The 57671-nt window shown below is 50.8% G+C and carries 50 protein-coding genes (2 of these 50 cut by a window edge); 24 read left to right on the forward strand and 26 right to left on the reverse strand.

Annotated features, from left to right (window positions below):
* Positions 1-411: the end of an NAD(P)/FAD-dependent oxidoreductase gene (locus Q1A54_RS00530; protein ID WP_299984222.1), read on the forward strand. It extends 975 nt beyond the left edge of the window; 411 of the gene's 1386 nt are visible here — the last part of the coding sequence; its start codon lies beyond the left edge, outside the window; its stop codon occupies positions 409-411.
* A gap of 39 nt (positions 412-450) precedes the next feature.
* On the opposite strand, the gene Q1A54_RS00535 is transcribed toward Q1A54_RS00530, so the two are convergent.
* Both Q1A54_RS00535 and Q1A54_RS00540 read right to left on the reverse strand, forming a co-directional pair.
* Positions 451-1722, reverse strand: coding sequence for an outer membrane beta-barrel protein (locus Q1A54_RS00535; RefSeq protein WP_299984224.1), 1272 nt, complete (start codon positions 1720-1722; stop codon positions 451-453).
* A 91-nt stretch (positions 1723-1813) separates the two neighbouring features.
* Positions 1814-3046: an outer membrane beta-barrel protein gene (locus Q1A54_RS00540; RefSeq protein WP_299984226.1), complete on the reverse strand. Its 1233-nt coding sequence runs from the start codon at positions 3044-3046 to the stop codon at positions 1814-1816.
* 297 nt (positions 3047-3343) lie between these two features.
* Here Q1A54_RS00540 and Q1A54_RS00545 point away from each other — a divergent pair, with 297 nt between their 5' ends.
* A complete protein-coding gene (locus Q1A54_RS00545) occupies positions 3344-3838 on the forward strand; it encodes a DUF4168 domain-containing protein (RefSeq protein WP_196119201.1) in 495 nt (164 codons plus the stop codon).
* 63 nt (positions 3839-3901) lie between these two features.
* Here Q1A54_RS00545 and Q1A54_RS00550 read toward each other — a convergent pair whose 3' ends face one another.
* Together Q1A54_RS00550 and asnS are read right to left on the reverse strand one after the other, a co-directional pair.
* Positions 3902-5437, reverse strand: a complete 1536-nt coding sequence (locus Q1A54_RS00550; RefSeq protein ID WP_299984229.1) for a hypothetical protein — start codon at positions 5435-5437, stop codon at positions 3902-3904.
* A 109-nt stretch (positions 5438-5546) separates the two neighbouring features.
* Positions 5547-6986, reverse strand: a complete 1440-nt coding sequence (asnS, locus tag Q1A54_RS00555) for an asparagine--tRNA ligase (RefSeq protein WP_196119199.1) — start codon at positions 6984-6986, stop codon at positions 5547-5549.
* 288 nt (positions 6987-7274) lie between these two features.
* On the opposite strand from asnS, the gene rpoN reads away from it, so the two are divergent.
* The 4 genes from rpoN (at position 7275) to Q1A54_RS00575 (ending at position 11216) form a co-directional block, all read left to right on the forward strand.
* On the forward strand, positions 7275-8723 hold the full coding sequence (gene rpoN, locus Q1A54_RS00560) for an RNA polymerase factor sigma-54 (RefSeq protein ID WP_299984232.1): 1449 nt from the start codon (positions 7275-7277) through the stop codon (positions 8721-8723).
* A gap of 169 nt (positions 8724-8892) precedes the next feature.
* Positions 8893-9462: a hypothetical protein gene (locus Q1A54_RS00565; protein ID WP_299984233.1), complete on the forward strand. Its 570-nt coding sequence runs from the start codon at positions 8893-8895 to the stop codon at positions 9460-9462.
* A 65-nt stretch (positions 9463-9527) separates the two neighbouring features.
* Positions 9528-10310, forward strand: coding sequence for an enoyl-CoA hydratase-related protein (locus Q1A54_RS00570; RefSeq protein ID WP_299984234.1), 783 nt, complete (start codon positions 9528-9530; stop codon positions 10308-10310).
* A 186-nt stretch (positions 10311-10496) separates the two neighbouring features.
* Entirely contained in the window at positions 10497-11216 is a 720-nt protein-coding gene (locus Q1A54_RS00575) for a hypothetical protein (protein WP_299984236.1), read from the forward strand.
* Here Q1A54_RS00575 and Q1A54_RS00580 read toward each other — a convergent pair whose 3' ends face one another.
* Positions 11217-11927, reverse strand: coding sequence for an ABC transporter ATP-binding protein (locus Q1A54_RS00580; RefSeq protein WP_299984238.1), 711 nt, complete (start codon positions 11925-11927; stop codon positions 11217-11219).
* Positions 11928-12164: 237 nt separating this feature from the next.
* Here Q1A54_RS00580 and Q1A54_RS00585 point away from each other — a divergent pair, with 237 nt between their 5' ends.
* Positions 12165-12752 (forward strand): DUF4142 domain-containing protein, encoded by a 588-nt coding sequence (locus Q1A54_RS00585; RefSeq protein ID WP_299984240.1) that lies wholly within the window; start codon positions 12165-12167, stop codon positions 12750-12752.
* A gap of 89 nt (positions 12753-12841) precedes the next feature.
* On the forward strand, positions 12842-13414 hold the full coding sequence (locus Q1A54_RS00590) for a DUF4142 domain-containing protein (RefSeq protein ID WP_299984242.1): 573 nt from the start codon (positions 12842-12844) through the stop codon (positions 13412-13414).
* A gap of 65 nt (positions 13415-13479) precedes the next feature.
* Here Q1A54_RS00590 and uvrA read toward each other — a convergent pair whose 3' ends face one another.
* The 3 genes from uvrA to Q1A54_RS00605 form a co-directional block, all read right to left on the reverse strand.
* On the reverse strand, positions 13480-16374 hold the full coding sequence (gene uvrA / locus Q1A54_RS00595; protein ID WP_299984244.1) for an excinuclease ABC subunit UvrA: 2895 nt from the start codon (positions 16372-16374) through the stop codon (positions 13480-13482).
* A 131-nt stretch (positions 16375-16505) separates the two neighbouring features.
* A complete protein-coding gene (locus tag Q1A54_RS00600; protein ID WP_299984246.1) occupies positions 16506-16991 on the reverse strand; it encodes a DUF202 domain-containing protein in 486 nt (161 codons plus the stop codon).
* Positions 16988-17383, reverse strand: coding sequence for a DUF202 domain-containing protein (locus tag Q1A54_RS00605; protein WP_196119178.1), 396 nt, complete (start codon positions 17381-17383; stop codon positions 16988-16990). The genes Q1A54_RS00600 and Q1A54_RS00605 overlap by 4 nt, the downstream gene beginning before the upstream one ends.
* Positions 17384-17569: 186 nt before the next feature.
* On the opposite strand from Q1A54_RS00605, the gene Q1A54_RS00610 reads away from it, so the two are divergent.
* Genes Q1A54_RS00610 through Q1A54_RS00620 form a run of 3 tightly spaced genes read left to right on the forward strand, consistent with a single transcriptional unit; the run spans position 17570 to position 23483 of the window.
* On the forward strand, positions 17570-20254 hold the full coding sequence (locus tag Q1A54_RS00610; RefSeq protein ID WP_299984249.1) for a TonB-dependent receptor: 2685 nt from the start codon (positions 17570-17572) through the stop codon (positions 20252-20254).
* Between the two features lie 59 nt (positions 20255-20313).
* On the forward strand, positions 20314-21375 hold the full coding sequence (locus tag Q1A54_RS00615; protein ID WP_299984251.1) for a DUF4249 domain-containing protein: 1062 nt from the start codon (positions 20314-20316) through the stop codon (positions 21373-21375).
* Positions 21376-21413: 38 nt separating this feature from the next.
* Positions 21414-23483 (forward strand): hypothetical protein, encoded by a 2070-nt coding sequence (locus tag Q1A54_RS00620; protein WP_299984253.1) that lies wholly within the window; start codon positions 21414-21416, stop codon positions 23481-23483.
* Between the two features lie 174 nt (positions 23484-23657).
* Here the strand turns inward: Q1A54_RS00620 and Q1A54_RS00625 are convergent, their stop codons facing one another.
* Positions 23658-24521 carry a TIGR00730 family Rossman fold protein gene (locus Q1A54_RS00625; protein WP_230392215.1) on the reverse strand — a complete coding sequence of 288 codons (864 nt, stop codon included), beginning with the start codon at positions 24519-24521 and terminating at the stop codon, positions 23658-23660.
* A 143-nt stretch (positions 24522-24664) separates the two neighbouring features.
* Positions 24665-25912, reverse strand: a complete 1248-nt coding sequence (locus tag Q1A54_RS00630; protein ID WP_196119168.1) for an ABC transporter permease — start codon at positions 25910-25912, stop codon at positions 24665-24667.
* 182 nt (positions 25913-26094) lie between these two features.
* On the opposite strand from Q1A54_RS00630, the gene queA reads away from it, so the two are divergent.
* The 3 genes from queA to Q1A54_RS00645 all read left to right on the forward strand — a co-directional run bounded on the left by queA (position 26095) and on the right by Q1A54_RS00645 (position 28607).
* Positions 26095-27141: a tRNA preQ1(34) S-adenosylmethionine ribosyltransferase-isomerase QueA gene (gene queA, locus Q1A54_RS00635; RefSeq protein WP_196119166.1), complete on the forward strand. Its 1047-nt coding sequence runs from the start codon at positions 26095-26097 to the stop codon at positions 27139-27141.
* A 97-nt stretch (positions 27142-27238) separates the two neighbouring features.
* Positions 27239-27880 (forward strand): CatB-related O-acetyltransferase, encoded by a 642-nt coding sequence (locus Q1A54_RS00640; protein WP_299984259.1) that lies wholly within the window; start codon positions 27239-27241, stop codon positions 27878-27880.
* Positions 27881-27914: 34 nt separating this feature from the next.
* Positions 27915-28607: a 2-C-methyl-D-erythritol 4-phosphate cytidylyltransferase gene (locus Q1A54_RS00645; RefSeq protein ID WP_299984261.1), complete on the forward strand. Its 693-nt coding sequence runs from the start codon at positions 27915-27917 to the stop codon at positions 28605-28607.
* Here Q1A54_RS00645 and Q1A54_RS00650 read toward each other — a convergent pair.
* The 3 genes from Q1A54_RS00650 to Q1A54_RS00660 all read right to left on the reverse strand — a co-directional run bounded on the left by Q1A54_RS00650 (position 28604) and on the right by Q1A54_RS00660 (position 31219).
* Positions 28604-29332, reverse strand: a complete 729-nt coding sequence (locus tag Q1A54_RS00650; RefSeq protein ID WP_299984263.1) for an ABC transporter ATP-binding protein — start codon at positions 29330-29332, stop codon at positions 28604-28606. The two genes, Q1A54_RS00645 and Q1A54_RS00650, sit on opposite strands and share 4 nt — an antisense overlap.
* A gap of 72 nt (positions 29333-29404) precedes the next feature.
* On the reverse strand, positions 29405-29626 hold the full coding sequence (locus Q1A54_RS00655; protein WP_007652164.1) for a DUF2795 domain-containing protein: 222 nt from the start codon (positions 29624-29626) through the stop codon (positions 29405-29407).
* A gap of 279 nt (positions 29627-29905) precedes the next feature.
* Positions 29906-31219, reverse strand: coding sequence for a DUF349 domain-containing protein (locus Q1A54_RS00660; RefSeq protein ID WP_299984264.1), 1314 nt, complete (start codon positions 31217-31219; stop codon positions 29906-29908).
* A 366-nt stretch (positions 31220-31585) separates the two neighbouring features.
* Between Q1A54_RS00660 and ettA the strand changes: the two genes are divergently transcribed.
* Positions 31586-33256, forward strand: a complete 1671-nt coding sequence (gene ettA, locus Q1A54_RS00665) for an energy-dependent translational throttle protein EttA (RefSeq protein WP_299984266.1) — start codon at positions 31586-31588, stop codon at positions 33254-33256.
* A 997-nt stretch (positions 33257-34253) separates the two neighbouring features.
* Here ettA and Q1A54_RS00670 read toward each other — a convergent pair.
* Positions 34254-35822 (reverse strand): serine hydrolase, encoded by a 1569-nt coding sequence (locus Q1A54_RS00670; RefSeq protein WP_299984268.1) that lies wholly within the window; start codon positions 35820-35822, stop codon positions 34254-34256.
* Between the two features lie 122 nt (positions 35823-35944).
* Positions 35945-36958 carry a zinc dependent phospholipase C family protein gene (locus Q1A54_RS00675; protein ID WP_299984270.1) on the reverse strand — a complete coding sequence of 338 codons (1014 nt, stop codon included), beginning with the start codon at positions 36956-36958 and terminating at the stop codon, positions 35945-35947.
* Positions 36959-37163: 205 nt separating this feature from the next.
* On the opposite strand from Q1A54_RS00675, the gene Q1A54_RS00680 reads away from it, so the two are divergent.
* A complete protein-coding gene (locus Q1A54_RS00680; protein WP_299984272.1) occupies positions 37164-37592 on the forward strand; it encodes a DUF1810 domain-containing protein in 429 nt (142 codons plus the stop codon).
* Positions 37593-37747: 155 nt separating this feature from the next.
* Entirely contained in the window at positions 37748-38842 is a 1095-nt protein-coding gene (gene lepB, locus Q1A54_RS00685; RefSeq protein ID WP_299984274.1) for a signal peptidase I, read from the forward strand.
* Positions 38843-38900: 58 nt separating this feature from the next.
* Here lepB and Q1A54_RS00690 read toward each other — a convergent pair whose 3' ends face one another.
* The 4 genes from Q1A54_RS00690 to ruvX all read right to left on the reverse strand — a co-directional run bounded on the left by Q1A54_RS00690 (position 38901) and on the right by ruvX (position 41411).
* Positions 38901-39251, reverse strand: a complete 351-nt coding sequence (locus Q1A54_RS00690) for a hypothetical protein (RefSeq protein WP_299984276.1) — start codon at positions 39249-39251, stop codon at positions 38901-38903.
* A gap of 180 nt (positions 39252-39431) precedes the next feature.
* Positions 39432-40220 (reverse strand): alpha/beta hydrolase, encoded by a 789-nt coding sequence (locus tag Q1A54_RS00695; protein ID WP_299984278.1) that lies wholly within the window; start codon positions 40218-40220, stop codon positions 39432-39434.
* 205 nt (positions 40221-40425) lie between these two features.
* Positions 40426-40998, reverse strand: a complete 573-nt coding sequence (gene def / locus Q1A54_RS00700) for a peptide deformylase (protein WP_196119142.1) — start codon at positions 40996-40998, stop codon at positions 40426-40428.
* Positions 40995-41411: a Holliday junction resolvase RuvX gene (gene ruvX, locus Q1A54_RS00705; RefSeq protein WP_196119140.1), complete on the reverse strand. Its 417-nt coding sequence runs from the start codon at positions 41409-41411 to the stop codon at positions 40995-40997. Before ruvX ends, def begins: the two co-directional genes overlap by 4 nt.
* 373 nt (positions 41412-41784) lie before the next feature.
* Between ruvX and Q1A54_RS00710 the strand changes: the two genes are divergently transcribed.
* The 5 genes from Q1A54_RS00710 to Q1A54_RS00730 all read left to right on the forward strand — a co-directional run bounded on the left by Q1A54_RS00710 (position 41785) and on the right by Q1A54_RS00730 (position 48553).
* Positions 41785-43470, forward strand: a complete 1686-nt coding sequence (locus tag Q1A54_RS00710) for a S41 family peptidase (RefSeq protein ID WP_299984282.1) — start codon at positions 41785-41787, stop codon at positions 43468-43470.
* 76 nt (positions 43471-43546) lie between these two features.
* Positions 43547-44746 (forward strand): homogentisate 1,2-dioxygenase, encoded by a 1200-nt coding sequence (locus tag Q1A54_RS00715; RefSeq protein WP_299984284.1) that lies wholly within the window; start codon positions 43547-43549, stop codon positions 44744-44746.
* 141 nt (positions 44747-44887) lie between these two features.
* Positions 44888-45415, forward strand: a complete 528-nt coding sequence (locus Q1A54_RS00720; RefSeq protein WP_196119134.1) for a hypothetical protein — start codon at positions 44888-44890, stop codon at positions 45413-45415.
* A gap of 17 nt (positions 45416-45432) precedes the next feature.
* On the forward strand, positions 45433-45813 hold the full coding sequence (locus Q1A54_RS00725) for a co-chaperone GroES family protein (protein WP_040573517.1): 381 nt from the start codon (positions 45433-45435) through the stop codon (positions 45811-45813).
* Positions 45814-46078: 265 nt separating this feature from the next.
* Positions 46079-48553, forward strand: coding sequence for a DUF5916 domain-containing protein (locus Q1A54_RS00730; protein ID WP_299984288.1), 2475 nt, complete (start codon positions 46079-46081; stop codon positions 48551-48553).
* Positions 48554-48631: 78 nt separating this feature from the next.
* Here the strand turns inward: Q1A54_RS00730 and Q1A54_RS00735 are convergent, their stop codons facing one another.
* The 7 genes from Q1A54_RS00735 to Q1A54_RS00765 all read right to left on the reverse strand — a co-directional run bounded on the left by Q1A54_RS00735 (position 48632) and on the right by Q1A54_RS00765 (position 57050).
* Complete coding sequence (locus tag Q1A54_RS00735; protein ID WP_299984290.1) at positions 48632-49255, reverse strand: hypothetical protein; 624 nt, start codon at positions 49253-49255, stop codon at positions 48632-48634.
* Positions 49256-49420: 165 nt separating this feature from the next.
* Positions 49421-53182 carry a S8 family serine peptidase gene (locus tag Q1A54_RS00740; protein ID WP_299984292.1) on the reverse strand — a complete coding sequence of 1254 codons (3762 nt, stop codon included), beginning with the start codon at positions 53180-53182 and terminating at the stop codon, positions 49421-49423.
* A 202-nt stretch (positions 53183-53384) separates the two neighbouring features.
* Positions 53385-54359, reverse strand: a complete 975-nt coding sequence (gene hemB / locus Q1A54_RS00745; RefSeq protein WP_299984293.1) for a porphobilinogen synthase — start codon at positions 54357-54359, stop codon at positions 53385-53387.
* Between the two features lie 118 nt (positions 54360-54477).
* Positions 54478-54642 carry a hypothetical protein gene (locus Q1A54_RS00750; RefSeq protein WP_299984295.1) on the reverse strand — a complete coding sequence of 55 codons (165 nt, stop codon included), beginning with the start codon at positions 54640-54642 and terminating at the stop codon, positions 54478-54480.
* A 330-nt stretch (positions 54643-54972) separates the two neighbouring features.
* Positions 54973-55233 (reverse strand): DUF2007 domain-containing protein, encoded by a 261-nt coding sequence (locus tag Q1A54_RS00755; RefSeq protein ID WP_299984297.1) that lies wholly within the window; start codon positions 55231-55233, stop codon positions 54973-54975.
* Between the two features lie 124 nt (positions 55234-55357).
* Positions 55358-56599 (reverse strand): ornithine--oxo-acid transaminase, encoded by a 1242-nt coding sequence (gene rocD / locus Q1A54_RS00760; protein ID WP_299984299.1) that lies wholly within the window; start codon positions 56597-56599, stop codon positions 55358-55360.
* A 148-nt stretch (positions 56600-56747) separates the two neighbouring features.
* Complete coding sequence (locus Q1A54_RS00765; RefSeq protein ID WP_299984301.1) at positions 56748-57050, reverse strand: hypothetical protein; 303 nt, start codon at positions 57048-57050, stop codon at positions 56748-56750.
* Positions 57051-57193: 143 nt separating this feature from the next.
* On the opposite strand from Q1A54_RS00765, the gene Q1A54_RS00770 reads away from it, so the two are divergent.
* Together Q1A54_RS00770 and rpmB are read left to right on the forward strand one after the other, a co-directional pair.
* Complete coding sequence (locus Q1A54_RS00770; protein ID WP_234986289.1) at positions 57194-57367, forward strand: DUF5522 domain-containing protein; 174 nt, start codon at positions 57194-57196, stop codon at positions 57365-57367.
* Positions 57368-57500: 133 nt separating this feature from the next.
* Positions 57501-57671, forward strand: partial view of a 50S ribosomal protein L28 gene (gene rpmB, locus Q1A54_RS00775; protein ID WP_007652245.1) — the 5' portion only. 69 nt of this gene lie beyond the right edge of the window; the window shows 171 of its 240 coding nt (coding positions 1-171); its start codon is at positions 57501-57503; the stop codon falls past the right edge of the window.

Raw genomic sequence — 57671 nt, forward strand, 5'->3', positions numbered from 1 at the left:
CTGGACCAGATGCTCGAAAACTTCGATGGGGATTGGGAAAGCCTATTCAAGAAGTTTGAGCGCAAACGCAAACCCGATGCTGATGCCATTGCTGACCTGGCCGTGATGAACTTCATCGAGATGCGCGACAAGGTGGCCGACCCGCGCTTCCTGCTCCGCAAGAAGATCGAGGGTAAGATCAACCAGCAATACCCCGACAAGTGGATTCCGCTCTACTCCATGGTAACCTTCACGGACCTACCTTATTCCTACGCCCTGGAGACAGGCCGTGAGCAGGACAAGATCATGAAAAAGGTGATGAAGCACATCAAGGCTGTGGAAGACTACGACAAGCCGGAGGTGCAGAAACTGCTGGAAAAGCAGCTTGTTAAGAAAGAGAAACTGAAAAGCTATCAGGCGCAGGAGGCGTAAAGCCTGCTGCGCCTGATAGCAAGAGAGAAGAGGTAAGTTTTATTTAAACAAATAAGCAGCGGTCAGGTAGAAGCCTTGATGGTTCTCATTTAGGAAAGCTCTCGAATCTGAACTGCTGAGATCTGTAGCCAGGTAACGGCCGTATTCATACCTAAACTGTAGTAAAGCGGAATGCCTGTCCGTTATCCGGGCTTTGACGCCCAGCGCACCTGTGAGCGCATGTGAAAACGTGGTGCCGATTTCTGTTTTTCTAACAGCACCTTCCTGTAATAGACCGTTGTGGTATACAGTTTTTTGAGTTCCACTCACATCACCACTCAGAATGTAATCACTTGTTATACCTGCACCGACATAAGGGCTGAACCTGCCATTTGAAGTAATAGTGTAGCGAAGCATGACAGGCAGTGACAAACGCTCCATGTCTATAGTATAGTTTCCATTGATTACATAAGATTCACGTGGGTATTCAAAGTTGCCAGCGTGATGTTCTTTGCTGTACATAGGTTCAATTTGCACAGATAGGCGTTCACTCTTTTTAGGAGAGATAAAATTGAATACAGCCCCGAATACAAAGTTGTTTGAATAAGGCAACTTTGCCCCTTTAAACCAGTGAATCGTGGTATTATGGTTGAACTGAAGCGCCGTTGAATAGCCGCCGGCAAATACGCCTATCTCGGTTTTGAGCCATGACTGCTTTTCTTTGTAGGAGATAGCGCTGGTTGGTGCTGCGCAATGATTATAATTTCTAACGATGGCCGTTACATCCGGCACATGCAGTCGCTTTTGTACTTTCAGCATCAACTTATCCGGTACCGGGCAGTCAAGAGTGAGGGAGTTGATCAGGATCAGGTGCTGGGTGGAAGTGCTCACCGTTTTTTGCTCGCCGATATGCTTCGTTATGTCCTGGTCGTCTGTCTGCAGGTATAAGTGTTTCAGCCCATTGTTCTCCTTCTCCAGGTATAGCAAGTTGTCTTGTGTATAAAGGGTAAGCTTTCCTTGCTCCAGTACCTCTACAAACATGCGGTTCAGTGTCCCGTCTGTTGCAGGTACCTCTTTGCTCATAAAGGGGGCCTCACCTATGATACCATAGGCCTGAATGTCGGCAGGGAAATATTCTGTGACATCTGCGTTTTCTGTCGTTTTAAACAGGCCGCTCTTGTAATTCTGCTTGCCTTCCCGGTAGCGCACCAGACCTTTGGTTGTATCACCGGCAGCCTGCACAATAAAGCCAGGCCGGAATGTCTGGGCAGAAGAATAAAAAGGAGTCAGCAAGGCCACGACAGCCAGACAGGGGAGTAAAAATTGTTTCATAAACTGAGGAAGAAATAGTGAAGATGAACAAGGCCGGAACTACTTATGGCTCCGACCTTGATCAGGTATAATTCAGATTGGGGTATGCAGCTTAAAAGTAGAAGCCGAAGAGGACTGACAATGTCCTTGTATCAGAGTCAAGTGCATTGGTAATTCTATTAACGGCAGCTTGATCATGCAAATCCAGCCCCAATTCATAGCGAGCTTCCAGTGATAGCCTGTGCTTACTCAGGTTGAAATACGTGCCGGCACCCACCATAATGCCTTGCTGCATTTTTCCAAAGAAGTTCTCATCATCACGGTTCCTTTCGGTGGGTGTACTGTTCTGTGTTCTTCTGACATACTGGGTATGCTTGTAGTCACGCTGACTGAAGATGTTGAAAAAACCACCGGCGTTAACGAACGGCTGAAGCGTCTTGCCTGCAAAATCGTAGCGGAGAGCTGTCGTGAGCTTAATAGCAGAAAGCTTAATGTCGATTTTGTTATCATAGTAGAATTCAAACCATTCATAGCTGGGGTTCGCCTGATAGCTGTTGCTAAAATAACGACCCTCTACCAGGATAGAGGCATTCTCATTGATACGGGGGGAGTTGAGCAGCAGCGCGATACCAAAGGTAGGGTAAGTATTGGTGTTGAACTCAGCATTTTCCAGGTGGATGTATCTTTCGTCAGTGGCTGAGAAGTTAAGTGAGGTATGACTGATGGCTCCCACTAATCCCGGTTTGATGGCGAACCACTTCTTTGACTCCTTGAAAGTCGTTTGTTCTTCAGCTCCGCCAATGCAGCTGTTATACTCTTTCACCAGGTCCACCAGGCTTTTTTCAGCAAGCTTTACCCGCTCCACCTTGCTGAACATCGCAAAGCAATCCTGCATCAGCGTGTTCAGGGTGCGTACATGATGGTTGATGTCTCTTTGGGCTGTTACACCGTAGTTGTTGACGTACGTTTCCTTTGTGATATAAAGCTTATGAAGTTTGTCCGGATTGTCATTCTTTTCGACAAAGAATGTGCCCTTGTAAACATAAAGGCTGAGCGTACCCCGAACAAGTTCCTGCATGAACACATACTCAGCAGCCAGCGTGTCAGCGTGATCAAGGGTGCGGGTGCGGTAGTTCCTGTCGCCCGGAAAACCATAGCCTGAGAGGTCATTAGCGGTATAAGATGTGGAGGCTGATTCTCCGTTTCTCTTGAAACCGATCGTTTTGCCAGTCGCGTCAGTGCGGTAGCTCACCTGCCCCTGCAGTGTATCGCCTTGTGGTATTACGACATAGCCTGGCTTGTAATCACTTTGCGCCATAGTGGGCATAGCCAGAAGAACACTCATGCAGAGTGTCATAAGTTTGTATAGGTTTTTCATAAAAGCAGATTGGTGACTAAATATAGGAGGATATATTTATATAAGTTGATCTGCTAAAAGAAATTTTATTCAAAAACTCAGTCAAGGACAACCTCTGTTATGTGATTTAATTGTCAGCCGATTATGGCAGGGTTTTTGGGTCCTTAAGCAACTGAAGGCAGGCCTCCGAAAACTATTTTTCTGAAATAAGGTATAGTTTAAGTGGTAATCGAGAGAACCTGCCTTTCTTTATTCATCATTTCAAAATTTTTAACCCCGAGTCTCATGAATATTTTACATAAACTGAAGGCCACTGCCGTGGCAGGACTTGTTGTAGGCTTCGTGTCAATAGGCGGTAGCGCAGTAGCCCAGCAGGCTACTCCTCAGAAAGCACCGCAGCAACAGGCGCAAGCTATTTCTGATCAGGATATCAAGCTCTTTGTAGATGCCAGTACCCGTTTGATGGAGCTGCAACAGGAAAGCGAAAAAGCCATGCTGGTGATTCTGGAAGAAGAGAAACTAAGCGTTGATAAATTCAACACCCTGGCGCAGGCACATCAGCAGCAGAAGCTGGCTGAAGCCGAAGGCACAGCAGAAGAGAAGGCCGCTTTCAACAAAGCGATCGGCCGTATGATGGAAATGCAACCTGACATTGAAAAGAACATGCAGGCAGCTATTCAGAAAGATGGCATGTCAGTAGAGCGCTACGAGCAGATCATGCTGGCTTACCAGCAGGACCCGGCCGTGCAGGCCAAGATCCAGAAAATGATGGGTTTGTAAAAGCTCTCAGGTATAAAGCACAAAAAAGCTTCGCCGAATTCCGGCGAAGCTTTTTTATTGGGCTTAGTTCTGGGTGAACTCCAGTATCTTAAAGGTCTTGCTGCGCTTGTCGAAATAGCCATAGTGCAGCTTGTTGTTGCCATAGCGGTATAGTGTCTTATACTCTGGCTTCTGCTTCAGCTCTTCTTCATAAGCCTCTATCTTGTCCTGCACGGTGGCGGCGGCACTGTCATCTTTTGCTACATAAGCTTTGTCGAGCGTCTCACTATCGAGCACAGCTCTGAAATAGGTGCTCGTTCCAGGCCCCACCGGCTCACCCGATCGGTTATAAAACGGATCGTAGTAGTAGCGGTTGTACGGGAACATGCTGTAGCTGTACGGTAAGGTATAGGCGGGTACCCAGCGTCCTGGCATCAGGTATAGCCCACGTGAGGTCTGAATAAAGCGATCGGGCGTACGCACCAGTCTGCCCGGGTCTCCGTTTATGTTGCGGCGGCTTGGAGGCTGGTACGAACCGATGGTAAGCTGCAGTGTGCTGTCATTGAAGGCATCTACCGTAATGGCAGGTTTGCCCGTCGATAGGTTGCGCATCACCTTAGAGGTCTTCTCGATCACGCTATTGCCTGACGAGAACAAGGCGCCTGCTCCCCGCTGGTGCACTGGCGTAGCTTTAATGTCGATATCCTGATCAGCCGTATACCTGTACTCCTTGATTGGCTGCAGGGTGTTGAAGTTAAAGGCGGTCAACGTAAATTCGTCTTTCTCCAGTTGTACCCGGAACAGGGTGTTGGCATGCAGGAAAGAGTTAAAATTGGACGCGCTTTTAACGGTCAACGACGGCAGTGTACGGTATTCGGTTTGGCCACTGGGCCAGTCGAGTGTCAGAATCTCAGTGGTCAGTTCATTCTTCTTGCCACGCAGCGAGAAGCCGTCGAATACCAGGTATAGCTTATCACCGCGGGTATAGATCTTGCTGCGGTGCTGACCGGCAAACACGGTGCGCTCCAGGTCGGGGTGCACAAAGATCAGTTCCTGCTGGCGTTCGCTACGGGTACGGGTGCGCGGCAGGTCCGCCATCTGGAAGGTCTTCTTCTCGTAGTAGCTTTCATCCAACTCACGGTGCAGGATCAGGTTATCCTTTTTGTCGGTATAGATCATGTAAAAATGAGATGCATCGGCAAAGGCGCCGACAAACGTCTCGTTTCTGTCACGGCGCAGCGGCACATCGGGCAGGCTACGGAAACCACCGCTATACCTGTTCACGGCAAAAGGGCGCACAAACTCTTTGCTGCCATTTACATACCGGCTATAAAATACAAACTCAGTATCGGTTACGCGGGTACCCAGCACCTGTGGCTGCTGGCCATTGCGGTACGGTATCTCCTGAGTCGCTACGGTCTGCCCTTTGGCATCTACCAAGCTAAAGTGCAGCTTGCCACCCTGAAAGAAGTAGAGGCAGACATTACCGTCTCCATCGGCCACCGACACCAGATCTTCTGCCCGGCGCAAGGGCAGCTCCAGGCTGGCGAACTCCTGCTGCGCACGCACCTCAGGTGCAGCAATACCGAGCAGGAGCAAGGCTAATATTATATATCGCATAAGGCTATTTATTAGGGATTTATCTGAAGTAAGATAGCAAATTTCTAGCCAAAAAGAGAGCCCGGCTAAGGTATAGCCGGGCTCTGTGTTCACGCAGGTATAACCTGTGTTAAAACTCTGCATTCTTAGGCGTGCGCGGGAACGGGATCACGTCGCGGATGTTGCCCATACCTGTCACGAACTGCACCATGCGCTCGAAACCCAGACCGAAGCCGGCATGCGGACAGCCGCCAAAACGACGGGTATCCAGGTACCACCACAGATCTTCCTCGTGTATACCTACGCCTTTCATGCGCTCCACCAGTATGTCCATGCGCTCCTCACGCTGCGAACCACCCACGATCTCGCCTATGCCTGGCGCCAGAATGTCCATAGCGGCCACGGTTTTGCCGTCGTCGTTGAGGCGCATGTAGAAGGCTTTGATGTCTTTCGGATAGTCCGTTACAATCACCGGCTTTTTAAAATGCTTCTCCACCAGGTAGCGCTCGTGCTCACTCTGCAGGTCGATGCCCCACTTCACGTCATACTGGAATTTCTTCTTTTTGTAATGGTTCGAGTTGAGCAGGATGTCGATTGCCTCGGTATAGGTTACACGCTCAAAGTCGTTGTTCACCACAAACTCCAGCTTCTCGAGCAGCGTCATTTCCTGTCGCTCGTTCTGCGGCTTACTCTTGTCTTCTTCTGTCAGGCGCTGGCCCAGGAACTCGATGTCCTCGCGGTTGTGCTCCAGTGCATAGCGGATGATATACTTGATAAACTCCTCGGCCAGGTCAGCGTTCATCTTCAGGTCATAGAAAGCCATTTCGGGCTCGATCATCCAGAACTCAGCCAGATGACGGGCGGTGTTGGAGTTCTCTGCACGGAAGGTCGGACCGAAGGTATAGATATCACTGAAAGCCATGGCTGCCAGCTCACCTTCCAACTGACCAGATACAGTCAGGTTGGTGGCTTTACCGAAGAAATCCTCTTCGTAGTTCACCTGCCCGTTTTCGGTAAGCGGCGGGTTGGTTGGATCCAGCGTGGTTACGCGGAACATCTCGCCAGCGCCCTCTGCGTCAGAGGCCGTGATAATCGGCGTGTGCATGTATACGAAGCCCTTCTCGTTGAAGAACCTGTGCACGGCAAAAGCCAAAGAGTTGCGCACGCGGAACACAGCTCCGAAGGTGTTGGTACGGAAGCGCAGGTGCGCAATCTCACGCAAAAACTCCAGCGAGTGCGCTTTCTTCTGCAGTGGGTAGGTTTCCGGATCGGCTTTGCCCAGCACTTCGATCGTGTTGGCCATGATCTCGTAAGCCTGTCCCTTGCCCTGCGACTCTACCAGCTGCCCCGTAATAGCTACGGCAGCACCGGTGGTTACGTCCTTCAGGGACTCCTCGCCAAACTTCTCGGCATCGGCTACTACCTGCAGGTTCTGTATCGTGGAGCCGTCGTTCACGGCGATGAAATTCACAAATTTGTTGCCGCGCTTGGTGCGTACCCAGCCCTTCAATAAAACCTCGTTGCCTACACCGGCACCCGTCAGTAGCTCTTTTACTTTTGTGCGTTGCATGTTATTTCTAGTAGCGTAATGTGTCTGAACAAATTATAGGTTAAGGTACCTTTTTCTGCTCTTTAGCAAAAGCAGAAAAAGGTACGTAAAAAAGCGCAAACCAGCGGCCCTAATCTACTTAGGTAAAGTCCTGTAGCAGGCAAGTTGACCACTGTTGGCACCTGGGTGCAGCCCCTTTCCCAATAATCCCTCAAAGTAACGATATTTTAACCTTTTTTGTAAATGCAAGTAAAATTATCCTAAATTTGAAGGTGCACTGACAGGCGCCAAAATCCATTTTCACCCACTATGCAGCGACTCGATTTAAGACAACTCTTATCCCAGAAGTTATCGCCGCAGCAGATACAATTTATCAAGCTGCTGCAGATACCTACTGTTGAGCTGGAGGCACGCATAAAAGAGGAAATGGAGGTCAACCCCGCCCTGGAAGAAGGCCGTGAAGAGCCCGAAAACGAATACAGCGACTCCGAGTCAGATGACTACGACAGCGATGACGACTATGGCAAAGACGAAGTCGACATCAATGACTACCTGAACGACGACGAGATAAGCGGCTACAAGATGCAAGGCGACCGCGGTGGCGATGATGACGATGACCGCGAAATGCCCATCGCCATGTCCACCTCGCTCACCGATAACCTGATGGACCAACTGGGCTTCCTGGAGCTCGACGACAAGCAGTATACAATCGGCATGCAGCTTATTGGCAGCATCGACAGCGACGGGTACATCCGCCGTGACCTGAGCTCTATTGCCAACGACCTGGCCTTTTCGCAGAATGTGATGACCTCCGAAGAGGAGATCGAGCAGGTGCTGCACATGATCCAGACCTTCGACCCGGCAGGTATAGGCGCGCGTGATTTGCCGGAGTGCTTGCTGCTGCAGCTCGAGCGCCGTGAGCAGGACGAGACCATCCGGTTGGCCGAGCGCATCATCAAAGACTCATTTGACGAGTTCACCAAGAAGCACTACCAGAAAATACAGAGCAAGTTTGGCGTGTCGGAAGAAGAGCTGAAAAAAGCCATCGACGTCATCATCAAACTTAACCCGAAGCCAGGTGGCAGCGGTGCCGGCATGACGCGGGTGCAGTACATTATACCTGACTTCATCCTGACGAACGAAAACGGACAGCTGCAGCTTTCGCTCAACTCCCGCAACGCCCCGGACCTGCGCATCAGCCGCTCCTATGCCGATATGTTCGACGCCTACGACAAGTCGGACAAGAAGGACAAGAAGCTGAAGGAGACAGTGGCCTTTGTAAAGCAGAAGCTCGATGCTGCCAAGTGGTTTATCGATGCCATACGTCAGCGCCAGAACACACTGCTGCGCACCATGGAGGCCATCATTAAATATCAGCACGATTTCTTTCTGGAAGGCGACGAAAGTCAATTGCGTCCGATGATCCTGAAAGATATTGCCGAGGAGATCGGGATGGACATCAGTACCGTGAGCCGTGTGGCCAACAGCAAAGCCGTGCAGACTGAGTTCGGTATTTATCCGCTCAAGTACTTCTTCTCCGAAGGGATCGCCACCGATTCCGGCGAAGATGCCAGCAGCCGTGAGGTGAAGCATATTCTCAAAGAGATCATCGACAAAGAGAACAAGCGCAAGCCACTCTCTGACGAAAAGATAGAAAAGCTCCTGAACGACAAAGGCTACAACATAGCCCGCCGTACCGTAGCCAAATACCGCGAGCAGCTCAACATACCGGTAGCACGCCTGCGGAAGGAGCTTTAATAGAATGAATTAATTAATAAGGATGAATAATTAATTAGCCGTTCATTGCGAAGCGTATACCTGTCAGATAACTCAAAAATTTAGTCACTATTCATTCGTCATTAATAATTAGCCTTCCTTGAACCGCTCTCTTGCCCGCTTTTTGTCTGTTGCGTTTCACCCACTGCTGATGCCGACGTATCTGTTCGTCATCATTCTTTACTTTCTGCCAGTTTCCTCTATTTCGCTGCCTTTGCAAAGCCGCTGGATCATACTTGGAATGGTCTTCTTTAGCACCTTCATGGTGCCTGGGCTTGGTGCCTTTGCGATGTTCAAAACCGGCTTTATCGACTCATATGAGATTGACCGGCGTGAGCAGCGCAGCAAACCACTCCTGTTCACAGCCCTTTGCTATGCGGTCACGACTTACCTGTTTTACTCAGAGCCTGTTTTCGATCAGCTTTTCTATTTTGTAATGGCCGTGATCACAGCATCTGTCTTTGTGGCTTGGTTCGTATCCTTTTTCTGGAAGATCAGTGCGCACGGCATCGGACTGGGAGGAGCCTTGGGTGTGCTTCTGCTGGTGAACAAACTGATGCCCGAAGCAGGTTTGATTATGCCTATCATATTGCTGATCCTGGTATCGGGGGCGGTGCTCTCGGCCAGACTGGCGCTGCACGCTCATACCCCGGCGCAGGCCTATACCGGCTTTCTGACAGGGCTTGTACTAGTGCTTATGGCGGGTTTGGTAGCGCTATAGCCGTTTTTGCTCTTCAGGGTGATTATCTATACCTTTGGTTATCTCTACTATAAACAAACGACAACATGAACTACGAGTGCTTGCTATATGATGTGCAGGATGGCATTGCGACCATCACGCTGAACAGACCCGATGTTTTCAACGCCTTTAACGACAAGCAGAGCTACGAGCTGCAGGACGCCCTGAAGCAGGTGACCCGCGACGACAGTGTGCGGGTGGTTATCCTGACGGGTGCCGGCCGGGCCTTCTGCTCCGGGCAGGACCTCAAAGCCATCGCCAGTGCCGACAAGCGTGATCTGTCGGAGTCGCTTGAGAAAAGGTATAACCCGATCATCCGGGCGATGCGAAACCTCCCCAAGCCGATCATCTGCAAACTGAATGGTGTGGCTGCCGGTGCCGGTTGTTCCCTTGCTTTGGCCTGTGACCTGGTAATAGCTTCCACTGCCGCCAGCATGATCGAGGTTTTTGTAAACGTAGGACTGGTGCTGGACTCTGGGTCTTCGTTCTTTCTGCCGCGTGTCGTGGGTTCGCTTAAGGCGTTCGAATTGAGTACGCTGGGCTCCAAAGTAAGCGCTGAAGAAGCACTGCAGCTCGGCATGGTAAACAAAGTGGTAGCGCCTGAAGAACTGGACGCTGCCGTGGCTGAACTGGCCGCCCGCTACGCCGTGGCACCGACCAAAGCCATTGGTCTGATGAAGAAAATGCTTAACAAGTCCTTCAACTCTACTCTGGATGAGATGTTGGATTATGAGGCATACTGCCAGAAAATAGCAGGTAACTCAGCTGACTACAAGGAGGGTGTGACTGCCTTTAACGAGAAGCGCAAGCCGAACTTTACAGGTGCCTAACGCGATACACCTTATAACCTATACCTACTAGCCGGAACTTGTGTCCGGCTTTTTTTATACCCTGAATTTTAGGCCGTTTACCCACGCAGTCAGCCCCTTCACACATATCTGCAGTTATGATAGACGATCAACTACTTGTTATAGTATACATATAGTAGTATTCGAAGGGTAAATTAGCTTAAAATTATGAAAAATCAGTTTCTCCTCATCACGATAGTACTGTTGTGGGTGTTGCTGACGACACCTGTACACGGGCAGGACTGCAATGGCTATATGCTGCTAACTGAAAATGCTGAGTACGAGATACTCAACTACAACCAGCGCAACAAACTCACAGGCCGCATGCTTTACAAAGTAACCGATGTGCGACGCAACGGCAATAAATCGGAGGCTACGGTTCATACCCAGATGTATGACGAGAAGGGCAAAATGGCCAACGAGGGCAGCTATCAGGTAGGTTGTGAAAACGGTTCCATCTGGATAGACATGCGCTCGCTTATGAACCCGGATATGATGGAAGCTTACAAGAACATGGAAGTCAAAATGGAAGGCGACCACATGGACTACCCGGCCTCCCTAAGTCCGGGGCAGCAACTCAAAGACGGCAGCTTCACCATCAATGTCATAGACAAAGGCAGCGGCCAGAACATGAGTACGATCACAATGCAGGTGACAGGACGCACCGTGGGCAACAAAGAGCGGCTGGAGGTGCCGGCTGGTGCATACGAAGGCTTCAAGATAAACCAGGACATGGAGGTGCAGACCCGTGCCATGGGCATGAAAATGCCCGGTACCCGTATGCAAACGGTCGAGTGGTTTGTACCCGGCACCGGCTGGATCAAGTCAGAAACCTACCGCAATGGCAAACTAATGGCTTACAGTGTGCTTAACAAGATCAATAAGTAATCAGAAGGAATAGCCGATCGAGAAATTCAGCTGCGGAGAGGGTCCCACCGTGAAGACGGCGCCTTCATCAGAATGCACCACATGCCCGATGATGTTTTCCCTGATCAGGTCTCCGCCGTTGGTGGCATTGGCAATCTTAACCCGTCCCCCAAGTCCTCCTGACAGTTCTGTGGTAAAGTGTCGGCCCAGCCGGAACTGGTAGCCCAGGTGGTAGCTCAGGTCTATGGCATTCTGGTAGAGCCGGCCTACATACCTGAAATCGGGGTCGCTGGGCGGCACATCCGGCAGGTCAAACACATTACGCTCGAACACAATGAAACGGTAGCTGAACATGGGGCCGTGGAAAAAGCCGAAAGGAGCAGGTTTTTTCTTAGAAGTATAATAACGCTGACTCATCCGGATGCCGATGCCCATCACATCCTTTATATTAGTTGACCAGCCATCGCCCTTCATGTGCAGTTTGTAAAAATAACTCAGTCCGAACTCGTTACTGATACCGGGTGCGCGCACTTTTTCATAAGAAATGAAGACTTCTCCGTAGTGCAGCGGGTGTATCTTGAATACCTTGTCATGGTCCCGGTCAATGTTAGCCATCTCGGCACGATCCTCCCTTTCCTGCTCCGTTACCTGTGCATGGGTTGCGGTACAAATCATAAAACAATAGAAGAATACCAAAGCTGCGGTGGGGCGCAAGGCCAGGAATCGTGTCATAAGGTTTGGCTTAAGAAGGGTTGCAGGCTTGTTTCAGGTATATATCGTTTTATGCCTGAGATGGTTGTAGCCTTTTCCGCCTGTGCTGCATACCTCCTCACTTTAACCCGAAAAATCCTCCAAACAGCGGTTTTTTGACTGTGTCTACTATATTAAAAGCACATAATATAACAACATTGCATTAGGGGCGTATACCAATCTGTTCAAACTATTTTACTATTAACAAGAAATAACACTATGAAAAGAATTGCAACAACAGGATTAATGGCATGTGCCTTTATGTTCGGCACAATGGCCTGTGGCGGCTCGGGCAACGACAGCGTAGAACAGGCACAGGAAGCTACCGAACAGACCTTTGAGGACACTGCCATGGAGGACCGCAGAGTAGAGGCCTCTGAGTTTGTGACCAAAGCAGCCAGCAGCAGCATGATGGAAGTAGAGGCAGGTAAACTGGCGCAGGAACGTGCGACCAACCCACAAGTGAAGGAGTTTGCCGCCATGATGGTAAAGGACCACTCAGCGGCAAATGACGAGCTGCGCACGCTGGCAACCAGCAAAAACATCACGCTGCCTGACAGCATGAGCAACGAGCACATGGACCAGATGCGTGATTTGCGCGACAAGCAAGGCGCTGAGTTTGACAGAAACTATATGGACAAAATGGTGAGCGCGCACGATAGCGACATCAGCATGTTTGAGGATGTAGCAGAAGACGAAAACTACGCAGATGCGGATGTGAAGGCTTTTGCCAGCAAAACACTTCCAAAGCTGCGCCAGCATCGTGATCGTGCCCAGCAGATCAGAGACGCCCTTGGTAATAACTAAGCACTTGCTCTGATTTATTTTATAAAAAGACTATCTTGAGCATCTGCAGCCCTTTTGGTTGCAGATGTTCCTGTTTTAAACCCATGTGTATGATTCGGAAATTTACGGTGTATATGGCGAGCGCCCTGTTGCTGTTGGGCAGCACTTCATGTGGCGGAGACGATAGCATAGAGCAGGCCGCCGCCCAAAGCGTAGAGCAGTTTGAGGCTGCCGGTGTGCAGGGAATGAAAAACGATGCCCTGTTCATAGCAGAGGCCACCAGCGCAAATATGCTGCAGGTGCAGCTCGGCGACCTGGCTTTGGAGAGAGCTGTCAGCCCAGAGGTAAAAGAAATGGCGCAGGAGATGAGCACAGGTCACCGCCGTGTGATGGAAGACCTGCAGGATGTAGCTGTTCAAGGCGAATTTGTGGTGCCGAACGAACTGGGCAGTTCGCATCAGAAGGTATACGACGAGGTAAGTGGTGAAACAGGTATAGGATTTGACCTGGCCTATATCAAGCGTATACGCGAAGAGCACAATCGTTTGTTGAAACGCTACGAAGACATGGCAGAGAACGCAATCAATATGGATGTAAAGCAGTTTGCCTCCAAGCAACTGCCGCTCCTGCGGCAGCACCTGCAGAAGGCCGAAGCACTCGAAGACAGACTCGGAAGCATCTAGAAACGAAAAGTCCGCTGCTATACCTTAGCAGTGGACTTTTCAAATATGCTGAGCTATACCTGATCCTAAGCCTGACCGTTTTCGCGGTAGTGGCTGGTCTTGAGCTCCTCTTTCAGGAAGCGGGCGGTATAGCCTTTACCTTTTTTGACGATTTCCTCTGGCGTGCCGGCAGCCACAATGGTACCGCCGCCCTCGCCGCCTTCTGGCCCAATGTCGATGATCCAGTCGGCTATCTTGATCAGATCGAGGTTGTGCTCAATAATCAGCACCGAGTTGCCTTTGTCAGTCAATTTGTGCAGCACCTCGCTCAAATGCTCAATGTCCTGGAAGTGCAGACCCGTCGTTGGCTCATCCAGAATGTAGAGCGTTTTACCCGTATCTTTCTTAGAGAGCTCCGTTGCCAGTTTCACACGCTGCGCCTCACCGCCTGATAGGGTAGTCGCCTGCTGACCGAGGGTAATGTAACCTAAGCCCACCTCGTTGAGTGTCTGTATCTTACGCAGTATGCGCGGTTGACTCTCAAAGAACTCCACTGCCTGCTCTACCGTCATGTCCAGCACATCGGTGATGCTCTTTCCTTTGAAGCGCACTTCCAGCGTTTCGCGGTTGTAGCGCTTGCCTTTGCAGACTTCACATGGCACGTACACGTCCGGCAGGAAGTTCATTTCGATCGTGCGCATACCCGCACCTTCGCAAGCCTCGCATCGGCCACCCTTCACGTTAAACGAGAAACGACCTGGGTTATACCCTCTGATCTTGGCCTCCGGCAGTTGCGCGAACAGCGTACGAATATCGGTAAACACACCCGTATAGGTAGCTGGGTTGGATCGTGGCGTACGACCGATCGGTGATTGGTCTACTTCAATCACTTTGTCAAGATGCTCCAATCCTTCAATTTTCTTATAAGGAAGTGGGTCACGCTTGGCCCGGAAGAAGTGTGTGTTCAGGATAGGATAGAGCGTATCATGTATGAGCGAGGACTTGCCACTGCCCGACACACCGGTTACGCACACCATTTTGCCGAGTGGCAGTTCCAGTGTCACGTTTTTCAGGTTATGGCCGGTAGCCCCCTTTAGTTTCAGTACTTCACCCGTGCCCGGACGCTTCACACGCGGCACGGCTATTCCCCGGCGGTTACTCAGGAAGTCGGCGGTGGTGGTGCCGGCTTTCATCATGTCTTCTGGCGTGCCGGCGGTTACCACCTGCCCACCGTGTATACCTGCGCCCGGACCAATGTCCACCACGTAGTCAGCCTGCAGGATCATGTCCTTGTCGTGCTCCACCACAATAATGGAGTTACCCAAATCGCGGAGGTCCTGCAGGGCTTTGATCAGGCGCTCGTTGTCGCGTTGGTGCAGACCGATGCTCGGTTCATCCATGATGTAAAGCACACCCACCAGCTGCGTACCGATCTGGGTAGCCAAGCGTATACGCTGACTCTCGCCACCCGACAGTGTTTTCACAGGACGGTGCAGACTCAGGTAGTCCAAGCCAACATCCAGCAAGAAGCCTATACGTTTGCGGATCTCTTTGAGGAGTTCCCGGGCAATCACATTCTGGCGCTCGTTCATGCGGTCTTCCACTCCCTCAAACCAGGCAGCCAGTTTGTTGATATCCAGCACCGAGAGCTCACCTATATTCGTATCAGCTATCTTGAAGTGCAGGGATTCTTTTTTGAGTCTATAACCATTACATTCCGGGCAAGTGGTGGTCTGCGCAAAATCCTCTACCCAAGAGCGGATGTTGTCGGAGTCCGATTCCATCTGTCCTTTCAAGAAGTTCACGATGCCCTCAAACTCGACCACATAGTTGCCTTTTTTAGTATTCACTTCCAGCTCTTCTTCCAGGCCATAAAGCAACACCTTTAGCACATCCTCCGGCAGGTCTTTGATCGGCGTCGAAACCGACACCTTGAAATGCTTGAAAAGGGCCTCGATCTGCTTGAAGATCCAGATGTCTCGGTACTCACCCAATGGAGCTATACCTCCGCGACGAATGCTCAGACTCTTGTCAGGTATAACCGACTCCTCTGTGATTTCCTGTATCTCACCCAGGCCATTGCACACCGGGCAGGCACCGTAAGGGGAGTTGAACGAGAAGGAGTTCGGTGCCGGATCGTCATAGGCTATACCTGTGGCAGGATCCATGAGGTGGCGTGAGAAGAAGTGCGTCTTGTCGGCATCCACATCCAGGATCAGGACTGTGCCCTTGCCATGCGTGAGCGCATTCTGGATAGAACCTGACAAACGGAAGCGGTCTTCCTCCTTCACTACGATCTTGTCGATCACGATCTCGATGTCGTGAATTTTATAGCGGTCCACCTGCATCTTCGGAGCGATCTCCATCAGTTCGCCGTCCACACGGGCACGGATAAATCCCATCTTGCGGATCTGCTGGAACAGCTCGCGGTAGTGGCCCTTACGGCCTTTCACCACCGGCGCCAGTACCACGATGCGCTTGCCGTCGAAGTTCTCCAGAATGTGGTTTACGATCTGGTCGTCGCTCTGGCGCACCATTTTCTCACCGGTGACATAGCTATACGCCTCGGCCGTACGGGCCCAGAGCAGTCGCATGAAGTCGTAAATTTCGGTGATGGTGCCTACTGTGGAGCGCGGATTGCGGCTCGTGGTCTTCTGCTCGATGGAGATCACCGGCGAAAGGCCTTCTATCTTGTCCACGTCAGGTCGCTCCAGTCCGCCCATAAACGAGCGGGCGTAAGCCGAAAAGGTTTCCATGTAGCGGCGCTGTCCTTCGGCGTATATAGTGTCGAAAGCCAGCGAGGACTTACCCGAACCACTAATGCCGGTAAAAACGACCAGCTTGTAGCGGGGCAGCTTGATGGAAATGTTTTTGAGATTATGTTCGCGGGCACCGTATACTTCGATCTGCTGTGTTTCTCCGTTCTCAGAGAAGGCAGTGGCGGTGCCGGTTGCTGTGTCTTGCGCTTGATTAAAAGCCATTCAGGAATGCTTGATTTTAAATAGCAAAGGTACAAAAATATCAGCTCCTCCGGACTCGAAGATGCTAACCCTTCTTAACAGAGATCAGCGCTAAATGGTTTAGCTTTTAGCAATTATCCTTAGCTTTTACCTTAATCTATGTTTCCGTAGCGTGATGCCTGTTTTTCGTGAAGTTCCTCGTGGTGGTGGCTTGTGGGTTCGTAGTCCTGCCGATGGCGTTGGATCAGTTTCTGCTTATTCAGGTAGCGTACAAAGCTATACACAGCCAGTAGTATCCCGATCGGCATCAGGGTAAGCCCGATCAGCTCCATATACACGTGCTGCGAAAACTTAATAGCGGCAAAACCACCGGCTATGAGCGCAATGGCCGTTCGGAAGTAAGCCATCAGGGTACGCTCGTTGGCGAAGATGGTGCGCTGTATGGCCATCTCGTCCCGTATCTCCGAGTTTTTCTTCTCGAGCTTCTGGATTTTCTTCTTCAGCTTTTTGATCTCGTCTTGTTCCGGCGCCTGCATTTTTTCGCTTTTTGAGAAATATACGAAACTAATGCGAGGGAAGGCATAGCTGTCAGCTTTTGTAAAGTCATCGGTTGAGTCTCGAATAACGGTTTCTATCACGTTGAAGGCTGCTTGCCGTTTTCGCCGGGCTGTAGCAGGTCATCGTGTGCCCGCTCGTGTTCATGACTGGTAGGGCAGTAACCCTGGTGGTGATTCTCAATGATACGCTGCTTGTGTCTATACCTGATAAAGCTGTAAACACCCAGTATAATGCCGATGGGAATCAGGATGACGCCAATAATCTCCAGGTACAGGTCATCGGAAAGCTTGATGGCCACAAAACCACCTACTGATATGGTCATGGCCGTGCGCAGGTAAGCCATCAGGGTACGTTCGTTGGCGAAGATGGTGCGTTCCGCCGCCATGTGGTCACGTATCTCCGCGTTTTTCTGCTCCTGCACTTTCAGCTTCTTCTTGAGCTTTTTGATCAACTCTTTGTCCGCGTCTGACATAGGCTTAGGCTCTCTTGTTATTATGTACGATTCTCTAGGACTTAGGTAATAGCTATCCTGCCAAAGCTTTTAAATTCAAGGACATCCTAAATTTTCAAATTCAATGTTAAAACTATATATTGCTAAGGTGCAAAGTGGTCATATTTTATACCTGCTGCGCACATACGCCAACCGCACCTCCGTTTTATGAAAAGACGCTACCACTATTTTCTGCTCGCAGTACTGATGCTATTGTCAGGCTATACCTGGGCGCAGGACTCCGGGCAGATACGCATCACGGCCAACTATCAGAACCAGCCCCTGAAGGCAGTGCTGCAAGACCTGCAGCAGAAGCACAGACTGCGCGTGTTTTACCAGCACGACTGGGTGGAAGGTATACAGGTGACCCAGACCTTTGAGCAGGAGCCACTCATAAGTGCTTTTCAAAGACTTTTGGAAAAAGCCCAACTGTCGTTTGTGCTGTACGATGACCGCACCGTGGTGCTGGTGCCTCTTTCTGCGGCTTCCATTTTTCGGGCCGATACAGTGACGTCAGGGGCAGCAGCTGCAGGGCAGGCCGCTGAGCGCATTGTGACGCTGAGCGGACAGGTGCGCAGTGCCAAAACAGGCGAGCCTTTTATAGGAGCCACCGTGCTGCTCGTGGAAACTGGAAAAGGCACTGTTGCCGACGAGCAGGGCAGGTATACCTTGTCGGTGCCGGCAGGTAACTATACCTTGCGGGTGCGGGCCATCGGCATGGTGGAGGACCAGCGGCGGGTTGGCCTGCAGCAGAGCCGCACCATGAATGTCGAGCTGTTTGAAGTAAGCAACCAGCTGCGGGAAGTAGAGATATCGGCCAAAGCACCGGACCATAATGTGGAGAGTTTGGAGATGGGTGTGGCACGCCTATCAATACAGGAAGTGCGCAAGATGCCTAACTTCCTGGGAGAGGTGGACGTGTTGCGGAGCGTAATTGCGCTGCCCGGCGTGACCACCGTAGGGGAGGGGGCCAGCGGCTTCAATGTGCGCGGAGGCAGCATCGACCAAAACCTGATCCTGCAGGATCAGGCGCCGCTTTTCAGTGCGTCTCACCTCTTCGGCTTCTTCTCAGTTTTCAACCCGGACATGGTGCAGGATGTCACCTTGTATCGCGGCGGTATACCTGCCAAGTATGGCGGGCGCATCTCGTCGGTGCTGGACGTGGAGCTAAAAGAGGGCAACAAGAAAGCGCCGATCCTGAGCGGAGGCATCGGTTTGTTGGCCAGCCGCCTGATGGTGGAAGGGCCGCTGCTGAAAGACAAAGCGTCATTTGTGCTAGGCGCTCGTGGCGCTTACCCGGGGCTGGCACTGCGCTATGTGCCTGACAAGTCCGTGCGCGACAGCGACGGCTATTTTTATGATTTCAATGCCAAGGTCGACTATACGATCAGTGCCAAAGATCAATTGATGGTGTCAGGCTACCTGAGCCGCGATGGTTTCCGTTTTGGGGCTGATACCACCTATACCTGGGGCACCGCCACCGCGACTGCCCGCTGGAACCATACCTTCAATGACAAACTCCTGTCGAGCGTAACGGGCGTGGTGGGTGACTATGACTATGGCGTGGAGGCCGAAACAGAGCCCTTCAGCTATACCTTGGACTCAGAGATAAAGTACAAACAGATTAAGGCAGACCTGAACTACGAACCTACTGTGCGGCATAAGATGGGCCTGGGCGCCTCGTCCTCCTGGTATGAATTTAGTCCAGGTACCCTGACGCCCGGCTCAGAGCTGTCCAGTCTGCTGCCTGTCAGCATGCCGCGGGAGCGCTCCGTTGAAGCCGCGCTATACCTGGATCACGAATACGCCCTTAGCCCAAGAATCTCGGTTAGCTACGGACTACGCTACTCTTCATACTATAACCTGGGTCCGGGCGATGTGTACGTGTACGATCCGGAGTCGCCACGCCGTGAGTCTACTATTATTGATACACTGAGCTACAGCAATGGCGGCGTTATTCAGCAGTATGGTAACTTTGAGCCACGTGCTTCCCTTAAAATAAGCCTGGGCGAAAATAGCTCAGTGAAGCTGGGCTACAACCGCATGGCGCAATACATTCACCTGATATCTAATACAGCGGCCGCCTCCCCGGTGGATATCTGGAAAACGAGCAACCCGAACCTGCGCCCGCAGATTGGCGATCAGGTGGCGCTTGGCTTCTTCAAAAACCTGCAGGACAATACCATTGAACTCTCGGCGGAAGCCTATTACAAAAAGCTGCACGACCTGGTAGAGTATAAAGACGGTGCCCGGCTCCTGCTCAACAACACACTGGATGCGGACCTGTTGCCAGGCGAGGGCAAAGCTTACGGGCTGGAGCTGATGATGCGCCGCAAGGGTAAAAAGCTGACCGGCTGGGCAAGCTATACCTACTCCAGATCGCTCCGCCGCGTGAACGGCCCTACGTCTGAAGAGCGCATCAACAACGGCAATTTCTTCCCGGCCAACTTCGACAAACCGCATGACCTTACCTTGGTCATGAACCAGCAGTTGACCCGCCTGATCAGTCTGTCAGCCAACTTTACTTACAGCACCGGCAGACCGATTACTTATCCGGAGTCAGTTGGCTACATCGACGGATTGCTGATCGTGAACTATAGCGATCGCAACCAGCACCGCATACCGGACTACCACCGCCTGGACCTGGCTTTTGTGATAGACGGTACCAACAAGCGAAACGCCAACTGGGTGAGCAGCTGGGCCTTCTCGGTATACAACGTGTACGGGCGCAAAAACCCTTATTCGGTCTTCTTCAAACCAGCCTACGGCGGCACTGTTCCACAGGCCTACAGACTATCGGTGATCGGCTCGGCAGTACCAGCCATTACTTACAATTTCAAGATCACACGATGAAGAGGCTAATCAGAAGGAGATATTCAAACAGGGGACAAGCAACTAAACTATACCTGGAAATGCAGATCAATTTTCAAAAATACCGGCTTTGGACCATGCTCCTCATCATGGTTTGTCTACAGGCCTGCGTAGATCCTTTAGAGCTCCAGATCGAAGCCGGGGAGCCGAAGCTTGTCGTGAGCGGCATGGTGACAGACCATAATGATTCAACACTGAATAAAGTTACGCTTTCCTGGACAGCCGATTTCGATAGCGAAAACCAGCAGGTACTCGTGAAGCGGGTCTTAGGGGCCGCTGTAACTTTACACGACAACCAGGGCAACAGCATGCCTCTGCATGAGAGACATAGAGAAGGGGTTTACTACTTGGCCCCAGCCGATTATCAGGTAGAACAGGGTAGGGCTTACGCCTTGCATATCGTGCTGCCTGACGGCAGGGAATATGCGTCGCGGCCTGAACTGATACGCCCAGTGCCGCCTATACAAGGTATAAGTTATGAATTCAAGCAGTTTATTGATGTGGTGCGCAATTCGGCTGGTATGCTGGTAGAGCGGCGTTCAGTGGGCTTCGAGGTAAAGGCACAGGTGCAGGACCCATCTGAGCGAGGCAATTACTACCGTTGGGACACAGAGGGCGTGTTCGAGTTTTATACCAATGTAGGTGATGCACCCATACCTGCGAGATGCTGGTCCAATATGGGTAGTATTAACACCAAAGTAGTGACAAGTGACGACAGGTTGGTGAATGGCCGCTATTTTGAGCAGCCGGTGGTGGTCGTGCCGGCCGACATCCCAACCAAATACCGCATCAAGATCAGGCAGTTTTCGCTCACGGCCGGTGCGCACGAGTTTCTCCGACTTTTTAACCAGCAGCAGACGAGCGTGGGCAGTATTTTTGATCCGCCTCCGGCACGTATCAATGGCAATCTGTACAGCCTTACAAACCCAGAAGAACAGGTGATCGGCTATTTCAGCGCCTCGGCTATGACGGAAGATTTTATCGTGATCCGACGGCAGCTGTATGCGCCCTTTCCGGGTCTCCCTTACGAGCCGCCTGTTGGTGATTGTCGCTATACTTTCCTATATCCGAATGTGACGAATGAACGGCCAATCGGCTTCTAATCCTTTAATTTGATCAGATGCATTTACAGGATAACAGCATGCAAAAACTGATAACAAAGCTATTGCTGGCTGCAGCTCCCATGCTGGCCCTCCCAGCCTTTGCGCAGCAGGAGCAGGTTGCCAAAGTAGCTGCCGCCCAGGTACAGCGCCAGCTCTCAGACGAGCAGGTGCAACTGGTACACAGTCAGCCCTGGTACATGGCAGGCGAGCGCTTCTGGTATAGTGCTGCTGTACGCAAAAACTCCACTGCTCCCGCCAGTCGGGTGCTTTATGTAGAGCTGCTGGATGCAAAAGGCAGCACCCTGATCAACCAGCGACTGGTGCTGGAGGATGGAAAAGCGCAAGGAGACTTCCTGTTGCCTGAAAACATGCCTTCGGGTAGCTATACCTTACGGACTGCCACCAACTGGATGCGAAACTTCAGTACGCAACAGCATTGGCAGGAGCAGCTCACCATTGTCAACCCGAACGAAGTAAAGGCGCTGGAAGGACGTGCGGTAACAGCTAGACCCCTGCAGGTACGATTTTTACCTGAGTCCGGTATCTGGCCGGCGGGAGTGCCTACCAAAATAATAGCGACTGTGACTAATGCCGCAGGTATAGGTATAGCCGCACAAGGGATAGTGGCTGATACCGCCGGACAAACGCTTGCCTCTTTTAAAAGCGACGAGTCAGGTATAGCCGTGTTTAGCCTGACAGCCACTGAGCAGCAGGAACTGGTAGCACAAGTACAGGCATCTGACTACGCACCACAGCAGGTAGCGCTCCCGAAACCAAAGAAACAGAGCGTAGGATTGGCAGTTGGGAAAGTAAGCCCGATAGGTATACAGGTAAATGTGCAGGGGCAGTCAACTGTAAGTCATGTACTGGTGGCCGCATCGGGAGGCAAGGTATACTTTGCACAGCACGTGACGGGAGCAGAGCAGTTCACCGTGCCGTGGGCAGATGCAGCGCAACCACAGTGCAGGTTGCTACTGCTCAACACTGGCGGTTTGGTAGAAGCTGAGCAGCGCATTGCGATGCCGCGCGCCGCAGGTATAGAACTACAGGCCGACCGCCAGCAGTATGGTACCCGCCAGCAGGTAACCGTTACCGTGAAAGGGCTGCCGGCCGGTGCCTGGCTCTCGACCTCCGTCGCCGAGCGACGAGCAGCACTTCAGCAACCTGGTGGCTTTGTTGCTGCAAATGAACTGCGGCTGGAACACGAGACCGACCGGGAACTCTGGGAGGCCATCGCGAAAAATGAAACAGAAGCCCGTTTCGCACGGGAGCCCTTGGTGGAACCCGTACGGCAGGAAGGCGTGAAGGGACCATTTCAGCAGGAGACTTTTGCCAAGCAGCTAGACACAGCTTTTGTGCAGGCTCTGCCCTCACATGTCATAAGCGTTGCGAAGAAATACTATACCCGTACTAATATCCAGGACATCTATGGCCTGACAGAACCTCATGCGGCCTCTCCACTGCCACGTTTGCCTGCCGACAGGGTGTTCAAGCTGGATGACTACGTTGCTTTTCAGGATGTAGAGGAGGCTATCCGGGAAGTGAGCACCAACCTCCGCATGCGCAAGAAAAAGGGTAAGCAAACCGTGCGGCTGCTTTACGTGGCCCCCGGAACCAAGCGCATGATGAAGGACGAACCGCTATACCTGCTGGACGGCGTCATCTTGGAGAATATGGACGAGATCATGGCGCTTGACCTGAACGACATCGCCTCTATCGAGATAGCCTGGTCTGAGGAGAAGCTGTATGCCGGCAACTTGGGACGTCTGGTAGACAATGGCATGTTTGCCATCTACACCAAAAGTGGTGAGGCCCGGGAGCGACTAAAAGCGAAGGGCCTGCCTGTGCTGTATGAACAATACAACTTGCCCCGCAACTTTGTAATGCCGGCCGCTGCCTCTAACGACGCGGCGCAGGCTCAACTGCCAGACTTCCGGCAACAGCTTTATTGGCAGCCATACCTGCAGGTCGGAGCTGACGGAAATGCCACCTTCACGTTTTATACCTCCGACGAGACAGGAGTATTTGAGATACGGGTGCAGGGGCAAACAGCCGAGGGCAAACCTGTAAGCGGAAGCACTTCAATTGAGGTGAAACTGTTAAACTGAAAGCCAAAGAAAGGCTAAACTGAGGTAAGGGTTCTGCTTATGCATATTCTCGTCATAGAGTCACATCGATACCGGTAGTTGACAGACTGACATCTACTAAAAGCAGTATATATCTGCATAAAAAAAGCGCCCTACTGGAGAACAGTGGGGCGCTTTTTTGTGAGTGCTTTTCTCTTAGAAGTTCGGAGACAGCAGGTATTTGCTGTAGAACTCGTCGATCACTTTCACGGCTTCCGTTGGGTCATCCACGATGTGCACCAGGTCCAGGTCCTCGGGGCTGATGTTGCTCTCTACTTTCAGCATTACATCTTCAACCCACTGCATTAGACCGCCCCAGTACTCGCGACCTACCAGTACGATTGGGAATGCGCCGATCTTCTTGGTCTGGATCAGCGTGATGGCCTCAAACAGTTCGTCGAGTGTACCGAAGCCACCCGGCATTACGATAAAGCCCTGCGCATACTTCACGAACATTACTTTGCGCACAAAGAAATAGTCGAAGTTGATGAGCTTATCAGAGTCGATGTAAATGTTGTTGAACTGCTCGAATGGCAGCTGGATGTTCAAACCCACAGACTTACCGCCCTCGGAATGCGCGCCTTTGTTACCTGCTTCCATAATACCCGGGCCACCGCCCGTGATTACGCCATAACCATGGCGCACCAGCTTGGCTGCGATTTCCTCAGCCATGACGTAGTATTTGTGCGTGTTCTTGGTGCGGGCTGATCCGAAAATAGAAACGCAAGGACCGATTTTAGCCAGTTTCTCAAAGCCTTCCACGAATTCCGACATTACCTTGAAGATCTGCCAGGAGTCAGCGATCTTGATCTCGTTCCAGTCCTTATCTACAAAGGCCTGGCGGATCTTTACATCCTCTTCAGATGCCGGGGGAGCTGAAACCTGACCGGCTTCACGCAGGTCAGTAATGGATTTTGCTTTATTTTCGTTTACGTCCGGGTTCAGAATAGTCTGTCCGCTGCCGCTGTTGTGTGACTCGTCGTTGAGTTTCGTTTTGCTTGTCTTTCTAAGCTTTGTCATAATTCTTTCTTCGTCTTCTTCAGGAGGCAGGCCTCCTGCGGCGCACTCACGGTGAGGCGCCTTCTTCTGTTTAATAAATAATTTTAAGGGTGTGTGTCTGCAGCGTGGAGAAGAAAACTATGCAGTCACGGTTGTGTCTTTCTTTATTTGGAGCGAATCGCAATTACCGGATCCAGGTTTGAAGCAAGTACCGCCGGAATGATCCCCGACAGCATACCTATGACCGCCGATACGCCCAGGCCCAGTATAATGTTGCCTGCCGAGAGCGAAATCTTCATCATGTCCTGCGGTATAAGCGTGAGCAGGAACACGAGCAGGATGCCGATGCCACCGCCAATAATGCTCAAAAATACTGACTCAAACAAGAACTGGAATAGAATGAAATAGTTTTTAGCGCCCAGTGATTTTTGTATGCCGATGATGTTGGTTCTTTCCTTTACAGACACGAACATGATGTTGGCGATGCCGAAGCCGCCCACCAGTATGGCAAAACCACCAATCACCCAGCCCGCCAGGCCAACTACCTGGAAGAAACCTGAGATGGCTTGAGTGGCCATTTCGGGTCGGTTAATGGCAAAGTTGTCTTCGTCGCGGGGCTTCAAACCCCGGATGTTGCGCATCATGCCGCGTACTTCGTATTCCAGTTCCTGTAAGCCTATGTCCTCTTCGCGGCCTTTTACAGCAATAGTGGAGCCGATGCCATTAGGTCCGGTCGCGTACATCTTGCTGAAGGTGCCATAAGGTATTATGCCCATCTGATCGAAGTTAGGCATGCCAAACATGCTTTCGCCCTGTTTCTCCATCACCCCGATTACCGTGAACTTATGCCCACTTACGCGGAGTTCCTGCCCAATGGCTGGCTGGCCTGGGTATAGCGTATTGGCTACCTCATCGCCTATGATCATCACATTGCGGGCTGCATCCACCTCCTGCGGTATGAAATAGCGGCCTTCTGCCACCGGAATCTCTGTTACTTTATTGTAGTCGAAGGTGACGCCCATCAGGCCGGCATCTCTGAAATTGTTATTGCGGTGCTTAAACAAGCTGCGTCCTTTGTTGGCAAAAATAGCCACGCCGGCATCGTTGGTTAGGTTGCGGTCCAGTAAGCGGAATTCGTGGGTGTTTGGTTGTGGACGCTTGAAATATTTCCACCAAGGATATTCGCCGCCAAAACTCCAGGGCCACTTCTCTACATACAGTACCTTGTCGCCAATGAAACTCATACTGTCGCGCACGTTGCGTTCAAGCGAGTCCACCAGTGTAAACACCGATATGATAGCGAAAATACCTATTGTTACACCCAACAGGGAGAGGATCGTTCGGAGCAGGTTCGCGCGAAGGGCTTGCCATGCAAATCGGAAACTTTCGGCGATAAGGCGTAGGTAGATCATAGTTTGGCGTACAGCAAAGTAATTTTCTTAAAAGTAAGAATATTTCGGGCAAACTAAGTAAATTTGCGGTTTGATTTTTTAATTGTATCATGGGTATGTCTTCTTGAATTTTAGGGAAGAAGATATAGGATTTGATACAGGCCGTTCTAAGTCAGCACGATTTATACCGTAATATAAAAAGTATGAAGTTATCAGAATTTAAGTTTGAGCTACCTGAAAGCCTGCTAGCCACACATCCATCCGCTAACCGCGACGAATCGCGCATGATGGTGGTACACCGCGACTCGGGCAAAATTGAACACCGCGTGTTCAAGGACATCCTGGAGTATTTCGATGAAGGTGATGTGATGGTAGTGAATGACACCAAGGTATTCCCGGCCCGCCTGTATGGCAACAAAGAGAAAACCGGTGCCAAGATCGAAGTGTTCCTGTTGCGCGAACTCAACAAGGACATTCACCTGTGGGACGTGCTGGTAGACCCGGCCCGTAAGATCCGCGTAGGCAACAAACTGTACTTCGGCGACAGCGACCTGGTTGCCGAGGTAATCGACAACACCACTTCCCGCGGCCGCACGATCAAGTTCTTGTTCGACGGTCCGGACGAAGAGTTCTATAAGACCATCAACGAGCTGGGTGAGACGCCACTTCCAAAATACATCAAGCGTGAAGCTGAGCCGGAAGACAAAGAGCGTTACCAGACAGTGTACGCCAAAAACGTAGGTGCCGTAGCCGCTCCAACAGCTGGCCTGCACTTCACGAAAGAAGTACTGAAGCGCCTTGAGATCAAAGGAGTGGATGTGACGCCGCTTACACTGCACGTTGGCCTGGGTACTTTCCGCCCTGTGGACGTAGAAGACCTGACCAAGCACAAGATGGACTCTGAGAACTTCATGGTGCCAAACGACACGGCAGAACTGGTAAACAAAGCGCTGGACAACAAAAAGCGTGTTGTGGCCATCGGTACAACGACCATGCGTGCGCTGGAGTCGTCAGTTTCGGCCAGCAACCGCCTGAAGCCTAACGAGGGCTGGACAGATCGTTTCATCTTCCCTCCGTATGACTTCAAGATCGCCAATGCACTGGTTACAAACTTCCACATGCCGGAGAGCACGCTGCTGATGATGACAGCTGCCTTTGGTGGATACGAACTAGTGATGAAAGCCTACGAAGAGGCCGTGAAAGAGAAGTACCGCTTCTTCAGCTACGGCGACGTAATGCTGATTCTGTAGTAGCAGGTATAAGATTTAGAAAAGCCCCGACCCTCCAAAGTCGGGGCTTTTTGCTTTATTTGCAGCTTCATTTAGTTCGCAACTAAGCCGAAAAAGTATGTTAGCGCCGGATCCTGATAACACATACCCGCTTCCGCATCACCATAATTTGGTTTTTCTGAAGAACATCATCCAGAATCCGAATATCATAGTCGGAGATTATACCTATTATCATGATCTGGATGATCCGCATAATTTCGAAAGAAACGTACTCTATCATTTCGACTTCATAGGGGATAAGCTTCGGATCGGGAAGTTCTGTGCCATTGCCTCCGGTGTAAAATTTATCATGAATGGTGGCAATCACGAAACCAGGCCAATCTCCACTTTCCCTTTTGCTATCTTCGGGAATGGCTGGGAAACAGCTGATGGCGGAGCAGGCGCCCCGTCGAAATACCCCCACAAAGGAGATACGGTAGTAGGAAACGATGTCTGGATCGGTTATGAAGCTGTGATCATGCCTGGTGTGAAAATCGGGAATGGTGCCATCGTGGCAACTAAGGCCGTTGTGACCAAAGATGTGCCGGACTACGCCATTGTAGCAGGCAACCCAGCGCAGGTTGTTAAAATGCGTTTTACGGAAAGTGAAGTTGCGCAATTGCTCCAAATTGCCTGGTGGGACTGGAGCGTTGAAAAGATTACCCGGAACCTGTCTGTTATAAACGCGGCAGATATCAGGCAACTGGCTCACTGCCAATGATTCAAAACCTCTACTCAATACACAAACCTATCCTATGGAGAAAGCTTTGCAACAATACGCCATTATCGTAGCCGGTGGCACAGGCAGTCGCATGCAGCACAGTCTGCCGAAGCAGTTTATCGAACTTGCCGGCAAGCCGATACTGATGCACACGATTGAGCGGTTCTATACCTACAACGCCGACATACGCATCGTCGTGGTGTTGCCGGAGGACCAGTTGCAGGTATGGCGGAACCTTTGCAAGCAGCATAAGTTTCCTGTTTTCCATATGACAGTGCCGGGGGGCAAGACACGCTTTGGCTCTGTGAAAAATGGCCTGGCGACAGTGCATGGCGAGGCCTTGGTAGCGGTGCATGACGGCGTGCGACCGTTTGTAAGTTCTGCCACAATTAAAGCAGCCTTTGAGAGCGCAGCTGATGCGGGAGCTGCCGTGGTGGCTGTGTCTCCTAAAGACTCTATTCGGGAACTGACCGAGGGCGGGAGCCAGGCTGTGCCACGCACCAGGTATAAACTCGTGCAAACCCCGCAGTGCTTCAAAGCCAGCCTTTTGCGGAAAGCGTACGAACAGCCCGAGCAGGAGTGCTTTACCGACGATGCTTCTGTTGTAGAGCAGCTGGGCGCAGGTATAGCCCTGGTAGAGGGTAGCTATAGCAATATCAAGATCACAACGCCCGAAGACCTGCTGTTGGCTGAAGTGCTCGTGAAGCAGTTCGATCCGGCATCTTAGCGGACAATGCGCTGCGCTTCCAGAAATTCCTGGTTCTGCTGCACTGTTTCAGGTGAAAGCGACTCTAGATTAGGATCTGGCTTGGACAGGTTAAGGAGATAGCCTTGCATGGGCAGCAGGTTGTAGAGGTCATGTGTTATGCAGAACAGCGTTTTGCCTTTTTGCTGTACCCACTGCTGCAAAAGGTGGAATACCTGCTTCTTATAATAAACATCTAGCTGCTGGGTGGGCTCATCGAGCAGCACCACATCTGCGTCCTGTAGCATCAGCTGCGCCAGCCACACCATTTGCTGCTCACCTCCCGAAAGCGTAGTAAAGTCCTGCTCCTGCAGGTGTGTCAGTTCCAGTTGCGCCAGCGTCGCGCGGGCCAAAGCATAATCCTGTGCGGTATAATTCTCAAAAAAGCTCTTTCTCCTGAAAAGGCCCATCACAACCAGGTCAAGCACGCTGATCGAGAAAGAAACGATGTTTTTTTGGGGGAGGTAGGAGAGAAGGCCGGATGCCGCTGCGTCTTTGGAACTTCGTAAGTCATGGCCGTGCAGCAGGAGCTGCCCCTGGTAAGGTATCTTTTGCTGAAAGGCCCGGAAGAGGGTTGTCTTGCCGGCTCCGTTGTGACCAACAATAGCTACAAATGCCTGTGAAGGCACAGAAAAAGAAAGGTTGCGGATCAGAGTACGATGCTCATAACCCGCAACCAGATTTTTTACTTCAACGATGTTTTTCAATGAGTAATGAATAGTGAAGAATGAATAATATAAAGTCAATTACTCATTATCCATTATCTAATTAGTCATGAATTAGTACTCGTCTTCGTTGAACATGAAGTCTTCCTTGGTAGGATAGTCAGGCCAGATCTCCTCGATGTTCTCGTAAGGCTGCCCGTCATCTTCAAGTGCCTGCAGGTTTTCTACCACTTCCATAGGCGCGCCTGAGCGAATAGAGTAATCGATCAGCTCGTCCTTAGTGGCTGGCCAAGGTGCGTCCTCCAGGTATGATGCTAATTCCAGTGTCCAATACATAGTATGTGTCTCCTTAATCTAAATGGCGTTGAAAAAAATAGTTCGCAAAAGTATGAATTAATTCACAAACTAAAATTTTTTTGAAATATTTATTGCTTTTTGTGATTGTTTTTACCAAAACAACGCAAATACACCGTAAATGTTCATTTTGAGTCAAATTTTTTTGACCCTACTTTTTCGCTGCAATTTGCCCTGATTGGGCTGTATGTAAATATAAAAAGCGCCTGCCGCATTCGCAACAGGCGCTTCCTCAAAAAATATAGGTAAATCTGAATTTTTCTATTTATTAATCGTGCTGAGCTGCTCTTGGAACATCTCGATCAGGGCCTGCTTAGTCTTGATCTTACGGTTGAAGTTGCGGATCTTGCCCAGAAGCATGTTGCGGAACGAGTCATTGCTTGGCGCTTCGCTCAGTTTGCCGAGGTTCGTTTCAAGCACTTCCAACTCCTGACGGTCCGACTTGATGAAGTCGCGCAGCGCGTTGATACGGGCATGCAAGCCCTCTTCGTGGCTATAGGTTTCGTTGGCGTTCTGCTGGCGCTTGCGGATATAGTGCTCCAGGCTGCTCATTTCAAATACGCGGTCGCAGGCTTTGATGAAACGCTCCCAGATGGCATCTGAAACATCAGGGCGAACAGGTCCTACTTTTTTCCACTCTGCCTGCAGTTCTTTGGCGCGCCTCACGGCATCGTTGAGGCTGTTGTGCTGCAGCAACTGCTCGGCCTGGCTTACCAGTTCCTGCTTGCGCTCCAGGTTCGTGTCGTAATACTTCTCTTTTGAGTCGGCCTTTTCGTTCGTGATCTTTACTTTGAGTCGCTCAAAAAAGTGGTTGTGCGCTTTTCTGAACTCAGTCCACAGCTTGTTGGTGGTGGCACGCGGCAGCGATCCTCCAATCTGTTTCCATTGCGTCTGCAGGTCTTTCAGCTTGGCTGTGGTTGCTTCCCATTCTTCAGAGTTTTGCAGTGCTACCGACTTGGCGATCAGGTCTCTATACCTATCGTAAGTGCGGTTCTGCATTTGTTTCTTATCATTGAAGAAAGACTTCTTGCGCTCAAAGAAAGCCTCCAAAGCAGTTTTAAAGCGTTCTTCGATCTCGTCGGTGAGTTCTTTCTCCACAGGGCCCGTCTTGATCCAGGTGGCACGGAGGTCCTTCATTTTATCAGAAGTCTCTTTCCACTCTACGCTATCCTGCAACGCCTCAGCTTCCTGTATAAGTCCGATCTTGATGCTTAGGTTCTTCTCGCGGTTCTGCTTGATGGTTTCATTTATCTCCTCCTCGGCTTTGCTCAGGGTATGATAAATAGCCTCAAAGTTTCCTAAAGCGTCATAATTGCCTACCTGATCTTTCATGTGCAGCACTTTCATCAGGAAAGAGCCTTTGTTTTCGGAAGTTGCAATGCGCTCAAGCAGGGCGTTTACTTTATCGCTAAACATGTGAAAGCGCTTGGCAAAATAAACCAGCGAGTCTTCTTCTGATTCTTTCACTTCGCCTACTTTTCTGTCGGGGTAGGTCATAAAAGCTTTCAGCCATACTTGCTGGTCCTGAATAAAGCCGTATTTTTTGGCTTCTTCCAATAGGTCGTTGTTTTCCATTTAAGGATCGGGTTAGAATCGGAACATAAAAGGGCAAAGGGTCCAAAATTTAGACTAACCTTAGCATACGCATGTCAGGTTGAAGCGTTGACAGTCTGCTGTTTAGCAGCATAAGTCTTTTGGCAATGACCTGATTAGGTGCTACGATAAGTCTGCGCGGACTTCTCCCATACAGTTTTTCTACAAGTTTAGTGATTTCAAAGCACTTTTGTGAACCATAAACACATGAATTTTTACGATATTTGTGTTTGTCGGCATAAATAATGGCTTATCCGTACACTTTTGCCGGACGAGGCGCTGTAAATGCCGCTTTTCTTCTAAACTAATTTACTGTCTGCGGGCAGTACTAAACTGATATACAGTAAAATGAGCAACGAAACCATTATCTTCTCCATGGCTGGGGTCAGCAAGATCTACCCGCCACAGAAACAAGTACTCAAAAATATTTACCTCTCCTTTTTTTACGGTGCCAAGATTGGCGTACTGGGTCTGAACGGCTCCGGTAAGTCAAGCCTGCTCAAGGTGATTGCCGGCGTGGACAAGGAGATACGCGGTGAAGTAGTGTGGTCGCCGGGCTATACAGTGGGCTACCTGGAGCAGGAGCCACAGCTAGACCCAACCAAAACCGTGCGCCAAGTTGTAGAAGAAGGTGTAAGCGAAGTGGTTGGCCTGTTGAAGGAATTCGACGAGATCAACATGAAGTTTGCCGAGGAGATGACCGATGATGAGATGAACAAGCTCATCGAGCGACAGGGTGAGGTACAAGAGCGCCTGGACCAACTCAATGCCTGGGAACTGGACAACCGCCTGGAGCGCGCCATGGATGCCCTGCGCACGCCGCCAGAAGATGCCGTGATCGGCAACCTGTCGGGTGGTGAGAAGCGCCGTGTGGCCCTTTGCCGCCTGCTGCTGCAGGAGCCGGACGTATTGTTGCTCGACGAGCCTACCAACCACTTGGACGCCGAGTCGGTGGACTGGCTGGAGCAGCACTTGCAGCACTATAAAGGCACTGTAATCGCCGTAACCCACGACCGCTACTTCCTTGACAACGTAGCTGGCTGGATACTGGAGCTGGACCGTGGCGAAGGCATTCCGTGGAAAGGCAACTACAGCAGCTGGCTGGAGCAGAAAGCCGCTCGTCTGGCGAAAGAAGAGAAGTCGGAGAGCAAGCGTCAGAAAACCCTGCAGCGTGAGTTGGAGTGGGTACGCATGGCTCCGAAAGCCCGTCATGCCAAATCTAAGGCACGTATCAGCCAGTATGATAAGCTTGCCAGCGAAGAAGCTTCTAAGAAAGAAGAAAAACTGGAGCTCTTCATACCGGACGGCCCGCGTCTAGGTGCGCAGGTTATTGAGGCCCACAACATCAGCAAGGCCTACGGCGACAAACTGTTGTTCGAGAACCTGAACTTCTCGCTGCCGCAGGGTGGCATTGTGGGTATCATTGGTCCGAACGGTGCAGGTAAGACTACCTTGTTCAAGTTGATTACTGGTCAGGAGAAACCAGATGCAGGTGATTTTACTGTTGGTTCTACAGTACAGATCTCTTATGTAGACCAGGAGCACGCGAACCTCGATCCGAGTAAGTCGGTGTTTGAGGTGATCTCAGGTGGAACGGAGCACATGATGATGGCGGGCCGTCAGGTAAACTCCCGTGCTTATGTGAGCAAGTTCAACTTCTCTGGTGGTGACCAGGAAAAGAAAGTGGAGAAGTTGTCGGGTGGTGAGCGTAACCGCGTGCACCTGGCCATGACCCTGAAAGAAGGCGGAAACCTGTTGCTGCTTGACGAACCAACCAACGATTTGGACGTGAATGCCATTCGTGCTCTGGAAGATGCGCTGGAAAACTTTGCAGGCTGTGCCGTGATCATTTCGCACGACCGCTGGTTCCTGGACCGTATCTGTACCCACATTCTGGCTTTCGAAGGTGATTCGCAAGTATACTGGTTTGAAGGTAACTATACGGACTATGAGGATAACAAGAAGAAGCGCCTGGGTGATACCGAGCCAAAGCGTATACGCTACAAAAAGCTGGTATAATTTGCACCATCGTGTGCTGAAAGTCAAGTTTTCTGTATGAATGAAATCCCTTGGCAACCGTTTGGTTACCAAGGGATTTTCTTTTTATGATGCTGTCAGTGTTGGGAATTGTCTGATTTAAGATTTTTCTCACAAAAATTTTAACAAAATTAAAATTTAATAATTTTAATAGTCTGTTGCTTTCATTTATTTGATTGGCTATTAGTGAGCTGTAATATAGGAGGAAGGTTGGGAGATGATCGATTGTATATATTGTTCTATTAAATAGATTTTATATACAATTGTTTGCATATAATAATTATTTAATATTTATTTGCAATGTCTTCTGGAAAAAATATGATGATATTTAACTAGAAGTGAATTTTTTTATGCTTGCAATAATAAAGTCTAACTGAAACCCTAAAACATTCTATTGTCATGAAAAAATTTACCCTTAACGAATCAAAAGCTAATCTGATTGTTGCTGCGTACTTTGTGCTCGGTGGTGCAATTAGTAGTTTATTAGTAACAATAGCTTAATTTTACCAATTTTAATAGTAATGATAAGGGCGATGCTTTTAAGCATCGCCCTTATCATTAGCTCTCATTCTAATATGTGTTGGAATGGATGTTTGCTTGACTTATTCACTATTGTAAAATGCTTTACATAAGTATTGACAACCGACAATAGTTTTAATATTCAAATATATATATATCAATATCATAAATAATTATAAAATATTTATAAATAATACAACGATAGAGTTAGGATATACGTAATGTATTATTAGTAAGACAGCCAAAGGTATTTTAAAGCATTTCTAACGTTTAAAAGGTTGTCACTCATGAAAAAACTTTACTTTGATGAAGATGCGCTCGCATACATTGTCATAGCAGGCTATTTTGCGGTTGCGAGCATTGTTTCTGTTATTGTAGCTTACTAAGAGCAGTATCTTAAAAATAGCGGGGCCATACCTGATTTCAGGTATGGCCCCGCTATTTTTAAAGAGTTTGTGGATTACTTAACTTTCCTGAACTCAAGTTCACTAAAGTGGAAATCCGGGTTGTTTGCATCGAGTCGCATTTCAGCAATTTTACCGTCCGGACCTACAATGAAACGTACTTTCGTTGGTGTGAGCAACGCGAAGTTGTTCTTCCACTCCAAGTCAAAGATGTCATGCTGCCAGTGTGTGAGCTTACCTCCTAAGGCAGGAGCAGGGGCCAGGTCCAATACTAACTGCTTGTTCTGTACCTTAATAGTAGCATCACCATACAACGGACTGTTGTACGTGCCCGCGTAGGCTTCCAGATCCATGGTTGGTTTGCTCTTGCGTGGTTTTTCTTTTGGGGCTTTGGCAGCGGCTTCGTCTTGTGCTCTACGTGCCTTGGCTATGTTGTCGAGTGAGAACTGGCTCCAGTCGCGGCCGTTCTGCACTCCCAGGAACTGATCGAGGGTATAATTGGCCAGTGGCGACATGATGCTGCTCATACTGTTTGTCAGGATGATGATGCCCAGGTTCTCTTCAGGTACCAGTACCGTGCGGCTGTTCATGCCTTCATGCCCTCCACCATGGGCCAGTACTTTGCGCCCTTCGTAATCGTTCATCATCCAGCCCAGGCCAGCGGCCGAAAAGTGGGTGGAAGGTACATTGGCTTCGGCTTGTTTGGATATTGGCATGGCATTGTGTGCAGTCCACATTATGCGGCTGGCATCTTCGTTGAAGATCTTTTGGCCTTTGTAAGTGCCGCGGTTGAGCTGCAAACGCATCCACTGGGCCTGCTGGTTTACGCTCGTAAAAATTCCTGCCGCCGGGTTCCAGTTGTCCCATGCTGTGAAGGTAGTAGGGTAGGGCTTGCGCTTTTCATCGAAGCCGTGCGGAGAGGCAATGTTGTCTTTGCCGGCCAGCTCGTTTACGGAGGTATAAGAGCGGTTCATACCCAAGGGAGTGAAGAAGCGCTGCTTGATGAAGTCTTCCCACGTTTGTCCCGACACGGCCTCAATAACTTCGCCGGCGGCGATGAACATGAGGTTGGAGTAGCCATAACCGTCGCGGAAGCTGTAGGCGGGCTTGAGATGACGGGCACGCTCCAGAATTTCACGGCGGCTGTAGGTGGTGTTGTACCAGAGCAAATCCCCGCTGAAGGTGCGGAAGCCAGCGCGGTGGCTCAACAGGTCCTTGATGTTGAGCTCCTGGGTTACATAAGGGTCATAGAGCTGCAGCCACGGCAAGTGCTCTGTTACTTTGTCGTCCCAGTTGAGTTTGCCTTCATCCACCAATATGCCGAGGGCGGCGGCGGTATAAGCTTTGGAATTGGAGGCGATGCCGAACACCGTGTTGGCATCCACTTGTCCGCCTGCTTTGAGGTCGCGCACGCCGTAGCCCTTGGCAAAAATCACAGAGTCGTTTTTCACGATGGCAATGGCCATGCCCGGGACATCCCAATCCTGCAGCGCCTTCTGGTAATAGGCATCCAGCTTCTGGAGGGTAGCGGCTGTGTTTTGCTGCGCTAAAGCCTGCAGGCTACACACTGTTGCCAGTGTAAGGAGCAGCACAAGGCGCTTAAAGAAAGTATCAATAGAGTTCATAGGTGAGTAAGTGGGTTGTAGAGGCAAGATAGGCAATTTTACATCCTTTTGCATAACATGGCCTGTCCGTTGTTGTATAGACGACAATAAAGAACACGGGCAGTAGATAGGAAGCTTTCTAACTACTCTCTGCGTCCCGAAATCCATGTGCTGCGGTGAAGCCGGGTCTCGCCTTCTTCACGGGGCAGGTGAGGACCTTGTTCGTACTCCTTCAGCTCCATGCGCAGGCGCTCCTGTTCTTCTGCCGATACGGTGGGAGCTAGTTGACGGAGGTTGGGCTGACCCGCGTCTACCCAGGCTGTAAACCAATAGCTGGCCACAGTATGGATGGCAAGACGCATCTGCCGCTCCACCTGCCCGTTCAGTCGTCGGTGATAGGCCTCTGAAAACTCTCTGGAATACACCCGTGTGGTGAGGTTGCCACGCACTTCGTAGCTGTACTTCTTCTCTTCCTCAAAAGCCATGGTGAGTTCACGCTCAAAACCGAGTACGGAGTCGAGGGCCAAATGGGCGCTGGCGACAATCTCCCAGGCCTTAAGCTGTGGTTGCTCAATATACCTGGCCTGCCCCACAAAGAAGTCGTAGTTGTCAGAGAGCAGCTCGGGGAGCCGGCTCTCCCAAAAGCCATGTATACCGCGCTGCCCTGTGAACTGCCCGTTGTAGTTGCGGGTGGTGTGCAGGGGCACGCAGGCGTCGGCTATGTAATGACCCATGTCGGCCGAGAGGCGCAGGATGCGATCCAGGTCGCGGTCTTTGAAAGCCTGCGTGAGTTGAAACTTCATGCGGTTAATGTGCCAGGGCACAATACCGTGCGCCATGAGTGTGTCTTCGCCATAGCGCTCTACAGCCTGTTGCCAGTAGCGGGGCATTTTATAAAGGGCGCTGTCGCCGTATACGTCCAGGTCGATGTAGTGGCGGGGCGCCTCACCAGCCACTGCATAGCGGCGGCGGTCTGGGTTCACAGCGTTTTCTGTGATGTAGCGGATGTGCTTTTTGTAGAAGCCCACCATCTCGGGCGGCAGCGTATACACAGCTAACCGGTTGATGCGCTGGTGCGCGAAAAAGCCCCAGCTATACCCGGTGAGAGGCAGCAGGAAGGCAAGCAGGAGCAGTACAGCGATTTGTCGGAAAGCCATACCTGCGGTGTACGGAGAATAGCGGAATTTGTATGTTACAAGCCTCCCATGCTTTCTCGGAAGTGTGGAATACAAACAGGTATAGGATGACAGTAAGTCTATTCGGCAGATCCGTAAATTAGGAATGTTGATTATGTAAGGTTTACATGCAGAAGTCTGCAGTTTTTCGTTTAAACTCTTTTGTTCCGACTTACACTTAAAACACATGAGCACTGAGAATATACCAAGTCTTGCCCGCTTCCTGGATGCACAGGCCAGCAGTTACGAGCAGGCTCTGACTGAAATAAAAAATGGTCGCAAGCGGAGCCACTGGATGTGGTTTATTTTCCCGCAATTGCAGGGGTTAGGGTATAGCGAGACTGCCCGATACTATGCCATTAAAGACCAGGAAGAGGCCCAGCTATACCTGCAGCATCCTGTCCTGGGGCAAAGATTAGTGGAGATTTCCAAAGCCATGTTTGCGCTGGAAGGAAAAACAGCCAACCAAGTTCTGGGGAGCCCCGATGACCTGAAGCTGCGCTCCAGTATGACCCTGTTTGCTGCGGTACCCGGTGCTGATCCTGTTTTCAAAGCTGTGCTCGACAAGTATTACAGTGGCAAAGAGGATGAAAAGACACTGCAGCTTTTAAAGTAACGCAGGCGATTTTTCCAGCTTAAGTGAAAGCCCGTGCAAGCAGTTGCCAGCAAAGCCTATACCTTGCCAAGGTATGAACACGGGATTTTTTCAGCAAGGATTATAATTTACTGAACCTTACTGCAGTTAAAGTATAGTAAACCTACTATGCTCTGATGATGCAGCTAAAACTCTGGAAGATAAAACCGGCTGAGAAGCTAGCCAAGAAAAGTGCTCTGCGCGAATGGGGAAATGCCCTGATGTTTGCGGTAATCGTATCCTCGTTTTTCCGCTGGGCCACATTTGAGGCTTATGCTATCCCTACGCCTTCCATGGAAAAGTCGATGCTTGTAGGCGATCGCTTGTTTGTGAGCAAACTGCACTATGGCCCCCGCACCCCCATGACGCCACTGCAGGTGCCACTGACCCACCAGACTATTTGGGGTACGGATCTACCTGCTTATTCTGATGCGCTGCAGTTAGAGTCCTTTCGATTGCCTGGTTTCTCAGAATTGAAGCACAATGACCCGGTCGTATTCAATTTTCCAGATGAAAGAGAGCACCCCATGGACCAGCGCACGCACTACGTGAAGCGCTGTGTAGGTATAGCTGGCGACAAGCTGGAAATCCGTGACCGGCAGGTATACGTCAACGGTAAGCCACTCGACAACTCGGAGCAGATGCAGTACGGCTACTTTGTGGCCACTGACAAGGTGCTGCAGCCAAAGTTCTTCAGAGAGCGAAATCTCACAGACGTATACCCGGTGCAGGGAGGTTATCTGCTGCACACTACACCTGCCAGGGCGCGGGAACTGGCTTCGATCCACTTTATACAGGGCATCAAGCTGCAGCAAATGGCGGCGGGCGAATCAGAGGCTGGTATCTTTCCACAGGCGCCGGGCCTCAACTGGAACCGCGACAACTACGGTCCGCTCTACATCCCAAAGCAAGGCGTTTCAGTAGCGATCACACCCGAAACGCTACCCATCTACCAAAAGACCATCCTGGAACACGAGCAGAACAAAAACGCCGAGGTGCGGGAGGGCAAGCTATACCTAGACGGTAAGGAAGCCAAGAGCTATACCTTCCGGCAGAACTATTACTTTATGATGGGAGACAACCGTCACAACTCTCTTGATTCCCGCTACTGGGGCTTTGTGCCGGAAGACCACGTTGTCGGGAAACCGTTGTTTACCTTTTTTTCGGTGGATGAAGAAGCGGGTGGGTTAGATAAAATTCGCTGGAGTCGGTTATTTAGCTGGGTGGAATAATAGCCTCAGCTATGGCTAACAGCGGCTGGACAATTTGCTGCCAGCATACCTGGACAGGCTATGTGCTGGTCTTTTGGATGGAGACTTTCATGCGGAGCCACTCTTCGGCCCGTTCGTCTTTATCAAAAGACTTTACATCGAGCACCTCCCTGAGGTTAGGAAACAATGCTTTAAAGGACCGCTGCCCATAAATGCCAGGAGATAGTACATGCGCAAAGAAGCGCAGCCCCAGGCTTTTGGCCTGCGGGGCCCACTTAAAGGCCAGCCAATTGACTGCTGCTTCCCAAGGTCCTATTAGCTCCCGATTACTGTTCAGAACTCCCGGCGACGGCTTCTGCCGCAACATCGACAGAACCAGGTTGCCGCCCATCACAACAGTTTCAAGAGACTGTATACCGATCCAGTTCATAGCTATAAAGCCATTATCAGGCATCCTTCTTACCTCCAGGAAAACATCTCCGTTAGCCTTCTTTAATTCTTTATATTCTATACTGTCTGTCAATTCCACTAAAATGTATATCTCTTTCTTCGCAACCTAATGACTTTGCGCCCGCTGACCAATATCTGCACAGATACTTGTACGGTATTTTTACAAAAAATTCTTAATCGCCTTGATTGTCTCTTCCGGTGCACTCAGGTTAGGGCAGTGGCCTGTCGCCTCTAAAATTGTGAACTTGCTGCCAGCGATGCTCCGGTGGGTATATTCGCCAACCGGCGGCGGGGCAATAGCGTCCTCCGAGCACTGCAAAATCAGGGTGTCTGTCTTTACCTGAGGCAGGTCTTTTCGGTGGTCTGACAAGAAGGTGATATGGGCAAAGTCATTGGCGATTTCGGGACTGCTTTTGCAGAAGCTCTGCGCCAGTTCCTGTGCCAGTTCCGGACGGTCGGCGTTGCTCATGATCACTGGGGCTATGGTATTGGACCAACCCAGGTAGTCCCCATCCAGCGAAAGGAGCAGGCCGTCTATATCCTGTCGTGAAAAGCCGCCATAATAGTCGCCGTCATTGATAAAGCTTGGCGAGGGGCTTACCAGCACAAGCTTTGAGAAGCGCTCAGGCTCCTGAATAGCAGCCAGCACTCCGATCATGGCACTCACTGAGTGGCCTACGAAGATTACATCCTGCAGGTCCAGTTCATGGCATATCTCCAGCACATCTGCCGCATAACCTTGCAGCGACGAGTAGCGATCTTTTGAATAGGTAGAAGCGTCTGAGTTGCCAAATCCTATGTGATCGAAAAGTATGATTTTGTAATCATCCTGAAAAGCAGGAGTAATATAACGCCACATGTTCTGATCGCAGCCGTAGCCATGAGCAAACAGCATCGGCTTTTCTCCTTTTCCGGTTACCGTCACATTGTTTCGTTTGATCGCATTCATAAGCTTGAGTTTAGAAGGTGAGTTGAAGAAAAATGTTGGTAATTGAATAGATGTGCCACTAAGGTAGGCATGGCAGATGAGAGTACAGCACAAAATCCGAAGTTTAACCTTTGATGGTATGCGTGGCGGATGTGTGGCAGTAAAGTAAATCGCCTGCCGCAGTAGTCTGGAGCAGGCGATCCTTGATAGGTGTCAGGTATAGCGTCTAGCGTTTCTTTGTTGCCGCTGTCGGGAATTTCATGCGGTAATCCGCATCCACTTCTCCTTTGGATATTTTGGTAAGCTTGTTCTTGATCAGGCGCTTTTTCAGTCCGGAAAGGTGGTCTGTGAACAGGATGCCCTCAATGTGGTCGTACTCGTGCTGGATCACACGAGCCGTCATGCCATCGTAGGTATCGGTGTGTTCGTTCCAGTCCTGGTCGAAGTAGCGGATAACAATGCGCTCAGGGCGGTATACCACCTCACGCACACCCGGTATGCTCAGGCAGCCTTCTTCAAAGCCCCACTCTTCCCCATCTTCTTCGATGATCTCCGGGTTGATAAATGCCTTTTTCACGCCTTTGCCTTCATCACCTTCGTCCATCATGGGCTCAGAGTCGATCACAAACAGGCGGATGCCCTTGCTGATCTGCGGAGCAGCGAGTCCCACGCCGTGGGCATGGTACATGGTGGTGAACATGTCTTCAATCAGCTCATTCAGACCTTCGTAGTCCTTCGGGATGTCCTGCGCCGGCTCCTTCAGCACCGGGTCGCCATAAGCGGTAATAGGGTAAATCATATTGTTCTGCTTTCTAAATACGACTGTAAAATAATGGCTGCGCTCACCCGGTCCACGGTGCTTTTGTCCTGGCGGTCCTTCTTCTTGAGTCCGCCGGCCAGCATCGCTTTCTGAGCCATGCTGGAGGTAAAGCGCTCGTCTACGGTATGCACCGGTATACCCGGAAACTCCTTCTGGAGCTTACGTACAAAGCCAATGACATGTGGCGTTGCATCGGTGGCTTCACCAGTCAGGCGTCGCGGCATACCTACAACAAAGGCCTCCACGGGTTCGCGCAGGGTATAGGCTTTCAGGTAAGTCAGCACATCTTTGGCATGTATAGTTTCGAGTGGCGAAGCAATGATCTGGAGTGTGTCCGTTGCGGCCAGCCCCACCCGCTTGTTGCCGTAGTCTATACCTAAAATTCTCGCCATAGTGCCCTGTGTAACTTCTTTTGCCTGCCTTAAGCGAGCATTTGCGCTTTAAAAATACAAAGTTAAGGGATTTAATCAGGATTTACAGGATTAAAAAGGATTGGCGGAGTTGATCAGGTTGGAGGGGCTGGGCTCCACCACGTCTTGCGGCCCTGTGCGCGGTATGTGAGCAGAAAAAGGTAGCCTGTCCGGATCTTTTTATACTAAAATGGAATAAAACCCGACCAAAGCTTTGTTAAAAGAATAACAAGCTATACTGTATGCAGGTATACTTAAAAAGAAGCCTTGTATAGCAGAGCCTGAATATTTATCTCTGTAAAGCTGCAAAAAAGCGCCCGCTTAGCTTTATATTTAACCGTTTTTAGAGATCGAGATGAGCGAAGAAACCAAATACAACTCACAGGAGGAGCCTGAAACAACCGGGCAGGGCAAAGCCCGCAACACGCCCTTTCAGGTACGCTTGCCCCTGTACATTGCCTTGGCCCTGATTGTGGGGGTGCTGATCGGCGCAAATACCTTTTCCCCTTCTGATAACAATCCACAGAGTACTGCTAAGGCCTACTTAAAATTCCGCGACATACTGAGCTATATCGATCGTGACTACGTGGATACCGTGGACACCGAGAAGCTAACTGATCACGCCATCACCAAGATGCTCGAGAAGCTCGACCCGCATACCTCCTACATCCCCGCCGCTGATCTGGCCATGGCCCGCTCTTACTTGGAAGGCGATTTTGAAGGCATCGGCGTGGAGTTCAATATCTTTAAAGACACGATTTATGTGATTACCCCCCTGAGTGGCGGACCGTCTGAGGCGGCAGGTATACAGGCCGGTGACAAGATTGTGAGTGTAAATGGCGAGAATGTAGCGGGTACAGGTATAACGAACGAGGGCGTCTTCAAGCGCCTGCGGGGCCCCAAAGGCACAGACGTAAAGATACAGGTGTTGCGCAAAGGCAACAGGAAGCCATTCGACTTTACGATCACCCGCAACAAGATTCCAACCGTGTCAGTGGATGTGAACTATATGGTGAACAGCAACACGGGCTACATCAAAGTGAGCCGCTTCGCCAACAATACCTTTGACGAGTTTAAGACGGCTTTGACCGGCCTCAAAAAGAAAGGCATGCAGCAGCTGATTCTAGACCTGCGCGGCAACCCGGGCGGCTACATGGACCACGCAACCCGCATGGCCGACGAGTTTATAGCAGGTGACAGGATGATCGTGTATACCGACGGGAAAGGCTCCCGCTACGACTCCAAGTCATTTGCCCGTACCAAGGGTGACTTCGAAAACGGTCCTGTGATCGTGCTATTGGACGAGGGCAGTGCCTCAGCCTCCGAGATTGTGGCAGGTGCCCTGCAAGACAATGACCGTGCGCTGATTGTGGGGCGTCGCTCATTTGGCAAAGGACTGGTGCAGATGCCAATCCCACTAAACGACGGGTCGGAGCTGCGCCTGACCATTTCGCGCTATTACACGCCAAGTGGGCGCTCTATCCAGAAGCCTTATGTGGCGGGCACCGAGGACTATCAGAAAGACATGCTGAACCGCTTCGAAAACGGCGAGTACTTCCATCCGGACAGCAGCCTGTTTGTAGACTCGCTTAAGTATAAAACAGGCAAAGGACGCGTGGTGTATGGTGGCGGGGGCATTATGCCCGACGTGTTTGTAGCCCGCGATACTACGGAGTTATCGGAGCTGTTAAGCCAGCTTTATAGCAAAAATGTGATCCGGGAGTATGCATTGGCCTACTACAACGACAACCGCAAAGACCTTGAAAAGATGCCAATGGACAAGTTTGCGAAGTCCTTTAACGTTTCTGATAAAATGCTGCAGGAGCTGATGCGTATGGCGGCACAATCGGAAGTGAAGTACGACGAGGCCCAGTACAAGCGCTCACAGGCGCTGCTCCGTAATAACGTGAAGGCATTTATTGGCCGCAGCGTATACGGTAACCCGGGTTTCTTCCCGATCCTGCACGAGAAGGACGAGGAGTTTCAGGAAGCCCTTCGCCAGTTTGGCAAGGCCCAGCGATTGGCCAAAGGAGGCGTATAACAAATCAGAATTTATACCTGTATCAGAAAGGCACCCGGTAGGGCTGCTTTTATAAACCATAACCAAACAGAGAGGAATGGCTTATTATCACAAATTAGGCACCATCCCGCAGAAGCGCCATGTGCAGTTCAGGCAGGAAGACGGAAGTCTGTACGCCGAGCAGCTGGTGGGTACGCTGGGCTTTAGCGGCCTGTCGTCGTTGCTGTACCACAAAAATCCGCCGACGCGCATTACCCGCATCGAAGATCCTATACCTTATGCACCCAAAAAGGCCGAAGGTGTAAAGCTGGCACCGCATCACCTGAAGACGCTCGATCAGACCGTTACGGGTTCTGACTACTTAAGTGCCCGTAAAACCATGATGCTCAACAGCGATGTGGCCATCAGCATCTGCAATCCGTCGGAGCTGAAAATGGACTATTACTACAAAAACGGGCAGGCTGATGAGGTGGTATTTGTGCACGAGGGCAGCGGGGTGCTCTTGTCGCAGATGGGCAAGCTGGAGTTCCGTGAGGGAGACTATATTGTGATTCCGCGCACCATCATTCACCAGTTCCATTTCAATGACGGCCCGGTACGTTTACTGATCACCGAGTCATTCAGCCCGATCGAGACACCACGCCGCTACCGCAACCACTTTGGGCAGCTGCTGGAGCACTCGCCGTTTTGTGAGCGTGACATCCGTGCTCCGCATGAGCTGATCGAGTATACCGAGGGCGGTGAGCACCTGGTGCAGATCAAAAAAGACGGCATGCTGCACCAGTACTACTACGATTTCAGCCCGTTTGATGTGGTGGGCTGGGACGGGTACTTCTATCCGTATGCGCTGTCCATCTACGACTTTGAGCCTATAACCGGCCGCATTCACCAGCCACCTCCCGTGCACCAGACCTTCGAGGCGCACAACTTCGTGATCTGCTCGTTTGTGCCACGCTTGTTCGACTATCACCCACTGGCTATACCTGCGCCTTACAACCACTCCAACGTAGACTCCGACGAGGTGCTCTACTACGTGGCAGGCGACTTCATGTCACGCAAGGGCGTGGATCGAGCTTCGTTTACAGTGCACCCGGGCGGCATACCGCACGGTCCGCACCCGGGCACCGTGGAGGCGAGTATCGGCAAGAAAGAAACCCACGAGTACGCTGTGATGATCGACACCTTCAAGCCGCTATACCTGACCGAAGAGGCCGTAGGGCTGATGGACAAGAATTACCCGATGAGCTGGCTCGAAAACGGTCCGGATACAACCCGCGCAGCCGACATGTTCGACTAATTGCGCTACTCTAACTCGTTTTTACTAAATTTGCACTCTGTGCAGGCATTACAGGAAAGACAGCCCGCAAGGTTGTCTTTCTTTTTTGGCCCTTCACGCCTATAAATTAGTAAAATAGAGTACTTTAAATTTCACCCTTTTATGAAAAAAATGCTGTTGGCAGTGTTTGCGCTGCTCACCATTATAGCAACTTCCTGCGACAAGGTAGACGATTTGCTCACCTTCTACATTAATCAGGAAGAAACTATTCGCATCGAGTCTACTTTCCCGATTGGTGTCGTAATGCCGCTGTCACCTATACCTGTGAAGACAAACTCGTCGGAGACTTTCAAGAACAACAAGACACGCGCCGAGCTGGTGAAAGACGTGAGCCTGAACAAACTGACGCTCACCATAGCTGATCCCGCTGATGAGAACTTTGACTTTTTGCGCAGCATTGAGATATACCTGAGCAACGGCGAAGGAGACGAAACGAAGATCGCCTATCTAGATGAAGTGCCGAAGGGCGTCAAGGCCATTGAGTTGAAATCGACCAATGCTAAGCTAGATGAGTACATCAAAGGAGAAACATATACAGTTAGAACGAGAGCTGCCATAGCCAAGCCAATTACACGCGATGTAGCCATTAAGGCTGCCATGCGCTTTAAAGTGACTGCAGACCCAATATAATCATGCATCCCATATCCATGAGAATTTCAGAAAGCAACAAACTGGAGAAGATCATCATTGTAGGCGACCGGGTGCTGATCAAACCGAAGACCTCCCGAGAGCAGACCAAGAGCGGGCTATACCTGCCGCCTGGTGTACAGGAAAAAGAGAAGGTGCAGGAAGGCTATGTGATGAAAGTTGGTCCGGGCTACCCAATGCCTGCTGACTATGGCTTTGATGAAGAAGTGTTTGGCGACGAGGAGCAAGAACAAGTGCGCTATCTGCCGCTCCAGATAAAAGAAGGAGACCTGGCCATCTACCTACAGCGCGACGCTATCGAGATCAACTACCTCAGCGAGAAATACTTTATCGTGCCGCAGTCAGCCGTGCTGATGCTGGTACGCGAAGAGGATTTGTAGGCCTAACTGGAGCTTATGTAAAGGCGCCATACCTGTCAAACGGGTATGGCGCTTTGTATTTCCATCTCTCGTCGTCTAAATAGGCACGTTTACCAGTTATGTACTATGGTTAAGCGTTTTGTTGTCAGGAAAATGCAAGTATTGTGGCCTCGGGGGCATCTATTCTATACCTTTGTATAAACACTCACTTTGATTGCCCTTTTACTTTATGATTGGCTGTATACCTACACCTGGTTTTGTGCGGATGGTTGTGCTTGTATTAACTGTGCTGGCATGGCAACAGGTAGGAGCGCAGGAGAAAAAAGCTCCTGTCTTTGCCAATGTGAAACAGTTGCAGGCGCTTCGCATAACCGAATCCATCAAAATTGACGGTTCGCTGGACGAGGAAGTCTGGCAACAGGCCGAGACCGCCACAAACTTTATACAGAGCAGTCCCAACCCCGGCGCGAAAGAGGTACATCCCACGAAGGTGCGTATTCTTTACGATGATGAGTCTATCTACGTGGGCGCCATTATGCACGACGTGTCCCAGGACAGTATATTCAGGCAACTGGGCAAGCGGGATGATCTGGGCAACACCGATTTTTTTGCAGTGTTCTTCGACACGTACAACGATCAGATCAACGGATTTGGCTTTTATTTGACGCCCGCAGGTGTGCAACTCGACGCACGCTACTCGTCCGATGGTGAAGACTTTACCTGGAATGCTGTGTGGGAGAGCAATACTAAACTTGATGGCAACTCTTGGATAGCAGAGATGCGCATACCTTATTCGGCCCTCCGATTCAGCAGCAAGCCGGAGCAGTTATGGGGACTTAACTTCATGCGCAACCGACGGTCCACGCGGCAGGAGTTTTTCTGGAATCACGTGGACCCAGCCATCAACGGTTTCATGAACCAGTTTGGCAAGCTTAGGGGCATCAAAAATGTGGAAGCACCACTGCGGCTTTCGCTCACGCCCTACGTATCGGCCTATGCCGAGAAGTACCCGGTGCGCAATGGCGACGGCAGCGTGCGATACGAAGACAACATTAACTTTAGTGGAGGTATGGACGTGAAGTACGGCATCAACGACGCCTTTACACTCGATATGACGCTTATACCTGACTTCAGCCAGGTACAGTCCGATAACCAGGTGCTCAACCTGTCGCCTTTCGAGGTGCAGTTCAACGAGTACCGGCCTTTCTTTATGGAGGGCACGGAGCTGTTCAACAAAGGCGGCTTCCTTTATTCCCGACGCATTGGCGGTACGCCCATCAACTTCCTGGACGCAAGTGCCGAGCGCGAACAGGGCAACACTATCATCGAAAACCCGCGCGAAACCAAGATGCTGAACGGTACCAAGATATCGGGCCGCACGCAGTCGGGTTTGGGTATAGGCTTGTTCAACGCGGTAGTAGGGCGGCAATTCGCTACACTCGAAGACAGTGAGGGCAACCGCTTTCAGAAAGAGACCCAACCGCTCACTAACTATAACATCCTGGTACTGGACCAGTCGCTCAAAAACAACTCCTATGTGACGCTCGTGAATACCAACGTGCTGCGTGCAGGCAGCACTTACGACGCCAACCTGACCGGTATGCTCTTCCGGGTGGCCAACAAAGGTAACCGGTATGCCGTGGAAGGCAGTGCCGCCCTGAGCCAAAAATACTACACCGACGACGCGCAGCTGGGGCACATGTACAGCATCGGCGGGGGCAAAGTGAGCGGCAATTTTCAGTATAGGTTCACCCATTCCATGAAGTCCGACACCTACGACCCGAACGACATGGGCATCAACTTCATCCGCAATACTGTGGATGAGGACCTGAACCTGCGCTACAACATCTACCAGCCTTTCTGGAAGTTGCTCAACATGAACACGCAGCTCGGCGCGACTTATAGCCGCAGGTATAAGCCCGACGATTTCCAAAATTTCGTGATCTATGGCAGGGTGAGTGGCACCTTCCGGAACTTCCTGAGCGTAGGTACCAACTTCAACTTGGAGCCAGTGAAGACCTATGACTTCTTCGAGCCACGGGTAGCAGGTCGCTACTATACCTTTCCGGTGAACCGCAGTATTGGTGGCTGGATCTCGTCGGACTACCGCAAGCGCCTGGCCCTGGATGTGGACTTCAACTACCGTACGTTTGACGAGCATGAGCGCCAGAATTTAGGCTATTCAATTTCGCCGCGCTTCCGGGTGAACGATAAGCTGATGTTCATCTACAGGTATAGCCGCAACAGCAACCGCGACGACATGGGCTATGCTAACTATCGTAGCCGAAGCTCAGAAATCAGCGCACCGCGCGACATCATTTTCGTGCTTCGCGATGTGAATACGGTAGACAACACGCTGACGAGCTCTTATATTTTCAACAATCGGATGTCACTGTCGCTGCGGGCGCGGCACTATTGGTCGAAGGCCGAGTCTAACCGTTTCTTCGAGCTCAGCGACAAAGGCGAGTTGCTGACCAGCAGCTACCCGCTTGGCTACTTCCCCGAGAACGAGCTGCCAAACCACAACATCAATTACAACGCCTTCAACATCGACATGATCTACTCGTGGTGGTTTGCGCCGGGCAGCGAGATCAGTGTGATGTGGAAGAACGCCATTTTAGAAAGCCAGGGCGAAATTGTCCCGCGTTATCACGAGAACTTTACCCGCACCATCACCGGGCCGCAGACCAATAGTCTTTCGGTAAGGTTGCTGTACTTTATCGACTACCAGGTGCTGAAGAAGCAGTTCAGCAAGTCTTAGAACTAGATACCCGCAAAGCAAAAGCCCGGAACTGTAGCAGCTCCGGGCTTTGCCGTTTTAAGGTATAGCAGGTATAGATTAGTTGATCGGTTGGGTCAGGTCGAAGTCGGCCTGGAAACGGAGCTGGTTATCGCGCTTGAGGATATAACTGAACGTGCGGCCGTCTGCGCTCAGTACCACATTCCACTCGTTGGTGGAGGCCGCAGGTATAAGCTGGGCGGTGAAAGCGTCAGCCGGGAAACGCATGGTGGTTGCGTCGTCAGTATCCAGGGCAATACCGCCGTACATGGTCACTTCATCTGGGGTGCCATCTTCGTGGCGGTGGTCATGTTTGAGTTGTAAGCCTTCCTCCATTTTAGTGAACACCCACGTTCTGGATTTGTCTTCACCCACATGGAACGGGATACGGATAACCTGGTCGGAGCACTCACGCACGTGCATGGTTAGTTCTTTGCCTGCAAACGGGTCTTTGCCATCGGCCGGGAACACAGCCTTGCCTCTGAAGCTCTTGCCGCACAGCTTGCTTAACTGAGAAAAGAAAGCCTGCTGCGTAGCTGTTACGGGTGACTGCGGGGCCGCGGCAGTTTCCTGTTGCGTAGTGGTAGTCTCGGTAGTAGTGGTCGTTGTGCTGCTGGCCTGTGGTTGCTGGGCGCAAGAGGCGAACATGAATGCCACACCTATAGCGAGTAGTAATCTCTTCATAGTTTCTGTTTTGTTTGGCTGAAGATAGGGAATGCGCTTGGATTAGCAAAACAGGTAGGTGTAGGTAAAAACACTACTTTGACTGTATCTGAAACAAACAGAAATGTATAGTAGCACAAAAAAGCCCCGGCTCAACAGCCAGGGCTCTTCTGATTACTGTGCTTACTAGCGCTGTAAGACCAATTTTTGAGTAAAGGCCTGATCGCCGAACTTCACTCGGAGCAGGTAAATGCCAGAAGCTCTTGCCGAGAGGTCGATGTCAGCTTCATAGAAACCATTGAAGCCGGTCACTTTGCGGGTATAGATTAGGTTGCCCAGCATGTCGGTCACGTTCAGGTGCAGATCCTCTTGCTGCGCCGTCTCAAACTGCACCTTAAATACGCCAGTACTTGGATTAGGCGAGGCTACCAACTCTTTCTTCAGTTCACGGCCATTAGCCTGATAGGCGAAGGTATAGATTTGCGATCGGGTAGAAACGCAGCCCTTCCACTGTGCCTGCACGCTATAGTCCCCGCTTTCTGTTGGGGTATAGGTCTGCTCAGTGGCACCAGGTATAGGCAGGCTGTTCAGGTACCACTGGTTGCCGTCTGCGGCACTTGACTGCAGGCTAAGGCCCTGGCGCGAAATTACCGGCGTTGGAAGTGGAGAGCCATTCTCAACCGGTACAGCTACCCTTGGGCTGATACAGCCTAAAGCACGTACCTTCAGGTCATAAAAGTAGTAATAATAGCTTAGCGCGCCCGGGTTGGCCGTGGTGCCAGTAATCGTGAACACATTGCTTACGCCAAATGGATAACCCGTTACGCCGGCATTGTTCCTGTAGATGGTGGCCCCATTCGCATGGTCATAGGTGATTGCGATGTTGTAAGTGCCAGCCTCAGGAAGTTCCAGCCCCAGGTAGTATACTTCGCCCTGGTCATTTGGGTCGTCCTCCTGCACGCCCGGGGCAGGGGTGGAGCGGGTGGCTTCCACAGTAATTGTACGGCTCGAAACAGGAGAGCCGTTGCTGTTGTAGGCTGTAAACGTAATTTTGCCTTGGTTACCAATATACAGGCGGGCGCTTTCCAGCAGCATAGGAGCTTTTGTGTCTACGATCGCATCCGGCGTAAACTGGTTATACCCACCACCTGTTGCAAACTTCTTGGTCGCTGGTCCAACAGTGGCCGAGAAATCATTGAGGGAGGCATAAAGCGAGCCGTTAACATTGCTTGTTGCAATACTGGTTGAGTTGCCCGCAGCGATGGGCGTGCCTCCGCTTGCCGTATTGTACCAGAAGATGGTGCCATCACCGGCGCCGGTCAGTGTATAGCTGGGCTGGTCGCCGCAGCGGGTTGCCACTGCCTGTGCCACGGTGGTGTTGCCACCTACCCCGTAAGTTTTACTCAAGGTATTATTCTCTGGTACGGCATCACTGGTGGTGCCTGCCGAAGCAATCAGTTCATAAGTAGCGCCAGCTTCTGTTTGGAAATCAGCTGTCAGTAAAATCTCATCTGAGGTAAAGGATTTTAGCGTTTTGGTGTAAACCGTTGTCATGGCAGCTACTTTGGTGCCACTGCGGTATACCTCTAGTATCATCGGAATATTTTTCTGATCGCGGAGCCCATTGTTGCGGATTGTAACCAGAAACTGCTGATTCGTGCCGGCGCAGAGCGATGAACCCACTGGCTTTACCTGCTCCAATGCAACATCTGAGGATGGCTTTGTAACCTGAATGATATAGTCCTGCGTTTCGCCGCGGGTGTATGTGCCACAAGAGCTTATGCCTGCCGGATTGGAGGTTTCAACCAACACGACGCGCAGTCGGGTCATGTAGCCAGGCTGTAGAAAAGAGGGGGCTGAAATGCTGGCATTGAACATCCCGACACCGTTGGTAACACCGGAAGCAGCAGCTTCCTCACCCTGATCTTCGAAGCTGCCATTGCCGTTCCAATCCACGTATACCTTGGCTGCCTTGCTGACATTGGCACCACAGGTGCCCAGCTCAAACGACACTGTTTTAGTCTGGCCCGGCTCAAAGGATAGCAGCATTTCCTCCTGCAAGCGGTAGGTAGCGCATCCTTCAAATGAAGTTGTAATGCCGTCAAAAACAATTTTGCTGATGCGTGAACCTGCCTCCGAAGTGGGAGCGCTTGCGCAGTAGGCAGTGCCGCCCATGCCGCTCACCAGCAGGGAATATTCCTGAGACCCTTTCTGAATTGTGCGCTTGTGCGATACGGTAATGGCGTAGGTCTCGCCAGGTATAGCGTTAGGTATAAGTACCTGCTCTACATTGTCTACCACGTTGTCGCCTTGGGTTGCGGGCAGTTCAGGAGCATTGGGGTTCAGTATCCAGGGCATGATCGTATTGCCTCGGTTCGTGACACGTATGTCCAGGTCATTAATCAGGCGCGGACTGCGGTTATTCAGGGCGCTGTACATGGAATGGGCAGCTCCTTCCGGGTCGGTCCAGGAAATGGTGGCCACCAGTGGTCCAGCGCCAGATGCCACTACTTCTAGCGTATAGGTTTTACCTTGCTCCAGACTGCGCTCCTGTATCAGGTGCGTGTTCTGGGTGTTGCTGATCATGGTAGCGGCGCGACTGGCGTTCAGAAGTCCCCAGCCATGCATGTAGTCAGGCCCTGGAGCGTCGCCAGCCTCGTCAGCCGTATGAATGGCCAAACCTTTGAGTGTGGCGGCACGCATGAACTTCCCGTTGTTCAGATTGGAATAGTGCTCTTGTAGCAGCAGCAGGGAGCCCGAAATGTTGGGGGCTGCCATGGAGGTGCCGCTCAGAGCTTTGTAAGAATTGTCGCTGGCACTAGTTGTAGAAAGAATTCTTTCTCCGCCTCCTACCAGGTCAGGCTTAATACGACCATCATCAGTAGGCCCAAAGCTACTGAAGCTGGTGATCTTGACATCGGAAGATTGGTTGTAGCCGTTTGGGAGGCTATTTACGGCACCCACAGTCAGTATATTCTTGGCAGTGCCGTAGGTGGCGATGCCATCATAGCCTTCGTTGCTGCTGATGTTGGCAGGGCGCTGTGCCACCAGCGTAAAGTTGCCGTTGGAATTACGCTGCATATAAGGTTTGCCTACAACGGGGCCAGGCTCCTGCCGATTATTACCACCTGACTTCACGATCAGGAAATAGGGCGCATTATAGGCGATGCGGTCCCAGCTGACAGAAGTCTCGTCATAGTAGCCGAACTTGTAGTCCTCTGTTTCGCTTACTTGGGGTGTGCCCCACCATTCCCAGTACGGGTCCTCGTCGGTGCCTTTGCGTTCGCTATTATAACGCCAGCCGGCTATAGTACCATAAGAGTGGTTTGAAACCAGCATATTGGCTTGCGCAGCCTCGGCCATTTCGGAAGGACTGTTATTAAAGTCGTAAGCGTACAGCTTTTTCACCCCGTGCGCCATGCCCTTGGCCATCAGGCTCTGTCCGCTGGCGATGAGGGTGCCGGCCACGTGGGTGGCATGGTCATTCAGTTTTGATGGCTTGTCTTTCTGCTCTACACGGCCGCGCAGCTCCACATGTGACTCGCGCACCAGGCCACCGTCCCAGATCCCCATTTTGTCAGTAACGCTGTTGCTCGCCCCACTCAGGTTAAGCCCCAGCTTGCCGCCTGCCCAAAGCTGGTTTGTGCGGGTTGTGATGGCGGCGTTGTTGTTGTAGGTGATATAGTAAACCGGCATGCCCAGTTCATCAAGGCTCTGTAAGGATATGTGGGTACCGTCCTTGTAAGTCTTTTCAATTTCCCAGCCATTTCGTTTGGCAAGCGCAATAGCTTCGGCACGTTTTGTCCGGTAATTTTTGTCTTCAGCTGCCGCAATGCGGCCCAGCTCCTGCACATTAGCGCGCACAGGCACCGAGCCACTCTGCTGCGCAAAGCTAACAGAAGTCGTTGCAAGTGCCGCAGCCATCAGCCAAAGGCTCAATCCTCTCATAAAGTAGTAGTAGGTAGAAGTTTAGAACCACCAATATACTTAAAAGTGCGCGAACGCCAAACTGGTTCAGTGTGAATACTTTATTTGGTTAAACATTGGTTTGGAGAGGCGCCAGACACTATGTTAATGCTAGCCTGCTTTTAAAACAAAGCGCCCTGAGCTGTGAGCCCAGGGCGCTTGTATTGTCGAGGATCTGACTTGGTTATTTTTGGAGGTACTTTGCAAAATCCTTGGCAAAGTATGACAGGATAATATCCGCTCCAGCCCGCTTAATGCTCAGCAAACTCTCCAGCATGGCTTTCTCGCCATCAATCCAGCCTTTGAGGCCGGCGGCTTTTACCATGGCGTACTCGCCGCTCACATTGTAGGCAGCTATCGGCAAGTGTGAGTTATCGCGCAACAGCTTGATGATGTCCAGGTATGCCAGTGCTGGCTTTACCATCAGGTAATCGGCTCCCTCTTCGTTGTCGAGTGCGGCTTCGATCAGCGCCTCACGGCTGTTGGCCGGGTTCATCTGGTATGTTTTCTTGTCACCCATTTTTGGAGCGGAGTCCAGGGCGTCGCGGAACGGACCGTAGAAGGCGCTGGCATACTTGGCAGTATAGCTCATGATGCCCACTTTATGGAAGCCGTTCTCGTCGAGCACGCGGCGGATATGACCCACGCGGCCGTCCATCATGTCTGAAGGTCCTACAATGTCAGCTCCGGCTTGTGCTTGGGTTAAGGCCATTTTGCCCAAAACCTCCAGCGTTTCGTCGTTCACGATCTCACCATCTATCACAATACCGTCGTGCCCGTCGGAGCTGTAGGGGTCCATGGCGACGTCAGTCATTAGCACCACGTCCGGGAAGTTCTTCTTGATCTCGCGGATGGCTCTCGGGAACAGCCCGTCTGGATTCTGGCTCTCCTTCGCATACTTATCCTTCAGGTTTTCGGGGATGCTCGGAAAAGGAGCGAAGGCCTTGATGCCCAGGTCCACACAGCTGGCCACTTCATCGAGCAAAGTGTCAACGGAGTAGCGGTTGATGCCCGGCATAGAGGCTACTTCCACCTTCTGGTTTTGGCCCTCGATAATGAAAAGCGGGAAGATGAAGTCGTTCAGTTCCAGGGCGGTTTCCTGCACCATGCTGCGGATGACTTCGTTATAGCGGTTTCGTCTTGGTCTTTTCGTGATCATAGTATAGCGTTTGCTCTAAAATGCTTCGACATAAGTATACGGCAAAGGTACGGCTTATGCGGGGCAAAGCGAAGCTATCCCTTGTAAATCGGAGGTGCTATACCTGAAATCGGGGTTATCAGTTGCTTGCCTCAGGTATAACAGGTGGTGTTGCGCTGCCGGCTGTATGTTGCTTATGCGTGACGAAGGCACCAATACCAAGCCCTACCAGAAAGCCGATAAAAGCGAAAGCGATGATCCATTTTCTCAAACGGGGCGGAAAGGGTTCTGCTTCAGATTTCATTTCAGCGTGTATCAGTTAGTGTGATTAGACCTGACAAAAGCGAAGGGTTGCAAAACCTCGAATATTTAGTGCGTAAACTGGTAAAGTGAGCCACCAACAATTTTTCCGAAATTGAAAAGCAGGTATAGGAATGCCGCAAAGCCAACAAAGAGAGCCACTATAACATACCTGTTTTGCAAAAGGTGTAGATATTTCTTCATAATGGACTAGTGTGTTAAGTTATAAATAAGTTCGCCAATACTTGTTCCTACATGTTCTCCTGCGATAAACACTATAACTAGCGCAACAAGGATGGAAGCTATTCTAACTGATTTTTTCATAAAAAGTATGTTAGTTCTCGTCACTGTTGTCTGAGGCATCATCAAACCCCTCCAAAAGCCTTTTCGCCTCTTCTTCATCATGTCCGGAGATAATGAGTCGCACCGGATTAAAGCCGCCCGAAGCTACTTGAAATGGGGCGATGCTTCCCATGTGCTCGTTTTGCATGAACACATAAATGCCGTGGTTCTCGAGCATGTTTTTGATGACGGCTGCCCGATGGAAGTCGCCGGAGAAAATAACAATGGGTTTTGATTGTTCTGGTTGCGTCATGGGTCAAAAGCTGTTGCTATTCTAAAGCTAGCGAATTTAAAGCAGACTAGCATGCCGGAAGTGGATAAAAAAAGGCGGAGCCGCTATAGCTCCGCCCTTCTACTCTGGTTCAGGTATACCTGACTTAAAAATTCATGATTACTTTCTCGATGATATCGCAGCACTCGTGCAGTTGATCTTCCGTCATCACCAATGGCGGTGCAAAACGGATGATATCACCGTGTGTTGGCTTGGCAAGCAGACCGTTTTCCTTCAGTTCAACGCACACATCCCAGGCAGTGCGTCCGTCAGCAGATGGCTCGATTACGATGGCATTGAGCAAGCCGCGACCTCTTACCAGTGTTACCACTTCCGGACGCTTGGCTTTCAGCTTGTTCATGCGTTCCCGGAACACTTCCCCCAACTTGTAGGCGTTTTCTATTAGGTTCTCTTCTTTGATCACCTCCAAAGCAGCAATGGCCACCGCAGCTGCCAACGGATTGCCGCCGAATGTAGAGCCGTGCTCGCCTGGCTGAATGCACAGCATGATGTCGTCGTTGGCCAGTACGCAGGATACCGGCAGCACACCACCCGAAAGGGCTTTGCCCAAAATCAGGATATCGGCTTTTACATCGTCGTAATAGCTGGCCAGCAGTTTTCCGGTACGCGCTATACCTGTCTGGATCTCATCAGCCATCAGTAGTACATTGTACTCTTTGCAGAGCGCATGCGCCTTGGCCATATACCCGTCCTGCGGTACGACTACGCCTGCTTCGCCCTGAATAGGCTCCACCAGGAAACCACATACGTTAGGGTTCTCTTTCAGAGCAGTTTCCAGCGCTTCCAGATCGTTGTAAGGAATTACTTTAAAGCCGGGCATATATGGTCCGAAGCCTTTGGTAGAGTCCGGATCAGTTGAGAAGGAGATAATGCCTGTCGTGCGACCGTGGAAGTTGCGCTCTACTACAATGATCTCAGCGTTGTGCGAAGCGATGCCCTTCTTCAGGTAAGCCCACTTGCGGGCAAGCTTAATAGCTGTTTCCACGGCCTCAGCACCAGAGTTCATGTAAAGCGATTTGTCGTAGCCGAACAGCTCGCAAATGTACTTTTCGGCTATACCTAGCTTGTCGTTGTAAAAGGCACGGGATGTCAGCGTGAGTTGCTGGGCCTGCTCGATCAGGGCATTGATGATGCGCGGATGGCAGTGGCCCTGGTTTACGGCGCTGTAGGCCGACAGGAAGTCAAAATAGCGTTTGCCCTCCACGTCCCACAGGTATACGCCCTCGCCTTTGTTCAATACCACCGGCAGCGGGTGGTAGTTGTGGGCGCCGTATTTTTCTTCAGTTTCGATAGCCTGTTGGCTGGAGGTGATGGATAGCGTGCTCATAGTTTATGTGTTAAAAAAGCTGTGTCCGTACTGTTGGGCAGCGCTACGCCATACGCTGTAGTGCCGCACCTATATTTACGGGATTCTGTATATAGGTTGTAAATATAGCAAAAACAGCCTGACTTATACCTTTAACTGGAAAAGGTGCTTATTCCGTCCGACGGCACTGTCTGAAAATGGAGCGAAACTCCTCGGGATCGTACTCGGCATAGATATCTGTCATGATGCCAAGCAGGTTGCTGTCTGTCCTGAAACCGTATACCTCTTCCTGTCCGCTTTGTGAGGTGGGCGATGGCACGATATGGCGCTCCAGCAAAGTGAGTTGATTGGGGGAGAGTTCGCAGCTCTGCTCAGAGCAGTAAACCCGCTGATGCTGAATGCTGAATGTGTTGACAAAGCCCCTGGCGCGCATGGCGCTTACAGCTTCGGTTAGGTTTTGGAAACGAGTCATAGGCTGAGGGGCTTAGGGTTTGTTATTGGGTAGAAGCTATCGTAATTAAAACGAAGCATCCTGCAGGTATAAGGTATAGAATGCGTTGTTTTTGGTAAACGTCACTGAATTACCGATATTTGTCGCTTTATAAGGAGTATAGCGTGAGCGATCTGAAAGAAGGCGAGGACTTTTATTTTGAGCGTGGGCTGATGGTGCTAACGGCCAAGTACCTGCTTAAGCGAGGCTATTGCTGCAAGAATGCCTGCCGAAACTGCCCCTACGGCTTCACCAAAAAGAAGAAAGAAACGGGCCTGAAAGGCGAAGACAAGGTATAAGAAGAGCTGTTAAAAAGCCTTTGTAGTTGTCTTGCAGCGTGTTTTGTTAAAAATATCTGCTATGCTTTTGAATTTCTGTATCTTTTTGCAGATATTTGCACCCCTATTGAAATAATTTAGAAGAAAATACAAGATGGCACGAGTTTGCGATTTAACCGGAAAGAGAGTACAAGTAGGAAATAACGTTTCTCACGCTAACAATAAGACAAAGCGTAAGTTCTATCCGAACCTTCAGAAGAAGCGTTTCTACATCCCTGAAGAAGATGCTTGGGTAACCCTTAAAGTTTCTACTTCAGCATTGAGA

Source organism: uncultured Pontibacter sp. (genome assembly GCF_947502515.1).
GTDB lineage: Bacteria > Bacteroidota > Bacteroidia > Cytophagales > Hymenobacteraceae > Pontibacter.

Bases quoted from the DNA above. Each gene is read 5' to 3' on its own strand.
- Q1A54_RS00755 (WP_299984297.1), bottom strand. From the start codon at position 55,233: ATGACGCAACCAGAACAATCAAAACCCATTGTTATTTTCTCCGGCGAC.
- Q1A54_RS00655 (WP_007652164.1), bottom strand. From the start codon at position 29,626: ATGTATTGGACACTGGAATTAGCATCATACCTGGAGGACGCACCTTGG.
- rocD (WP_299984299.1), bottom strand. From the start codon at position 56,599: ATGAGCACGCTATCCATCACCTCCAGCCAACAGGCTATCGAAACTGAA.
- Q1A54_RS00570 (WP_299984234.1), top strand. From the start codon at position 9,528: ATGAACTACGAGTGCTTGCTATATGATGTGCAGGATGGCATTGCGACC.
- Q1A54_RS00670 (WP_299984268.1), bottom strand. From the start codon at position 35,822: ATGAACTCTATTGATACTTTCTTTAAGCGCCTTGTGCTGCTCCTTACA.
- ruvX (WP_196119140.1), bottom strand. From the start codon at position 41,411: ATGGCGAGAATTTTAGGTATAGACTACGGCAACAAGCGGGTGGGGCTG.
- queA (WP_196119166.1), top strand. From the start codon at position 26,095: ATGAAGTTATCAGAATTTAAGTTTGAGCTACCTGAAAGCCTGCTAGCC.
- hemB (WP_299984293.1), bottom strand. From the start codon at position 54,359: ATGATCACGAAAAGACCAAGACGAAACCGCTATAACGAAGTCATCCGC.
- uvrA (WP_299984244.1), bottom strand. From the start codon at position 16,374: ATGGCTTTTAATCAAGCGCAAGACACAGCAACCGGCACCGCCACTGCC.
- Q1A54_RS00680 (WP_299984272.1), top strand. From the start codon at position 37,164: ATGAGCACTGAGAATATACCAAGTCTTGCCCGCTTCCTGGATGCACAG.
- Q1A54_RS00715 (WP_299984284.1), top strand. From the start codon at position 43,547: ATGGCTTATTATCACAAATTAGGCACCATCCCGCAGAAGCGCCATGTG.
- Q1A54_RS00675 (WP_299984270.1), bottom strand. From the start codon at position 36,958: ATGGCTTTCCGACAAATCGCTGTACTGCTCCTGCTTGCCTTCCTGCTG.
- Q1A54_RS00750 (WP_299984295.1), bottom strand. From the start codon at position 54,642: ATGAAATCTGAAGCAGAACCCTTTCCGCCCCGTTTGAGAAAATGGATC.
- Q1A54_RS00720 (WP_196119134.1), top strand. From the start codon at position 44,888: ATGAAAAAAATGCTGTTGGCAGTGTTTGCGCTGCTCACCATTATAGCA.
- Q1A54_RS00630 (WP_196119168.1), bottom strand. From the start codon at position 25,912: ATGATCTACCTACGCCTTATCGCCGAAAGTTTCCGATTTGCATGGCAA.
- Q1A54_RS00610 (WP_299984249.1), top strand. From the start codon at position 17,570: ATGAAAAGACGCTACCACTATTTTCTGCTCGCAGTACTGATGCTATTG.
- Q1A54_RS00645 (WP_299984261.1), top strand. From the start codon at position 27,915: ATGGAGAAAGCTTTGCAACAATACGCCATTATCGTAGCCGGTGGCACA.
- Q1A54_RS00695 (WP_299984278.1), bottom strand. From the start codon at position 40,220: ATGAATGCGATCAAACGAAACAATGTGACGGTAACCGGAAAAGGAGAA.
- Q1A54_RS00580 (WP_299984238.1), bottom strand. From the start codon at position 11,927: ATGACACGATTCCTGGCCTTGCGCCCCACCGCAGCTTTGGTATTCTTC.
- Q1A54_RS00615 (WP_299984251.1), top strand. From the start codon at position 20,314: ATGCAGATCAATTTTCAAAAATACCGGCTTTGGACCATGCTCCTCATC.
- Q1A54_RS00590 (WP_299984242.1), top strand. From the start codon at position 12,842: ATGATTCGGAAATTTACGGTGTATATGGCGAGCGCCCTGTTGCTGTTG.
- Q1A54_RS00545 (WP_196119201.1), top strand. From the start codon at position 3,344: ATGAATATTTTACATAAACTGAAGGCCACTGCCGTGGCAGGACTTGTT.
- Q1A54_RS00540 (WP_299984226.1), bottom strand. From the start codon at position 3,046: ATGAGTGTTCTTCTGGCTATGCCCACTATGGCGCAAAGTGATTACAAG.
- def (WP_196119142.1), bottom strand. From the start codon at position 40,998: ATGATTTACCCTATTACCGCTTATGGCGACCCGGTGCTGAAGGAGCCG.
- Q1A54_RS00565 (WP_299984233.1), top strand. From the start codon at position 8,893: ATGCCGACGTATCTGTTCGTCATCATTCTTTACTTTCTGCCAGTTTCC.
- Q1A54_RS00535 (WP_299984224.1), bottom strand. From the start codon at position 1,722: ATGAAACAATTTTTACTCCCCTGTCTGGCTGTCGTGGCCTTGCTGACT.
- Q1A54_RS00575 (WP_299984236.1), top strand. From the start codon at position 10,497: ATGAAAAATCAGTTTCTCCTCATCACGATAGTACTGTTGTGGGTGTTG.
- ettA (WP_299984266.1), top strand. From the start codon at position 31,586: ATGAGCAACGAAACCATTATCTTCTCCATGGCTGGGGTCAGCAAGATC.
- Q1A54_RS00740 (WP_299984292.1), bottom strand. From the start codon at position 53,182: ATGAGAGGATTGAGCCTTTGGCTGATGGCTGCGGCACTTGCAACGACT.
- Q1A54_RS00710 (WP_299984282.1), top strand. From the start codon at position 41,785: ATGAGCGAAGAAACCAAATACAACTCACAGGAGGAGCCTGAAACAACC.
- lepB (WP_299984274.1), top strand. From the start codon at position 37,748: ATGATGCAGCTAAAACTCTGGAAGATAAAACCGGCTGAGAAGCTAGCC.
- Q1A54_RS00660 (WP_299984264.1), bottom strand. From the start codon at position 31,219: ATGGAAAACAACGACCTATTGGAAGAAGCCAAAAAATACGGCTTTATT.
- Q1A54_RS00725 (WP_040573517.1), top strand. From the start codon at position 45,433: ATGAGAATTTCAGAAAGCAACAAACTGGAGAAGATCATCATTGTAGGC.
- Q1A54_RS00625 (WP_230392215.1), bottom strand. From the start codon at position 24,521: ATGACAAAGCTTAGAAAGACAAGCAAAACGAAACTCAACGACGAGTCA.
- Q1A54_RS00640 (WP_299984259.1), top strand. From the start codon at position 27,239: ATGTTAGCGCCGGATCCTGATAACACATACCCGCTTCCGCATCACCAT.
- Q1A54_RS00605 (WP_196119178.1), bottom strand. From the start codon at position 17,383: ATGTCAGACGCGGACAAAGAGTTGATCAAAAAGCTCAAGAAGAAGCTG.
- Q1A54_RS00765 (WP_299984301.1), bottom strand. From the start codon at position 57,050: ATGACTCGTTTCCAAAACCTAACCGAAGCTGTAAGCGCCATGCGCGCC.
- Q1A54_RS00690 (WP_299984276.1), bottom strand. From the start codon at position 39,251: ATGAACTGGATCGGTATACAGTCTCTTGAAACTGTTGTGATGGGCGGC.
- Q1A54_RS00735 (WP_299984290.1), bottom strand. From the start codon at position 49,255: ATGAAGAGATTACTACTCGCTATAGGTGTGGCATTCATGTTCGCCTCT.
- Q1A54_RS00550 (WP_299984229.1), bottom strand. From the start codon at position 5,437: ATGCGATATATAATATTAGCCTTGCTCCTGCTCGGTATTGCTGCACCT.
- rpoN (WP_299984232.1), top strand. From the start codon at position 7,275: ATGCAGCGACTCGATTTAAGACAACTCTTATCCCAGAAGTTATCGCCG.
- Q1A54_RS00585 (WP_299984240.1), top strand. From the start codon at position 12,165: ATGAAAAGAATTGCAACAACAGGATTAATGGCATGTGCCTTTATGTTC.
- Q1A54_RS00620 (WP_299984253.1), top strand. From the start codon at position 21,414: ATGCAAAAACTGATAACAAAGCTATTGCTGGCTGCAGCTCCCATGCTG.
- asnS (WP_196119199.1), bottom strand. From the start codon at position 6,986: ATGCAACGCACAAAAGTAAAAGAGCTACTGACGGGTGCCGGTGTAGGC.